We start from the raw sequence: 57,671 nt of genomic DNA on the forward strand, positions 1-57,671 counted from the left end.
AGACCTCGGGGGTGGTCATGCCTTCGAAGTACTTGTCGACCGCGGACTCGCGGACGGTGTCGGGGAACTTTGCGGGCATCGGAATACCTTCCAGCCCTCAACACTCCAACAAAATGTCCGCGCTCCCCGAAACGGGGATTACTACATTCCTTTTACTCCCATTTGGGTTTCGGCAGCGCCCCAGACAGCTAAAACCAGCCGAAACCCGGCCGAAACCCGGCCGAACCCCGGCTACTTCCCGTACTGCTGCAGGAAGAGTGCTTCGGCCACCGCGATGCGTTCGATTTCGGTGGGGTCGACGGATTCGTCGACGCCGTGGATGCCGCATTGTGGTTCTTCGACGCCGTAGAGGGCGATGGCGGCGTCGGGGAAGTGGTTCTGCAGCGTGATGGTGAGTGGGATGGAGCCGCCGGAGCCGATGAGGGCGAGGTCGGCGTCGTCGTAGGCGGTTTGGAGGCAGTCGCCGAACAGGGCGATGGCGGGGTGGTTGGGGTCGGTGGCGAATGGTTCGTTGACGCCGGAGATTTCGACGGTGACGTGGGCGCCGTTGGGGGTGTGGGCGTGGATGTGGTCTTTGACGGCGTTGGCGATGGCGGCGGCGTCGGTGCCTGCGGGGACGCGGAGGTTGTATTGGGCTTCTGCGCGGTGGTTGACGGCGTTGACGGCGTCGGCGACGGGGGTGGAGGTGAACCCGATCATGGTGATGGCGGGGCGGGCCCAGACCATGTCGGCGGGGTTGTCGTCGGGGGTGCCGTTGAGGGTCACGCCGTCGAGGACGCCGGCGTCGGTGGCGAAGGTGTCGGCGGGGTAGGGCTGGCCGTTCCAGGTGGCGGTGCAGTCGACGCCGTCGATGGTGGTGCGGCCGGTGTCGTCGAAGAGGGAGTCGGTGATGCGGACCAAGGCGTGGGCGGCGTCGGGGGCTGCGCCGCCGAAGGAGCCGGAGTGGATGGCGCCCTGCAGCGTCTCGACGGTCACGTTGATCTGGGCGCCGCCGCGCAGGGAGGTGGTGAGCGTTGGGACGCCGACGGCGGCGTTGCCCGAGTCGGCGATCATGATGGCGTCGGCGCGGAAGAGGTCGGGGTGGGCGTCGATAAGTTTGCCGAGGCCGTCGTCGCCGCCGAGCTCCTCGGAGCCTTCGACGACGACTTTGATGCCGAGGTCGGTGCCGCCGTTGGCCTGGATGAGGCGCAGTGCTTCGAGGTGCATGGCGAGGTTGCCTTTGCAGTCGGCGGCGCCGCGCCCGTACCAGCGGCCGTCGCGCTCGGTAAGGGTGAAGGGGTCGCTGATCCAGGCGTCGGGGTTGTTGGCAGGCACGACGTCGTAGTGGGAGTAGAGGAGGACGGTGGGGGCGTCGCCGACTGGGGCTTTGGTGGCGATGATGGTGTCGGCATTATCGACGGTCGCGTGGCGGGTCACGTCCAGTCCGAGGGCCTCGAGCGCGGAAACTGTCCAGGCGCAGGCGGCTTCGTGTTGGTCGGCGAGCTCAGGCGTGGAGTGTGGGGAGTTGAAGCCTACGAGGGCGGAGAGGTCGTCGAAAATTCGGTCGCGGTTTGGGGTAAAAGCTGTTTGTGTCATGTGGTCGAAAGTACCACCAACCGGAGGAGTACAATCCTTTCCGTTCGTTTTTATGCCTATATATTGAAAGGTCTTGCAATGGCCTCGACGATGCGTGAGTTGACGCTGCGCGGGATCATCATTGGTGGCTTGATCACCTTGGTGTTTACTGCCGCGAATGTGTATTTGGGGTTGAAAGTCGGGTTGACTTTTGCCACGTCCATTCCGGCGGCGGTGATTTCCATGGCGGTGCTGCGGAAGTTTGCTGGGCACAATGTGCGTGAGAACAACATTGTGCAGACGATTGCGTCGGCGGCGGGTACGCTTTCGGCGATTATTTTCGTCCTTCCGGGCTTGGTGATGGTCGGCTACTGGCAGGGTTTCCCCTTCTGGACGACCGCCCTGGTCTGTGCCCTGGGTGGCACGTTGGGCGTGATGTATTCGATTCCGTTGCGTCGCGCGCTGGTGACTGGTTCTGATTTGCCGTACCCGGAGGGTGTCGCGGCGGCGGAGGTGCTGCGCGTTGGCGACGGTGACAATGGCGGTTCGGAACGCGACCACGCGGAGAACTCTGAGGGCCTGCGCGTCATTATTCTTGGTGCGGTTGCGTCGGCGTTCTATTCCTTATTGACGGCCATGAAGGCGGCGGCCAGCGAGGTTGCCGGGTTCTTCCGTGTTGGTGGGGGCGGCACGATGATGGGTGGCTCCTTGTCCTTGGCGCTGCTGGGCGTGGGCCACTTGGTGGGCTTGCCGGTGGGTATTGCGATGCTGGTCGGCGTCGTGATTTCCTTTGCAGTCCTGCTGCCGATGAAGTCGGCGGCCCATATGGGCGACGGCCTGGAGCTTGCCGAGGTTGTCTCCACGACGTTCGCGGACGAGATCCGCTTTATCGGCGTGGGCACGATGGCGGTGGCGGCGCTGTGGACGCTGATCAAGATCGCGAAGCCGATTGCGACGGGTATTGCTTCGTCGTTGGCGGCGTCGAAAAAGAGGCACGAGGGCGTGGCCGTCGACGTGACGGAGCGTGACATCCCGTTCCCGATCGTGGCGGGTGTGATTGTGGCGTCGATGTTGCCGATTGGCCTGCTGCTGTGGAACTTCGTGCGCGGCACCGACATTCATGAGCACGCGCTGTCGCTCACCATGATTTCGGTACTGTTCATCCTGGTTATTGGCCTGATTGTGGCGTCGGTGTGCGGGTATATGGCGGGGTTGATTGGGGCGTCGAACTCCCCGATTTCCTCGATTGGCATCATCGCGGTCCTCTCGTGCGCACTGCTGATTGGCGCGTTCATGGCGGGCACGGACGCGAATGCGAGCTCGCTGGTGGCGTACACGCTGTTTACGGCAGCGATTGTGTTTGGCATCGCCACGATTTCGAACGATAACCTGCAGGACCTCAAGACGGGCCAGCTCGTGGGGGCGACGCCGTGGAAGCAGCAGGTGGCGCTGATTATTGGTGTGCTGTTCGGCTCGGTGGTCATCCCGCCGATCCTGCAGGTGATGCTCACCGGCTTCGGCTTCCAGGGCATGGAGGGCGCAGGCCCGGACGCGCTCGCGGCACCGCAGGCGGCGCTGATGTCATCGGTGGCGAACGGCATTTTCAACAGCTCGCTGGATTGGGGCTTGATTCTGCTGGGTGCGGGCATCGGCGTTGTGCTCATCATTATCGACGAGACCCTCACCCGCACCACGGGCAAGTACAGCTTGCCGCCGCTGGCTGTGGGCATGGGCATGTACCTGCCGGTGTCGGTCACGGTGATCGTGCCGATCGGCGGGCTGGTCGGATACATCTATAACCGTTGGGCGCAGGTGCAGCGCCACCCGGACTTCGCTCGCCGGATGGGCACGCTGGTGGCCACGGGCATGATCGTTGGCGAGTCCCTGTTCGGCGTGCTCAACGCGGCGCTCATTGCGGGCGCGGCGGGGGAGAGCCCGCTGGAGGTGTTCACGGAGCAGTCCTGGACGCCGTGGTTCAGTACGGCCCTGTTCGTTGTGTTGGTGTGGTTCGTGTACTCGAAGACGCGCTCCAAGGTCAGCAAGGTGGCCGAAGATGGTTCCTTGCACTCGGCGGGCGAGAGTGCTAAAACTGTGTCTTAGCACTCGAGGCAATTGAGTGCTAACGCGGGTGAGGTTGGCCGCGCGCTGACCGTGCCGTCGCGGGCGCCTGCATTTTACGACGAATACAAGGAGAAAACTTACATGGCTAAGATGATCGCATTCGACGAGGAAGCACGCCGCAGCCTAGAAAACGGCCTGAACACACTAGCCGACGCCGTCAAGGTCACCCTTGGGCCTAAGGGACGCAACGTCGTCCTGGAGAAGTCCTGGGGCGCACCAACCATTACCAACGACGGCGTCACCATCGCCCGCGAGATTGACCTCGAGGACCCATACGAGAAGATCGGCGCCGAGCTGGTCAAGGAAGTAGCCAAGAAGACTGACGACGTCGCCGGCGACGGCACCACGACCGCAACAGTCCTGGCACAGGCGCTGGTCCGCGAGGGCCTGCGCAACGTCGCAGCTGGCTCCAACCCGATGGGCATTAAGCGCGGCATCCAGGCAGCGACCGAGAAGGTCTCCAAGTACCTGCTGGACAACGCGAAGGAAGTAGAGACCCAGGAGCAGATCGCCTCCACGGCAGGCATTTCGGCCTCCGACCCGGAGATCGGCAAGAAGATCGCTGAGGCGATGTACGCCGTCGGCAACGGTGCGGTGAACAAGGAATCCGTCATTACCGTTGAGGAGTCCAACACCTTCGGCGTTGACCTCGAAGTCACCGAAGGCATGCGCTTCGACAAGGGCTTCATCTCCGCATACTTCGCCACCGACATGGAGCGCGGCGAAGCCGTCCTGGAAGACCCATACATCCTGCTGGTCTCCTCCAAGATCTCCAACGTCAAGGACCTCGTTCCGCTGCTGGAGCAGGTCATGCAGTCCGGCAAGCCACTGCTGATCATCGCCGAGGACGTCGAGGGCGAAGCCCTCTCCACCCTCGTCGTGAACAAGATCCGCGGCACCTTCAAGTCCGTCGCCGTCAAGGCACCAGGCTTCGGCGACCGCCGCAAGGCCATGCTGCAGGACCTCGCCATCCTCACCGGCGGCCAGGTCATCTCCGAAGAGGTCGGCCTCTCCCTGGAGACCGCCACCCCTGAACTGCTCGGCCAGGCACGCAAGGTCGTCGTGACCAAGGATGAGACCACCATCGTCCAGGGCGCCGGCGACCAGGCGCAGATCGACGGCCGCGTCAAGCAGATCCGCGCCGAAATCGAGCACTCCGACTCCGACTACGACCGCGAGAAGCTGCAAGAGCGCCTGGCCAAGCTGGCCGGTGGCGTCGCAGTGATCAAGGTTGGCGCAGCCACCGAGGTTGAGCTCAAGGAGCAGAAGCTGCGCATCGAGGACGCCGTCCGCAACGCGAAGGCAGCCGTCGAGGAAGGCATCGTCGCCGGCGGTGGCGTCGCCCTCCTGCAGGCCGCCCGCGAGCTTGTCGACGACCTCGGGTTCGAAGGCGACGAAGCCACCGGTGTGAAGATCGTCCGCGAGGCGCTGTCCGCACCACTGAAGCAGATCGCTCTGAACGCTGGCCTGGAGCCGGGCGTCGTCGCCGACAAGGTAGCCAACCTGCCTGACGGCCAAGGCCTGAACGCCTCCAACGGCGAGTACGTGGACATGATGGAAGCCGGCATTAACGACCCGGCAAAGGTGACGCGCTCCGCACTGCAGAACGCTGCCTCCATCGCGGCCCTGTTCCTGACCACTGAGGCCGTCGTTGCCGACAAGCCTGAGCCAGCCGGTGCAGCCGGTGGCATGGACCCAGACGCCATGGCAGGCATGATGTAAACCGCTAGTTTCTGACTGGCTTTCTCCCGGGTGCCCCGCTTTCGCGGTGGGGCGGCCCGGGATTTTTGTGTTCGGGGTTGTTCGGGTTTCGGGGTGGGATGTGTTCACAAAACCTTGCTAGAGATTTTGTGAACAGATTTGCGTGTGGCTTCGCGTCGGTTTCGCGCTGACCAGCGTTGGTCGACCGGAAGAGGTCGACCGGAATGATTGTGGCAGCAAAAGGCCCCGGAGGGAGCATGCCTGAAACCGCGCCCGCAGCAGCCTGCGAAGTATGAGGAAATTCTTAGAGTTTTAGCGGAGAAGCTAGGCATGAATGTCTAGCAATATATGGGCAGTTGGTTACATAAGCAATGGTCAACGAATAAAACCGATTTGCTCAGCGAAAATAGGGGAATATGTCGACTGAGAAACCTTGAGATTCGTTCAAATCCGCCTGGACAAAGCGGGGGGGGGGTGATTAGATTCAATGTGTTCCCAAAGTCGGGCCACTGACGTGTGCGCAAGAAACCTAAACTTCTTGAAGTGCGCTGAGGGCCCTGAGCAACCTCTTTTGGAAGGAAACCAAATGGCAATTGCCCTCAAGAAAACCGCCGCGATCGCAATCGCAGCAGGCCTGACCTTCGCCGGCTCCGCTGGTATCGCGGCGCAGGACGCGATGGCGCAGGACGCAGCACAGGCGGCGCACACATCGAACGTAACTGGTGCCGGTATCGACAGCAACAAGGCGCTGTCGCTGACACTGCACAAGAAGAAGCTTTCCAGCACTCAGCAGCCAGGAGCGCAGGCAAACGGCCAAGAGATGCAGGGTGTTCCTGGATCCGGGCTTGATGGAGTTGAGTACAAGCTTGATTTGATCAAGTCCCTGAATACGGACCAGGACTGGCAGGAAGCTGCAAAGACCTACAAGGACAACAAGACTGCAGATATTCTGAAGATCACGCCGGAAACGGCCGACGTAGCAACTGGTACGACCGCTAACGGTGGCGATGTGACCTTCAAGAATCTCAAGCGTGGTCTGTACCGCGTCGTCGAGACCAAGGCACCTGCTGGTGTCGTCCCTGGTGCACCGTTCTTGGTTTACGTGCCGATGACGAACCAGGATGGCACCGACTGGATCTACGACGTTCATGCTTACCCGAAGAACACCGAAAACACGGTGACGAAGGAAGTCAAGGATGAGTGGGCCAACGTTGGTGATGAATACACCTACACCCTGACCACGGGTGTGCCTACTGGCACGCTGACGAAGTACATCGTGCGAGATGTACTCAATGATAAGTTGGAAGTTCCAACGGAAGAGAACGTGACTGTCGAAGGTTACACGGTCAAAAACGACTACGAGGTCAGCATCGTTGGCCAGACAGTGGAAGTGAAGTTCACTCCCGCCGGTTTGAAGAAGCTGCAAGCAGGAGTCCCAGTAAAGACGACCATCAAGACCAAGACCAAGGAAGCTGTCCAGCACATTCCGAACGAAGGCACCTTGATTTACAACAACGGCAGCTCGGAGCACGACACTGAGCAGCCAACGAATAAGGTGCACAGCTACTGGGGCAATCTGAAGGTCACGAAGACCAACGAGGAGAAGAAGCCGCTGCCGGGTGCGGAATTCGCGCTTGTTGGTTGCAAGGCTGAAGGCGGAAAGCTTGTCGAGCTCGAGGGCGGCAACCGTAACGCAATGTCCAGCACCGCCAACAAGGTAACCAACGTCTTCAAGACTGGTGATGACGGTACGGTGACGATTTCCGGCATCCACGTCGAGGACTTCGAGAACAACAGCGAAGCAGATCCTAAGACTGACTTCTGCTTGAAGGAGACGAAGGCTCCTGCTGGTTACATCGCGAACGACGCTCTTATTCCGTTTGAGCTGAAGCGCGGTGACGTAAACCCGGATACCAAGGCGCCGGTGAAGACCATCGAAGCTGCGGTTGAAGTCAAGAACCAGAAGTCCCCGAACACCCTCCCATCCACCGGTGGCATGGGTATTTTGATCGTGGCCCTGGCGGGTCTCGCGATCATCGGCGGCGGTGTCTACACGGCACGTCGTAACTCCCGCACCGCGTAATTAGTACGTGATGTAGGAGCCCCTGCGGGAAACTCCGCAGGGGATGGCCGGTCGGCGGGACGGCCTAAAACTCCCGCTCCAGTTTTGGAAGAAGGGGACGTCGATAAGGCGTGCCAAATGAAAGGAAGACGCGGTGGCAACAGAGGTGAAGGCGAAGCATCGGCGGGAGCCGGCGCAGCAATCGTTCTTCAAGCGTATGGCGCTGCCCGTCATCCTGGTGCTGGTGGGCATTGCGGTGCTCATGTATCCGGTCATTGCGACGCAGTGGAACAACCGGGTGCAGGAGCAGGTAGCGAAGCTTTATGAGGAAGAGCTGCAACAAACGCCAGTCGAAGAAGTAAATACGGCATTCGAAGCCGCGAAGGCGTACAACGAGGCGCACACCGACGGGCCGATTCTCGACCCGTGGCTTGCCCGCATCAGCGAGGACAACGCTGATTACAAGGAGTACGAGCGTCAGCTGGAGGGTGTGTCGGCGATGTCGCAGATCGCGATTCCGGCGATTGACCTGCGCCTGCCCGTTTTCCACGGCACGGCGGAGGACACTCTGCAGAAGGGCCTTGGTCACCTGTACGGGTCGGCGCTTCCCACAGGTGGTAAGGGGTTCCACTCGGTCATCACAGGTCACACAGGCTTAACGACGTCGACCCTGTTCGACAACCTTTCCGACATCAAAGTCGGCGACGCCATCTATGTATCCACGTTTGGCGAGCGCATGAAGTACAAGGTGTACGACATCGAGGTTGTGCTGCCGGATGAGACCGACAGTCTGCGCGCCGACCCGGAGCGCGACCTGCTGACGCTGATCACCTGTACGCCGTACGGCATCAATACGCACCGGTTGCTCGTCCACGCGGAGCGAGTACCCATGGACCCCGACGAGGCCAGCATCCTCGACGACTCCACCTCCACCCTGCAGTGGTGGATGTGGGCACTCGGCGGGGTGTCCCTGCTGATCCTGCTGGCGCTGATCTGGTGGGTGTACCGCGAAAAGAAGAAGAGCGACCGTTCCGGCGCTGTGAACGAGGAGGTTCTGTCCTAATGCGCTTGTCCCAACTATTGGCAGCGTGTGGTGCAGCCACGATGCTCGTCGCGGGTGCGTTGACGCCTGCGGTGGCCGACGTGCGCCCAATCAGCGGTAATGACGCCAACCTGAACCCGGCGAGCATCGACAAGAGTAAGCCGATCCAGTTGCTGCTGAAGAAGCAGGGCACCAACCCGTACGACCAGGTCCCGGCCGGCCAGAAGCCTCCAGCCATCGCCGGGGCGAAGTTCACCCTGTCGAAGGTGCGGGGCATCGACATCACGACGCAGCAGGGCAGCAATGTGGCAAAGAAAACCACGCTTGACGACGCCCGCACGCGCGGCCTCGACGTCATCGAAACGAAGGCGACGAACCAGCGCGGCGAAGTTCTCTTCGACAACCTCACTCCGGGCCTGTACCTGGTGGAGGAGTCCGCCCCGGACACGAAGTACGAGTACCACCTGAGCAGCCCGAAACTGCTCATCCTCCCACTTCCTGACGAGCGCGGCATCCGCTACGAGTACGAGAACGTCCTCGTGATGAAGTGGGACAAGAGCTACGGCACCCCACCACCGTGGGAGCCCTCGGAGCCACCATCAACCACGCCAACAAAACCCGGCACCACGGTGACCACGACGAAGACGACGACGTCGACGCCTCCTCGAGTGAGCACCACCATCTCGACCACGTACACCACGACCCCACCTGGTGGTACCCCCACTACGGTGACGACCACGGTGCCGTCGACAATCGTCACAACGAAGCCGAACGGAGTGGTCACGACGGTGACCCACCCCCGCGCCGTCCCCGAGAAAGAGCGCGGGTCGCTGGCGTCCACAGGTGCGAACGTGCTGTGGGCCGCAGGACTTGGCGGACTGTTAATTGTGCTGGGGTTGTTCCTGGCGCGGCGAAGCAAGAACGAGACACGGTAAAGCGGAAGTAGGGAAAGAAAGATGCGAAACTTTATCAAACCTGCAGGATCTCCTGCTCGGCACCGTGCCCGTGGACTTGCGGCCGTAGTAGCCTCGGTAGCGTTGGCCGCCGGCCTGGGCGCGTACCCGTCTGTGCAGGCGGAGGAGACCACGGCGGTCTCCGACATCACCACCGACGACGCCGGCCTGCCCACCTACTCGTGGATGGACGACGGCACACCGTCTTCATCCGCCACGCCTTCGGCGCCTGCCGCAGCGTCGGCCTCTAATTCGGCCTCTGCATCTGCTTCGAAACCAGCAGAGGCCCCGGCTACCGCGAACCCCGTGACCGTCGAGCGCAAGGGCGACGTCGATCGCATCACGATCAACGACCCCGCAGGCGAGGCATGGGAGTTCGGCGGCAAGGCGTCGAAGGAAAACATCTTCGCACTCAAGCGTGAGGGCAAGGGTGAGATCAAGGCAGTCCTGTCCGTGACCGCTGACGGCCGCAAACTCGAGCCTTACGACTACGGCTTCGTCAACGCTAAGGACGGCTCGTTCGTGGCGTTCAACCTGAACGCCCTGCACACCATCCCGCCACAGGTCGTCGAGATCGAGGTCCGCGCTACCGATGCCGGTGAGTACGCGATCGCCGAGAGTGACGCGGTGCCGTCCGAGGCGCAGCTCGCCAATTCTGGTTATGGGAAGGGGCGTCCGGCGGCGGGCGTTGCGGATGCGTCGGTGGGGCAGAACCGTGCGGCGACAATCCCCGGCTATCCAGACGCAGAGCTAAACGTGAGTGGCCTGAATACGGAGTGGGTCAACAACAATCCGCAGCTGACGTTCAAGATCGGGGGCACGGAAAAGATCTACCGTATGACCCGTTTTGCAGTGAAGAAAACGCGCAACGACTCGAACACTAAAAACATCGAAGGCCCTGTGTCAATCCGTATCCAGCGCGATGGGGTAAGTATTGCACAGTTGCAGTATGGATTCACCACAGTTGGAGTTGGCGATAATCCCGACAAGCTCAATCAGCGGTTTTGGAATAAAAATGCTCTCGGGAAGTCTTACGACACGGAGTTCCGACTTGTTCCAGAGGTGAAAGATCTGGAGGTCAAACCCGGAGATGTCATTACCATGTCCCTGGTTGGGCCGCCGAATGGAGAATACGCAGTGCAAGCGTGGGGACAACCGATCGATGCTCCTGAAAAGGTTTCCTTCGTGATGAAGCCTGAGGATAAAGAGAACGCCATTCCCCTGAGTAAGTCGGAAACTACCGGCAACAGCCCGTACCGAACAACCTCTATTGTTGAGGCCGATTCAACGTTCAAGCGTGCCGTCATTGAGGTGAAAGCACCAAACAGTTTCCTCGCGAAGGAGTACTACAGCTTTCACATCGACTTGCTGGAGGAAGGCGTTACCTTCGAGCGGAAAGTAATTGAGAGCAACTCTGGCTTTGTAAAGATGGAGATTTACCCCGTCAAGGACGGTAAACGAGTCGAAGAGGGAGTGTTCATCCCAAAAGGCGCTCAAATTACGAGCACCGCTTCCTTCAGCGACCAACCCTCCGAAATCAACGCGGTCACGACCATTGAGGGCACGGTAAAGCCGAAAGAGAACAACCCGGAGCGCGAGACGCTGCCAGACTCTGGTGACTGGTTGCCCCAGCGGGTGCCGAACCCGGAGGTACCGAAGAAATGTGGCCTTAAAATCGCTATCGTCGCGGACCTTTCTCGATCGCTGAAATACGCAGATTTGGACCCCAACAAGAACAATGGCGAGATCGGCTTTGCACAAAGTCGCAAGGCAGCGACCGCTATGGTTGATGCGCTGGCAGGAACGTCTACGCGTGTAGGAATCTACAACTTCGCACGTACTCGCGGAACACGTGCCGGAACGACAGGTGATGCGGTTTCGATGATGACAGACCGCGGAGTGGAATCTGCGAAAGCAGCCATCAACGAGTGGACCATCAACAACACGCCCGGTGACGCAACCAACTGGGAAGATGGTTTGGCTCAGCTGCACGGCAAACACTACGACCTGGTGTACTTCATCACCGATGGTGTCCCTACCTGGGATAACAGTGGTTGGCAAAACCCAAATATGGAAAACACCGGTGCATTCCTGCAGGCAACGTCTGTGAAACGCGCCGTTGAATCTGCCAACCAGTTGAAACTTGAGGGAACTCGCATCGTGCCGATCATGGTGACATTGACCCTCGGTGCAGACAGGAAGCCGAATGGAATCGAGGGGCCGAACTACGTCTTCAACCAAGACTATGTGCTCAAGGATGTTTTGCCGTGGAACGTTGGAGAGACGACCCAGGGGCTTGAGAACAAGATTGTTTGGAAGCGTACCTCGCGATCTGCGGCCAATAATCGAACACCTCTCTACAACACGAAGCGCGAAAACATCATGGTCAACTTTGAGCGAGCGATTTATAAAAACATTGAGCTCATCGAAGTGCACTCGGTGAATGCCCGAGGTGGCACGTCAGAAATTACAAAGGACCAGGAAAAGTGGACCTATGGCATTCGCACAGTTGATCAGTTGGCTAAGGATATATCCAGTGACGATGCTCCGGCAAGGATCGAGAACTATTACGCTCTGAGCCAGCAACTTGGGGACCGCGCTAAGAAGATTAAGGAACTGTGCGAGGGTGAATTGATTGTGAAGAAGCGCCTCGTTGATTCGGCGGGCAAGGTCGTGGAAGGTGGCGATGGTGCCCCCGGGTGGACATTTGTAGCCAATTCGGACCAGCCAGTGCTCGACGCCGGTGACGGCGCATTGAAGAAAACGGATACCAAGGTCACCGTTAAAGAAGGCACGAAGTTTAACAATGCCGACCTTGAACTGTCCGTAAAGAAGGGCACTGTGAAGTGGCGTCTCGCGCCGACCAACGCTGAGACGGGTGCCATGGGGCAGACGGGCCTAACGGTTACTGAGTCCCTCGACCAGAAAAGCGGATACCGGATCTACCAACGCGATATGAAAAACGCTGTTTGTACCCAGGAGGTTGATGGCAAGAAATACGGCGCCGAGGTTGTCAATAATGGCGAGACTGGGTTCGACATTGTGGCAGCGCCTTACGCGAAGGTTCACTGCACCGTGGACAATACGCAATCGAATAAGTACGGCCTCACGCTGACCAAGGTCGATGCCTCAGACAACGCCGTGAGCCTGACAGGCGCTGGCTTCACACTCTCCTGGGTAGAGCAGGACGGGATACCTCAGTCGGTTCCGTTGACAGAAAAGAAGGAATCCGCTGGTACGTACGTAACCGAAAAGGTGCTGGAGCCAGGGCGCACCTATGTGCTGACAGAAACCAAGGCACCCAAGGCAGCCAATGGTGCGCAGTATTCGCTCCTTACCCAACCGGTGACGCTGCGTTTCGTATCAACACAGCAAGGGCTTGTTCCTGAGTTCCAAGGATCCGACGGTGCCTGGCTTCGTGGGCAACCCACACTACCTATCGTCAGCGCCTCGGTTGACAAGAACAAAACTAACATGGTTTTGACGCTCGCCAATGTCCGACAGGGCAACCTGCCAAAGACTGGTGGCATGGGTGTTCAGCTACCAATTCTGCTCGGCGGGGTGCTCATCGCCGCTGGTGCGTTGGTAGGACGACGACGGGTCGCAGCTTAGCCGAGGGCGCGATCTGACGACGTGTCTTTACGGACAAGCTGGAGGGGCTTGGTGCTGATCAACAGTGATCGGGGCCAAGCCCCTTCGGGCCTTTGGAGCGCAATCGACCAATTGCCGACAAGTGACGCTGCAGCGTGATGTCTTCGCTCCAGGTTTGAAAGTGAACCGTCTGACTAGAAAGCAGATTTGGTCACGCGTGAATCGGATTTGACTTTGGGCTTGTGGCAGCTCGTTGAGCGGACAAGGGCAAAACGACGGGTGGAGCCTTTCTATCTAGTCTCGTAGAAAAGCGTTAGTCTCGAGGCTACCGGCTCTAAAAAGGATTGCTTTTAGTTGCGTCTAGGTCCCTCGGGGGTGCTTGTTTTTAAGGGGGACATCGGGGGAGTCTGAACAGGCTTCCACTAGTTTCACAGCGCAGGAGCGTTGGTGGCGTCGTCAATTAGCCGGACCTGCACCCGCGGCGATGGGTACTCCCAAGTTCTGAATCCTTGCCCACGATCTCTGAGGTGTGTACATTGTGAGTACAAATATTTTGGGAGGTTGAAATGGCTGTGAAAGATAGACGGCTGAATCTGCGTACATCGTCAGTACAGGAGGAGTGTCTGCGGCGTGCGGCTGAGGTGACGAATTCCTCGGTGTCGCAGTTTGTACTGGAGAGCGCTGTTGAGCGCGCTGCCAGAGTGCTTGCTGATCAGCGGCTCTTCGTGTTGGGGATGGACGATTTTTCTCGTGTGGAGGAGTTGCTTGCTCAGCCTGCCGACTTTTCACGGCTAGGTACGCTTTTTGCGGAGGAAACTCCTTTTGGCAAGGAGTTCAGCTTTGGAAGCTGATGGGATTCTTCACCCGCCACGTCGGTTGGAGAAGTCGGATAATCGGGCTGAGTTTCGGTGCGGGGAGGCGTCGCTTGATACGTGGTTTCACCGCTACGCGATGCAAAACCAGCGTGCCAACAACTGTGCGGTGTATGTATCAACGTGGAATGAGCGGGTCGTTGGCTACTATGCGGTGTGTACCGGGGGTATCGTCGCTAAGGTGGCGCCGGAGCGTTTTGCGAAGGGGCGGCCGGATCCTATTCCGGTGATCATCCTTGCACGGCTTGCGGTTGACCAGAATGCTCAGGGGAAAGGCGTTGGCAAGGCGCTGCTGCGCGATGCGCTGGAGCGCTGTTTTACCGTTGCCGTTGAAGTCGGTGCCGCGGCGGTAGTTGTGCACGCGCTGGACGAGCGGGCGAAGCAGTTCTACATGCAGCACGCTGGTTTTCAGGAGATGCCGGGGCAGCCGCTGCATCTTCTGCTGTCGGTGAAGGGGATTGAGCGGTACATGGCGTGATGGGGGCTGAGGCAGGTTTTCGCCGACCAGCTGTTAGGACTACGCATTTAGTAACGTGGTGTTCCCCTCACTCGGGCGGGTTGTGCACAACTAGAGCCAAAAACTGCAGATACCAACTACGCTGTTTTGGGAGCCGACTCCCACGTCTTGGACGAACCGAATGCTTTGCCTCGGCCAGCTGCAAGTAGTGGTGTCTGGGTGCTCGCAAAACGGAAAATGTACAAAGGGGAACACACGTCGACTACGCCTGACGTGTTGCTTATTTGGAGTAATAAGTAATAGTGCTAGTGCTAATACTGGGGGTGGCACATGGGCGATCTCAATCAACATAGGAAATTTTTGTCCAAAAGTACTGAAGAGCGGTTGCCTTCTCAGCGGCTTAAGGTCAAGCTCCTAGTTTGTGGATTTCTCCTATTAATCGGTGTAATTGCTGGATACTATATTTGGTGTTCAGACCTATCATGGCCGTTTTATTTGTCAAGGGTATGCAAATATGTTTTTCCTAGCTTGACCCCAATAGTTGCAGCTATAGCGTTGATATCTGGGTTCAAGACTATTGAGCAGAAAAAAGAGTCAGATGATCGCACCGAGTACTACAAACAGCTGCAATGGGCAATTGACAACTCTCTTACCAACAACGCCCTCATGCGATTGCAGTCACCGAGTCTCATTAGGAGCGTTTTGACTTCGCGCAAAATCGCCGAAGAAGAAAAGGAAATCGCACAGGCAGCTGAAGATTACGCCAATGCTCTTGAGGCTCAACTGCGCAAGGAGTCGAGTAGTCCAGGAAACCTTACGCCAGGTGGGGGTCTCGCTTTTGCCGAACCGGAACGAAATAGGAGTGGAACAAACACAACTCTTCGTTCACTTGGGATAATCCCATATTCCGTTGGATTCATTTGTATTTTTGCGATGCTCCTGCCGGTGCTCATTTTGCACTACGATGACGAAGATGAGGGGAAGGAGAAACTCAAATGACGACACGCTATCCGCAGCGACGTAAAGACAAAGCGCACATTTCGTCAGTCGACCCTGAAATTGTTGCTGCCCTTTTGGAAGCTGCCGAAACTTCACGTCACCGCACAGATGAATTCATGGCACGTCGCTACCCTGAGGATCGTTCGAAAAATAGGTTTTGGAAATCGTATTTTCTGAAGAAGCGCGCGTAGCATTTTCGAACAACAACGTAGTGAGGAAGTAGCCACCGCGGGGATGGCGGGTACCCCACGAAACGTCGCGCTGTTTTTGCCGATAACACCCTCCGGGCAGCTCGGATGTAGCCGTTGCGTCTGTCAGTAATCCAGTTCCTTAACGATGTTGCTGCTGGGTGCCGGCCGGTAAAGTGTGCTACCCAGTCGCAGACTTCGGGTGTGGTCATTTCTTCGCGGTGTTTGTCGATCGCGGACTCGCGGATGAAGGCCTTAGGATCTCAACCACTTTGTTTAACAGGTGACCCCAATTTGTGTATCTCCGCGCTGGAGGTTTCTAGGTCGTAGATGGCGTCGTCAATGAGGCGGGCTTATGCGCGGGGTGACTTGCGCTGTATAGCTATGCTTTGTTGCTGTGAAGTTCGGCCTCTATCTCGGACCGGGAAAACCCTAAATGCTCGATGACTTCGTCGAGGCCCGTGCGGTTGCCTTGTCTCTGGCGACGCGAACCAGCGCCAGCGTTGCGTCCTGAAGCGTTTCTCGGTCGCGGAAAATCGTTCTACCTCGCAAGCGTCAACGACTTCGGAGACGAGTTTTCCGTGATACGACCAGGCAACCTGCGTGTGTTCCTCGGCAGGCGAAACGGTTCCAGTGTTGCCGTGCTGCGACGCTTCAGTAACCGTGCCCAAAAAACTATTTAGAAATCTATGTAGTTGCAACGGGGGTACGTTTGCGTGACAGGGCTTTGGCTGGCCTTCGGACTGAGGCGTGAGGAGACATCAATCTCACGAAAAGACGTCATCCTTAGGCATTAGCTCTAAAAACGGATTCTCTGAGGTCTTAAAAAGCTCTGGAGCCTAGGCGCCTCCAGGCGACAACGCTCCGGTAACCGGCCCGTCGTCACTCCAACATATCCTCTTTTGCCGCCATGAGCCATAGACGTGACCCACTAATAACAGCGTGATAGAGTTCCACATGCGAAACTAGGCAAAAAGAAAACCCGCCTCCGAGGAGAACGGGGAAACTATGTATCGGATTTTACACGATTGAAAAGGTTTGTCGAGACCGAACCAACACGAGGAACGGTTGTATCGACGACAGTGATTAACATCTGCGGCCGGGCGAAAAATCTGGGCTAAAGCGTGCATGCCAGTCAACATGGCTTGGGGTGTTCGGTATTGCCGAACGTTCGCTAATGCCGAACGCTTTTTAGCTGGGGTGAGAGATCGTCGTGGCGGTGGGGTGGAAGCGAAAGCCGTAACGATCCGTGCTCAGCGAACTATCAGAAATAGGGGGCCGTGCAACAATGGTTCGAATGTCGCTTTTACACAGGAAGTTCAAAGAAACGGTGGAAGAATAGTTTGCGGTCACCTGTATGAACGCATTTCAGCAGCTTAAGTAGTATTTTATATTTTGTGGTGATGCGCTGGGGAAACTCGCCTGAACGTTTGCTGTCACGTCATGTATGTAAGGTACACGCGCCGGGTGCCCCTAATGTGAGGTGAATCATTCACGAAGCCTTGACGTGAGTTAAAAATACGTGCAAAATTAACGGCTAAGACACACCATCACGGTGTGCAACCTTAAGAAATGTAGACACACGGGCACCCGCCCACAATGTCAAGACCTGTAAGGGGTAAGTATGGATCTCGCAGTCATCACCGACGCGTTGAAGGACTTCAGCACCTTCTCCAGCAATATCGTCAAGTTGTTCCGCCTCATTCCGGACCTGTTTATCAACTTCGGCAAGCTGGGCGACAAAGCAACTGCCCTGCCGAAATAATCACGGCTTAACTCTCAACATCCCACTGATTTTAAACTCAAAGGAGTAAACTCATGCAGGCACTCGAGAACTGGGCGTTCCTCTCGTCTGACGCACACGTAGCAGGCGCACTTCTGACCATTCTGAAGCAGCTCGGCGAAGGCGCAGACGCCATCGTGAAGCTGATCGGTCTGGTTTCCTAAGGCCCCCTGATACAAACCCCGCCACAAAATGTGGCGGGGTTTTCCCTTTTGGGAATGCGTGGGAAAACGGGGGTGGCGTCGATAAATAAAAACCAACAATCAGCGCCGATCCGGGGGCAATGGGGTTAAACTTGATACATGGCTGACCACAAGGATGACGAACTCCCAATGATCGACCTCGCCGCCGTAGAAGGCTGGATCGTCGACGACACCGATGAAGACGACCCGGCGCTGCTCATGCCGGACGGGACACCAATCGAAACCTGGCGCGAAAACTACCCCTACGAAGAACGCCTCAGCCGGAGCGAGTACGAAGAACAAAAGCGTGCCCTCCAGATTGAGCTGCTGAAGTGGCAGAACTGGACTAAAGACACTGGTCAGCGCCACATCATTATTTTTGAGGGTCGTGACGCAGCGGGTAAAGGCGGCACCATCAAACGCTTCAACGAGCACCTCAACCCGCGTGGTGCGCGCACCGTCGCCCTGGAAAAGCCGAGCCCGCGCGAATCCACCTCCTGGTACTTCCAGCGCTACATCCAACACTTCCCGGCAGCAGGCGAAATCGTGTTCTTCGACCGCTCCTGGTACAACCGCTCCGGCGTCGAACGCGTCATGGGCTTCTGCACCGAATCCCAACACGCCGAATTCCTGCGTGAAGTGCCGATGCTCGAGAATATGATCCTTGGCTCCGGCATCTCGCTGACCAAATTCTGGTTCTCCGTGACGCAGAAAGAACAACGCACCCGCTTCGCCATCCGCCAGGTAGACCCGGTGCGCCAGTGGAAACTGTCGCCGATGGACCTCGCATCCCTGGACAAGTGGGACGACTACACCAACGCCAAGGAAGAACAGTTCCGCTACACGGACACTGACGAATCGCCGTGGATCACCATCAAGTCGAACGACAAGAAGCGCGCCCGCCTCAACGCGATGCGCTACATCCTGAGCAAGTTCGAATACACCAACAAGGACCATGATGTGGTGGGGACGCCGGACCCGTTGATCGTGAAGCGTGGGCGTGATCAGATCGGGGACTAGGGAGTAGGCCTATCTGGGAGGCAGCAACGGAAGGGTTGGGACTTTCCCGCTTTTCCGTTGCTGCTTTTGCTGGGGGCTACACGCATGATGTCTCTTCAGCCCCTGATAGGTCCTCGGAGCCGACTTCTTGGGGATAGGTATTTGGGGTGGGATAGTCATCACGAGCGGAGTCGGGATTTTGTGAACAGAATTGCAGATGGGAGTAATGCCCCTTTAGACCCTTAAGCCTGAGACTCGGCTTTCGATGAAGGTGCAACGCTAGTCGGACACTCTAGCATGGGTAGCCCGTCTGTCGTGCAAAGCCACGCTGCTAGCAAAGTGCTGCAGACGGCGGCTTCTACGCGGAGAAACTGTGGGATTAATGGCTGAAACGGACGGACAGGCGGTTAGAGAGTTAATCGTTGAGGCGCCTCAAACCTGCGGGAGGATGCCGGTCTAAGACCACATTCCATATGGACCTCGAGTGTTGTGAGCTGGTGAAACGTCGGGTTTGATGGGGATAAATCGAGGAATTTGGTGCGTGGACGTTGGAGTCTGATGTCGCCTGTACTTACCTGCCAGAAAGGGATGTCGATGGCATAATTGTCATAGTGTAATGGCTATGGGACAATAAACGTTCTTTACCAGGAGATGGAGGTGGGATGGCGAATGAGCACTCGAACGATGCGCAACATGACCCGTGGCAGGGTGATAGCTCGCTCCAGCGACGGTCGGATAATTCGGGAAGCACGTATCCACGATCCAGCGGAAAACCTGGAGAAAGCGTGGAAGCAAACGGGGCAGGCACTGCGGCAGGCGATCGACTCTCAGAACAAGATGATGTTTTAGAAGCCGAGGTGCTAGATCAGGTTAGTAACAGGGTCACGCACGATCTCATGAGCGTGATGCGAGTTGCTCCTTTGCCTCATCCTAGTGAACTTCAAGCTTACGAAGAGGTCGAAGCTGGTTTAGCAAACAGAATTGTCGCAATGGCAGAGGACTCTGCCATTGCGGCGAATGAAGCGACAAGGTCCAACGCCGCAGTCAACTACGCTCTAGCCGAATCAATCCGTGAAGAGGGGAGAGCGGTGAGAAGAGGACAGTGGATGTTTGTCTGCCTAGCGGTTTTGTTTTTGGCTGTGGCGGTAATTCTTGAGCTGCTTGACCGAACTCCATTTGCAACGGGTATGGGGATTCTCGGTTTCTTAAGCCTGTTGGGCAGTATGTTTATTCCCAAGAAGAAGCCCCAATGGGGTCCTTCAGGAAAAGGGGAAGAAAGCTCAGCAAGGTAATGCGGAGGGCCCCACAGTGCGCCCACCCAAAAAGCAAACCCCCACCCCCATTTACCTGGGGATTCTTAAGGCTCTGTAAGTATTGCTGTTCTCTCCTCGAGCACGGTACGATTGCGGTGTTTTACACCAATAGAAGCATCCATAGAAGCTGGAGCACAGCAAAAAGGGCGGTTTCATGACAACAGCGGGTTGGCCAGCATTTGGCGAACCGCCTCGGCTGCGACGAGCCGCAGCGGCAGTAGTTGTGTCCATGCTGCTCGCGCTGGTTGCCGTGCTCGGAGGCCTCGGCGGTCAAAGCTCAGCGAGCGCCGCCGACGCTAACGGCCGCGTCAATATTGGGGACTGCTCGTTTCGTAAGGCGGACGGGGACGCCAAGAAGTGGGCGAACCAGATGTGTTGGATTGATGCGTCGGATATTGCGAAGCCGGGGACGCACAATGTGACGAAGCGTTTCGGGGATTACACGCTGACGTACACGGTGACGGTGGAGGCCTCGGATACGGGGACGGGGTCGAATAAGGGCAGCTTGTCGGCGGGGCAGCAGCCGCCGTGGAGCCGGGCTGCGTTCGGGAACCAGATTGCGGGGCAATCGTTCTTCGTTGCGGAGACGGGGGCTACCGCGAATGACATTTTCCAGACGGAGAAGAACCGCTTCGTGCGCCTTTCGTTCCGCAACGTGAAGTTCACGTACCGCGGGCAGCCGCTGCCGTCGTTTCGGATGATGGTTGCGGATGCCGAGTCGACGGGCAGTGTGCTCGGCGGCGAAATGATCAGCGTGGATGTCTCCAACTCGGGCGGCACGGGCACGGTCAATCCGCCGATTAGGCTGACGCCGAACGGCAGTCGTGAGGCGTGCCGGAAGACGTTCGGGGCGGGCGTCGAGAGGAATCAGTGGCAGTGGGCCGACATGGGCGGCAAGAAACGTGACTTCATCTGTGATAATGACTCCGGCGGTACCTACGGCACGTTCCTTGTTGGGTTGGATTCGCCGACGGCGTTTGAGATTGGCATCGCGTCGAACTCGGGCGGTACGGCACGCTTCCCGGACCCGCGCGGCAACCAGGCGTTCGCGATGGCGATCGCGCTTAACCGCATCTCCACTCAGGAAGGCAAGGAGCTGGGCACGGCGGACACGGCGGCGCAGCAGGCGTTCACCGGCCAGGCGGAGCAGCCGGTGACGAGGATTTTCACCCAGGATGGGCAACAGCGTAACTGGATTGAGCCAGTCGGTGGGTCGAGCACTACTCCGGTGCTGCGTCGTCTGAACGCGGACGGTGTGCCGGAGGATACTGTCGGGCTGCAGTCGACGATGGCTGGGAAGGATCTGGCCTTTCGTCGTTACTCCCCGGAGTGGACGTGTAGCGCGATTTCCGCTGACGGCGCCACGGACACCTTCGTGTACGAGCCAGGAGCCAACACTGACCAGGCCCCGGTGCGTTTGACGCACAACGGTGCGCCGCTGAGCCGCGCGGATGCGGAGCGCAGTGGCATTTGGTTCCGGGAAAACCGCGCGGAGGGCGTCTCCGAGGTGCAATTCGCGAACAAGGAAAACCGGGAAATCAACTGTAACGTGCACTGGAAGTCTCGCTTCGCCCCGGCATCGTTGGAGCTGAACAAGCGGGTCACCGGCACGGCGAGCAATTACGCGGAGCTTGCCGGCAAGAAGTTCACCATCGACTACGCGTGCACGGCCCCGGAGGGGTTCCAGGCCGCGTACCCGGATGTGAAGCTCAGCGGGTCCCGCGAGGTGCAGCCGGGTTCTCGCCAGCTTGTCGACGGCCTGCCAGCCGGCGCGACGTGCACCCTCAAGGAAACCGCGCCTGCGGCGGTGTCGGGCGCGGACCTGGATCTGCGGTGGAATGGCGCCACCCACGGCACCCCGAACCAGGGCAGCGCGCAGCATACGTTGACGCTGCAGCCGAATACCGCACCTGCGGCTGTTGAGGCGGAGAACCAGTACTCGGCGCGGACTGCGACGCTGCAGTTGCGTCATGTGGTGCAGGGCCCGGCGGCGACGCCCGTGCTGCAGAATCAGGAATTCACGTTTGAGCTCAGCTGCCCGGCCACCAATGCGCCTGCGCGGCAGATCACGGTCCGCGGGGGCGCCCCGGTGACCGTGGATGGTGTGCCACGCGGGCAGGATTGCGTGTTGCGCCCCGTCGAAGGGCTGACAGCGGAGCAGCAGAAGTACATCAGCCTGACCAGCAGGGACGCCACCGGTGCCGCCCAGCAGCAGGACGGGCTGGCGCTCCGCCTGCCTGCGACCGGGCCTGCGGCCGCCGAGCCGGTGGAAATCCGCAGCACCTACGACTACCGCACCGCCGATGTGCAGGTGCACCAGGTGCTTGCGGGCCCGGCGGGTGCGTTGCCGTCCGTGACGGGCCAGGGCTTCAGCGCGAACTATGCGTGCACGGCCCCGGACGCGACGAAGCGCACCGGCACTGTGACGCTGACTGATGGCCACGCCGTCATCCCGAAGATGCCGGTCGGATCTACGTGTACGTTGAGCTCGCAGGAGCCCACCGCGGCTCCCGGCGAGGGCCCGGTGCGCACGTTCGAGCTGCAGAGCACGACCGTCGCGCCGCAGACGTTGACGGTCGGCGATGGGCAGGCGGACGCATTCACCATCACCCGTACTTACGACTACAAGTACGGCACTGCACAGCTTTCCAAGGTCGTGACTGCCAACGGGGTGCGCAGCTTGCCCGCGAATTACACGTTCAACTTCGCGTGTGGTTCCCGCAACGTCGTGAGCAATGGCACGGTCGAGGCAATCAAGCTGGAGGGCACCGCGACGGTCGCTCCGGGTGCGCCCGTCACGCTGAAAGTGGGGGATCCGCGTGTCGACGACGGCCCCGGCGCCACCATGCGCGTGCCCTACGGCAACACCTGTACCTTCACCGAGGATCGCCCTCAGCTGCCCGGTGGTGTGAACTGGGACACTGACGTGGATAACGTGGCGCTGACCATCACCGGCCAGACCAATACGGCCACCGTGAACAACACGTTTACCCCTGCCGGCAACGGGCTGACCATCACGCAGCGCTACACCGGGGAGCAGGCACTGTACCCGAAGGTGGGCGTCGATTATCAGTTGAGCTGCGGTGCATTTCAAGAGACCTTCCAGCTTGCCGACGGCGCCCAGCGCACCTTCAGTGCCGCCGAAATCCCCGCAGGTACCCAGTGCACCCTTGCGCGGCGCAGCCCGGTGGACACGCAGCGTACCAACAGCAAGGGCGCGGACTACCCAATCACTCACACTACGGTGGGCCATTACGCGCCGGGTGGCGAGCAGTCCACGGAGCTGGCGCCGGGAGTTGCCTTTACGGTCGGGGAGCGCGCGACGCTGGCCATGGAGGACGAGTTCGCCTACCAGCGCGCCACCCTCACCGGGGTCAAGCGCGTGCGGTTCGACCCGGCGACCAAGGGCCTGATCGCGCCTGCGAAGCAGGAGGCGTGGCTTGGTCGGGAGTATCCGGCGTCGCTGCGCTGTGTGCTGCCGGATGGGACGCCGGGGGCGTCGCTGCAGGCGTCAGTGCGCAATGGCGTGGCCGTAACCCAGGGCGACCTGGTGGTGGGCAGTAGCTGCACCGTCGCGGAGAACCCGCTGACCCCGGAGCCGGGCATCCACATGGCGGCCACGACCGCCGTGGACGGCACACCGGGCAACACGTTTACAGTCTTGCGGGCTGGTAACTCGGTGGAGTTCATCAACACGTTCTCCCGCCGGGTCACCGACGCAACCGTGCGCACCGGCGTGGTGCTGCCGGGGACGGCGCGCCAGGACTATGAGGCCACGGGGAAGACGCTCGGCGCGGTGCTGCCCGCCCACCCGGTGACGATGGTGTGCCGCGACGGGGACGCCGAATTGCTCCGCCGCAGCGCCATCGTCGACGGCGAAGGCGCCGTCAGCGTGGCAGGCGTGCCGGTTGGCGCGGCCTGCACGGTCGAGCTCGGCGGGTATGCGCCGCTGGACCTCCAGGCGGACACCCCGGAGGATTCGCTGCGGGCAACAATGCTGCCGGACGCGGTGGACTGGACGGTGAGCCGCCCGGACTCGACACTGGCGACGGGCAAGCCACTCGAGCAGGGGAATGAGGCGGCGGTTGCTCCTGCGTTCGTGGTCGAAGAAGACGCTGCGGCCAACGTGGTGCGTGCTACGAGCCGCTACGTGTACCAGACCGCGCCGCTGAAGCTGCGCAAAGACATCGAAGGCAATTCCGCGGACATGCGACTGCTCGGCGAGGCGAACACGATGCGATTCGCGCTGCAGTGCCGGGCGCTCGGCACCGAGTTGACCAGTGTGGAAGGACTGCCGCTCCAGCTGCAGCCCGGTGACTTCACGGCGGTCGACGGCGGGCTGCGCTACATCTCCACAGGCGGCGCGGAGTCCGCGGTGCCGGTCGGTGCGCACTGTCGCCTGCGCGAAATTGCGGTAGACAACGTGCCCGCCCAGCTCACCGTGGTCGCGGCCCAACCCAGCGTGGAGGCCGACGTCACCACCCAGGGCGCAGAGCTGCACCTGGTGAACAAGATCAGCCGACGCACCACCAACCTGCAGGTAGCGATGCGCCAAACCGGGTACCTCCACGGCGCGGACCCCGCAGGCTACACGGGCACGCTCGTGTGCAAAGACGGCGACGCCACCCTGGCCATCCGTCCAGTCCAGTTCAGCGTGGCCGAAGTTCCCGAGCGCCCGCTGCCCGGCGCGGACGCCGTGCCGGTGACCGGCCTGCGCACCGTGGAGGTGCCGGCGGGGACCTCGTGCACGCTGACCATGGATGCCGCGGCGGCACTCAGCGCGCGTGGCGAGCTCGAAGTGTCCGCGGGTGATCGCCGCCCGTACCTCGGCTTCGCCGCCTGGCACAACGGCACCTACGACGGCCCGGATACCACCGTGGACGGCGTCGCCCCGCAGGACGTGGGGGCCAAGCAGTACGAATACGCAGTGGACGTCCCCGTCGACGCTCCGGATACCACCGCGGCTGACCCGGCGGTGGTCGTCGGTGTGCAGGCGCACCACCCGCGGGCAACCGTGGACGTGGCATTCACCAAGCAGGCTGCCGGCGCCCCCGACGCAGAAGGCACCTACACCTTCCGTGCCAATTGCGGCGACGGCACCCGCGATCCGTTTACCCTGCGCGCCGGGCAGACCCACGTGCTGCGGAACGTGCCCGTGGGCAGCGACTGCACCGTGGAGGAAGAGCAGACGGCTGGTACGTACACGTTCGCGCTGACCTCCCAGGGCGCCAAGCTGGGGGAGGGCTACCAGCCTGAAACCGGCACACCGACCGTGGCGTTTAAGGTGCTCGCCCCCGAGGCCACCGACACCGCCCGCGCGGGCGAGGCCTGGACGGCGACCGCACTGAACAAGTACGCCAGCGTGGCGCTGAACAAGCGCATTGCAGGCACCCCGCTGTCTGGCGTCACCAACGTGGTGGATACCGCCCTGTTGCCGGATCACGCCACCACCATGGACGTCACCTACGAGCTGACCAACACCGGCCAGTTCGACCTGAGCAACATGGTGCTGCGCGACCCAGCCTTGGCAGGCATGACCGTGCGCACGCCCGACGGCCCGCACACCATCGGCGAGCAGGGCACCATCCCCGCCGCCGCATGTTCTGCGGTGCGGGCGGCGCTGGCGCCGGGCCAGTCCGCAACCTGCACCGTCACGGTGGACATCCCCGCGGAGGGAACGTTCCGCCACCGCGGCACCGCGACGCTGCAGGCAGCCACGGGCACCCTCGGGGCGGTCAGCGCCGAATCCACGTACGGGGCGCTGCGGGTGCCGTCGACCATCGGCTGGTTGTTGCCCGATACCGGCAGCACTACACTCGTGTGGATTCTGCTCCTTGGGCTGCTGATCTTCGGTTTCAGCGCCCGACGCTTCCTGACACAGACTTCAACCTCAACAACTCCAACAACAGAAAGTTAGACACCATGAAACACATCATTTCTCGCACAGCACTTGCAGTATCAACCGCGGCCGCGGTCGCGTTCGTCGGGCCGGTGGGCGCCTCCATCGTTGCGACGATGCCAGCCGCCGTCGCCCAGGCGCAGGTCGACGTCAACCACGCCACCAAGCTGACCATCAAGAAGTACGAGGGCGAGCCGATCGGTGAGGGCGGCAGCCTCGACGGCATGAAGACGATCAAGGACGTCACCTTCAAGGTCGAGCGTATCGCTGATATCGCGCCGCTGAACACCGCGCAGGGCTGGGAAGACGTCGCCACTGCCGGCGAGAAGAAGGTTGCCGATCTGTCGGCGGACCCGAAGTTCACGGCGAAGGAAGTCGCCACGAACGCTGACGGCGAGGCCGTGTTCACGGACCTCGGCGTGGGTCTCTTCCGCGTCACCGAGCTGCGCGCCGAAGGCGCGAAGCACTCCGTGGCAACCCCGTTCCTGCTCACCCTCCCAGTATTCGAGAACGGCGAGGCGAAGTACGAGCGCACCATCAGCCCGAAGAACCAGATCCTCGAGCCGAAGAAGTCGCTCATCAGCGAAAACACCACCCTTGGTGACAAGGCCCGCTACCGTATCGACGCCCCCATCCCAGCATTCGGCCCGAACCCGGAAGGTGACCAGCTGAGGGTCGTCGATACGCTGTCGGCGAACCTCAAGTGGAGCCAGGCCGAGCACCCCGTGCAGGTGCAGGTGCTGAAGTCCGCCAACGACAAGGCCCCGGAGACGCTGGCTGCGGGCACGCACTACACCGTGGCCGACGCAGGCGGAAACACCATTGACGTGACGTTCACCGAGAAAGGCCTGCAGAAGCTGCGCGACCTGCGCGCCGCGCACCCCGGCCTGACCGTGCGCACCGAGTTCGACGCGACGCTGGTCGACCTGCCCGCGAACGGCACGATCGACAACACCGCGCAGGTGTACTACTCCAACGACGACAAGCCGCACAACACCACCCCAACCGATGACCCGGACGGTGGCGCCACGACGCTGAACTTCGCCAATGTTGAGGTGACCAAACTCCTGAACAAGCAGGCAAAGGACGGCGAAAAGAATGGAGCCGGCGCCCAGTTCCAGATCTTTACCTGCACCAAGCAGGGTGACGCCTGGAAGGTCGAGGAAGGCACCGCCGCTCAACGCGTCGTCATCGGCGGCAAGGCGGAAACCACGCTGAAGGCTGACGAGACCGTCGCCGACGGCGAGCACGCCGGTGCCGCCCTGGCGAAGGCCAAGGGCCTCAACCTGACCAAGAAGAACAACACGTTCGCCGACTACTGCGCAGTAGAAACCAAGGGCGTGCCCGGTTACCTGAACAACCCAGAGCCACAGCCACTCACCTACGACGAAGCCACGAAGACACTCACCGGCAGCGTCAACAACGTGAAGGACAACCTGTTCGGCCGCCTGCCAGCAACCGGTGAGCGCACCATGCTCATCATCCTGGCGCTCGGCGTGGTGCTCTTCGGCGGCGGCGCTGTTTACCAGCTGCGCTCCCGCAAGGCATAAGTAGGACAGCGGTGAGCAACCCAGGGACTGCGATGGCGGTGGCGCTGGCCGTAACGGTCGGCGTTGCCGGCGTCGGCATGCCCGTTTTCGGGCCGCCCGCTGCGGTGGCTGCGTCACCGGGCAGCGTCACGGTGGACCTACGCGCCGCCGCAGGCGTCGACGGCCTGGACACCATCGGGGAGCGCACCGTCACCGCCTCCCGCATCACCACGGTCGACATGAGCACCCAGGCCGGGCGCGAGGCGCTGGCCTCCCTCGACGTGCCACGACTGCTGCGCACGCAGCCCGACGCGTTCGTCGAAGTGGCCACCGCGCGCACCAGCGGCGGCTGCGTCACCCTCGACGGCCTGCAACCCGGCGCGTACCTGTTCACGCTGGGCGACAGTGAGGCGAAGGCGGCGTCGCACGTCTTCTTCGCGCCCTTCGTGGTACCCGTGACGGAGGGGTCCGCACGCACCGTGGAGCCGAAAGCCCAGCATTTGAGCGTGGTGCTTGAGGCCAACCGCCAGCGCGTCCACCCCGATGAGGACGTCACCTTTACCGTGCGCGGGGTGGCGCCCAACCCGTCTGACGACGGCACCATCAGCCACTACGAGCTCATCCTCACGCTCGCCGGAAACCTGGAGTTCTCTGCGGAGCCCGCGGTGCGCATCAACGGGGTGGCGCTCGGCCCGGGCGATGTCACCTTCCACCGCGAGGGCAACCGCCTGCGCGCAGTCTTGACCAAGTCTGGCCTGGCCAAACTCGCGCGCGCCCGCGCCACTGACGCCAGCACCACCGTCACGCTGGAGCAACGCGCACGCGCCACCGCGGCAGGCACCGCAGGTGCCGACGCCACCCTGACCACCAACGGCATGGACCCCGAACGCAACCTCGTCACCGTGGAGGCCACCCACGCCGACGTGCTCATCGAGGCACCCGCGCAGCAAGGCTCCTCCAAGGGGGATCGCCGCTGGCTGTGGGGGCTCCTCGGGTTGCTGCCACTCGTGCCGCTGCTGCCGGGGCTGGCAGGGCCGTCGGGTACGGCGCCGACTGGTCCAGCGGGGCCTGCAGGGCCTGCGCCGGAGACACCCCGACCGGGTGATAAGGAACCAGGGCGCGACCAGGCCCAGCACGAGCGGCAAGACGGACCGCGCGGGCGCGTCGACCAAGTACTCGCCTACACAGGCGCCAACGTCATCTGGCTCGCACTGCTCGCCCTCGCCTTGATCGTTGCGGGATGGTTGCTGGCGCGTCGAAAAGAAGACGAGAACGACCAGTGAGCCAACCCAACCGCAAACGCGCCGGGAACCTCATCTCGCTCATCGGGCTGATCCTCGGCGCGCTCCTGTTGCTCTACCCAATCGTGGCCACACTCGCCACCAACGAACAACTCCGCCGCCAAGCCGACGCCTACAGCGAACACACCACCAACCTCAGCGCCGAAGAACGCGACGCCCAACTCGCCCGCGCCCGCGACTACAACCAACGTCTCCTCGCCACCGGCACGCACGCACGCCCACCCGACCCAAACGACCCCGACATGCCCGACTACATGGCACAACTCAACCTGCCAGGCTCCGGGGGCATCATGGCGCGCATCCGCATCCCCGACATCGGCGTCGACCTGCCCGTCTACCACACCACCGCACCCCACGTCCTCTACGACGGCGCAGGACACATGTTTGGCTCCACCCTCCCCGTCGGCGGCGACGGCACCAACGCCGTCATCACCGCCCACACCGGCATGGTCAACGCCGCCATGTTCGACGCCCTCCCCACCCTCAAAGCAGGCCAAGACATCTATATAGACGTGATGGGGCAGCGACTGCGCTACCAAATGGTCGACCGCGAAGTCGTGAAACCAGACCACTACCAGGCCGTACGCTACCAACCAGGGGAAGACCGAATCACGCTCATCACCTGTACCCCCTACGGACTCAACACCGACAGGTTGCTCGTCCACGCTATTCGCGTGCCAATCGACCCCGACGCCCCCGAACCGCGCGTCACCGGCCTGGGGATTAGTTGGTGGATGATCCTCGTGGCCCTGATCGTGCTGGTGGTGTTGCTACTGATTCTGTACCGGCGGTGGAAGCGTCGGCGGGACGCGGTCGAGGAGTAGCTGGGAGTTTGCTGGGCACCACGATCCGCGGCGACGGGCTGGTGACCTGGGGAAACGCCCCGGGTGTGCGTTGGGAGTCGGGAATTTGGTGCAGTAGCATTCGAGCCTGACACCAAATTCCCCCGCTCGCAATCTGCGACCTGGGGGAACGCGGCGGCACCCTTCCAAAATCCAGGAATTTGGTGCAGTAGCAACCGGGGTGGGTGGCAAAAGACGCACCCTCTAACATCTAATACTTTTCTAACCGGCTGGTATAGACGACTAGTCCAAATTTGGATGCGCCGTTTGGCACTCCGCTTCGAAACAAGGCCAGGCAAAAACTACAAAATCGCCTGCGATAGCTTCCGGAGGTTCTTGAGCTGCTTGTGGTTGGCGGCGTCAAGGGCGCGTTCCTCGGCGGCGGCCACATCCTCCGCGAGCTTCGCCAGCGCCTTGCCGCCCTTCTTGGTGGCGGTCACGATTTGGCGGCGGCGGTCCTTTGGGTCGCGTTCGCGTTTGACCCACGCGTGCTTCTCTAGGCAGTCGATGAGGCGGACCATGTCGGAGGCGTCGATCGCGAGGAGCTCAGAGAGCTGCGACTGGGAGCGTGCTTGCTCGGAGACGCAGCTGAGTATCCAGAACTCGCGCATGGAGGAGTCGTGCTTCGCCAGGGTGCGCTCCACCTCATCTTTGGTGTGCCTGCGCACGCGCTCGATCTGGAACGATGGCGAAGTAGTCAGCGCCTCTGGGAGTTCAATCGTGGCCATAAGTCCCAGAGTATCGGGCTGCTGGCCAGGAATGAAACCGTGTTACTCGGTGGGTAGCCCGTTGGCGATCCACTCCATGGTGCCGCCCTCCACGTTGATGGGTTCCCAGCCGTGTACCTGCTCGAGGTATTCGCATGCGCGGGAGGAGCGCCCGCCGGAGCGGCAGATGACGTAGATGTCCTGGTCGGGGTCGATTTTGTCGGTGAGGGTGGTCAGTTCGCTCAGGGGCAGGTTGGTGGCGCCTACGGCGTGGACTTCTGCGTATTCTTCGGGTTCGCGGACGTCGATGAGCTGGGCGTTTTCGGGTACTTCTTTAACGTTGATGGATTGCATGTGCGCGATTGTAGCGGAAGTGCCGGGTGCGTCGGCTACGATTTCCACTATGCGTACGCCTCCTCGAACTCGACCGCCTCAGTGGGTGTTTTGGGTGCGCCGGGTTGTGGCGTTGGTGCTGCTCGTGGCACTCATCTCGCTGTCAGCAAGGTGCGGCAAAGAGGAGCCTGCGCCTGCGCCCGAGCCTCCAGCAGAGGTTCCTGCAGCACTTGGTCAGTCGCAGCCGCTCGAGATGTTTATTCCCTCGGTCGGGCTTCGCGCGCACTTCGAGGAGGGCCCGTGCCGCGTGCGCGCGGACGCCTTGGATCCGGCCACATTAGATAAGGCATGTGTGTATACGGCGCCGGAGAAGCCGTATTCGCTGCCGGGGCCGGGTGCTGAGGATCTGGTGGTCGTCGCTGGTCACACGGGTGCAGGGGTGCACGGGGTCTTTGACCAGCTTTTCGACGGCTCCTCCGACCAGCACACCATCCGGGTGGGGGACATGCTGTACCTGCGCACCGCCGACTCCGAGGCAGCTGGTGGGAAGTGGTTGTCGTACCGCGCGACTGACCTGCACGATCCGGTGAAAGAGGTCATGGCCAGCGATGTTGATATTTGGGGTGATGGGCCACGCCCGGGCCGGCTGCTGACGATCTCCTGTATTCAGCCGCGCAATATTTTGGCGGACTCGGTTCGCAACGCGGTCATTGGGTGGCAATTTTCGTCCGTGCTGGATGCGCCACCGACCGATACCGGCGCAAAGTAACTGAAGTTTTTTGTGTAAACACTTGTGACTGGGGTGAAGTGCGTCTACAGTGGGGCTAAACCATGAAGTAAGACTTGAGACTTCATGTTGAGCAAAGGAGCCCCTAATGAAGCGCAACACCGTTTTGGCCGCCGTCATGACCGGCGCGCTCGCAACCGCCATCGTCCCCATGGCCCAGGCACAGGACATCCCGCTGCCGGCCGTGACCCACGACATCAACGGTGCCGAGTACTTCCTCACCCAGGACGGCACCCACTACGTGCCGGACCGCAACCTGGTCAACATCGCCTTTGACCAGCTCTCGGCGGCTGACCGCGAGCGCGCAGTGGACGTGGCGAAGGCGGCTGTCGCCGGGCTTATCGACGCCCCCGCCGCCGAAACCGCAGCGCCCCAAGCTCCCGCAGCCGAGGCAACGACCCCTGTCGAGCAGCCAGACCCGACCGGCGACCACCAGGACGTCCCATTCACCGCCGAAGACGTTGACCCGAACAACCCGGCACCAGCGGCAGCCGGCCTGATCGCCCTGCCAGCAGTGCTCGCTATCGGTGGTCTGACGTACTACCTCAACGCTGACGGCAAGACCTACGTCACCGACCTGGCCCGCATCAACGAGCCTCCAACCGACGCCGAGGTGAAGGACTCCAACGCGCTGCTCGCGGAGAACGCCGCTGAGGTCGCGCGTCAGGGCCTGGCAACCTCCAAGGCTGCAGGTCAGGCGCCTGTTGAGGCGCAGCAGCAGGCCGCCCCAGCGCAGGCTCCGGTTGCAGAGCAGCGTGGTATCGCGGCTGAGACCGGGTCGAACACCCTGGTGCGGGCGCTGTTTGCGTTGGTGGTGGCGTCGATAATTGGTGCAGCCGTCTTTGCATACGGGCGCCGGTTCCTCATATAGTAAACCTTTGTGAAAACTCGAAATGTTCTTGCTGCTGTTTGTGCTTTCTCCCTGGTACTAGGGGGTACGACGCCCGCTTCCGCGCACGTCGACGTGAGGCCCAACGGGTCCGAATGCAAAGCGTTGAAGTCGCAGTTCAAGCGGGGGCAGCAACTGGACATTTCGCGGTTTACGTTCGCGGGTGACCGCAATACGGGCATCCGCAACAACACCCTCTACCTTTACGACACCACCGGCCACCGCGCCGACATCCAGCGCGCCGCCGACCTGTGGGTCAAGGCCGTGCGCGACCGAGGTGGATACCTGGATATCAAGTTCATCGACCACAAGACGCCCGAGGCCGTCAGCGTGATCGTGGACCCAAGCCTGCGGCCGCTGGGGCGCGTGACCGGCGGCGGGCCGACACTGACCGTGCGGATTAGTCCCAGGATGTTTGGGCGCTATGTTGAGGCGAAAAGCCGCATTATGACCATCGCGCACGAAATGGGCCACGCGATGGCACTCGCGCACAGCTGCGACGACCTCCTTATGGTCGTCGGAGGCTCCCGTAAACCCGGCCTGGTACCCCAGCCTCTCGACGCCGAAATCCTCATCCAGCGCAACAACCTGCGCCAGAAGCCGACTCCTACACCGGAGCCTTCGCCTGAGCCTTCGCCTTTGCCACCGGTGGTGACGCCGACGACTTCCGAGCGTCCGAAGCCAAAGCCGACGACATCGTCTTCTTCGTCTTCGTCGTCGAGCCAGCCGTCCCTCCCGGACCTGCCACCGTTGCCGATGCCGACGATCCCGAGCGCCCTACCGCTGCCAACGACCTCGACGAGCTCGACGACTTCTGAAGCGCCCTCCGTCACTGTGACGATCGCTCCGGAGACCACGCCGTCTACCTCGACGACTGCTACCTCTAAGCCTTCTACCTCTAAGCCGTCCTCGACGTCTTCGCAGGTACCGAGCACCGACTACATCGTTGCGCCGGAATACGTCGCCCCGCCAAAGCCTTCCACGGTCGAAGAGGGCGAACGCATCGTCGCCGACGCAGAAGCCACGTTGAAGAAGGCCGAGCAGGCTGAGAAGAACGCTCGGAGTACGAAGGACCGCATCTTGGCGCGCCTGCACGTGGAGAATGCGGAGCGTGCCCTCGCGGAAGCCAAGGCAAACCTCGGGAAGCTGCGCGAGCAGCTCGCCAGCGAGACCTCAACGACCACGTCCACAACGCCTACCACGTCGACCACGTCCGCGCCGCGGACAACCGCGACTACGTCGGTTGCGCCAACTCCGACCACGTCGATTACGTCCGTTACGCCAACTCCGACCACGTCGATTACGTCCGTTACGCCAACTCCGACCACGTCGATTACGTCCGTTACGCCAACTCCGACCACGTCGACTACGTCGGTTACGCCAACTCCGACCACGTCGACCACGTCCGCGCCGCGGACAACCACTTCGGCGGCCCCGAGCGTGTCGGCAACGCCAACTACGTCTACGACTTCCGCTACGCGGACAACGCCGACGGTGGGGCCGTCGACAAGCGGGGAGACCTCCACGTCATCGCCTCGTTGCTGCCCGAACTGTGGAGCCACAACACCGCAGTACGAAGCCCCGAGCTACGCGCCCGCAGTGAAACCAAAGAGCGTTGAGGAAGCCCGCGCGGCGCTGGCGACCGCCAAGCAAGAACACAAAATCGCCGAAGCGCTCATGAAGGTTGTGCGCCGCACCGGTTACGCACCAGAAATCAACAAGGCGCAAGCCGAGCTTGACCGCACGTTCTTCCGCGTCGTCGAGGCGCAGGAAAACCTGGACGAGCTGCTGGCAAAGGAGCCGACGCCAACAACCACGGACGTCACTTCTTCTGCTGCGCCATCGTCGGTGACTACTTCGGTCACACCGTCTCCGACCACGTCAGAGGTTTCGACGACCACATCCTCGTCCGCGACCTCGTCCACGTCTTCGTCCGCGTCCTCGGAAGCACCGAAAGCGTCCGCGCCGCGGACAACCGAAACGACTACGGCGGAGCCTTCCACGGAGCCTTCGACTTCCGAGGCGCCGAAGGTGTCCGCGCCGCGGACAACCGAAACGACTACGGCGGAGCCTTCCACGGAGCCTTCGACCTCGGAGGCGCCGAAAGTGTCCGCCCCGCGGACAACCCAAACCATCGAACCTTCGACCTCGGAGACGTCGAAAGCGTCCGCTCCGCGGACAACTACGCCAACGACTACGCTGGTTGAGCCCGCACCAGAGTCTTCAACAACGCTGACTACGACGGCATCCTCTTCGACGACCGAGTCGACTACCACGTCCGAGTCGACTACCACGTCCGAGTCCGCCGCGCGGACAACTGAGGAAGTCCCAGAGCCGGAGGTGGGGACGTCGACAAGTGAGCCGGCACCCGAGCCGAGCGTTCCGGCGCCTGCGACCTGCGCGAAGGATGGTTCTTCAAGTGGATCCTCCGAGAATTGCGAAGGCAGCTCGAAGGGCGGCATCATCGCGGCGATCCTGGTGCCGCTGCTTGCGCTGCTGGGCGCGGCGGCGTTCTGGGCGAAAGATCACCTCAAGTTCTAGACGCTCGTGGTGTGCAGATTGGGCAGCCAGTGACAAAGGACGCAACCCTGCAAAAGCGCATCCTTATTTCCGCTGGTAGGAAAAGGGCTGGATGTATTGGGTTGCGTGTTTTGTCACTCAGGCCGACTCGGGCCTGCTGAGCCGACGCCAAAACCAGGAATTTGGTAGAGGCCCAAGCAAAAAGCCGCCCAGGTACAACCCAGGCGGCAAACACTTAGAAGCAGCGACCTACTTCTTGTAGTTGTCGATGGAGGCCTGCAGGATCTTTTCTGCCTCTGCCTTGTTGCCCCAGCCGGAGCCGGAAACTTCCTTGTTCGGCTCGAGATCCTTGTAGTGGACGAAGAAGTGCTCGATTTCGTCCTTGAGGAACTGGGAGACGTCGTCGATGTCCTGGTAGTGGTCGTAGCGGACGTCGTCGATGACGCAGAGGAGTTTGTCGTCGCCGCCGGCTTCGTCGGTCATCTTGAAGACGCCGATTGGGCGTGCCTTGACGATGACGCCTGGGAAGACGGACTCAGGGAGGAGGACGAGGGCGTCCATTGGGTCGCCGTCGTCGGCGAGGGTTTCGTCGATGAAGCCGTAGTCGAGTGGGTAGGCCATCGGGGTGAACAGGTGGCGGTCGAGGTAGACCTTGCCTGTTTCGTGGTCGAGTTCGTACTTGTTGCGGGAACCCTTGGGGATTTCGATGGTGACTTCGACAGCCATGTGCGCTCCTTTTGTAGTCGCGTTGATAATACCGGTACTTATCATACGGGGCTGCGTCGGCGTGTGGGTTTGGGCTACGCTTATGCGCCGTGAAGCTTTGGACTTGGATTGTTGGCGGGGTTGCGTTGGTCGCGGTGGGTGGCGCGGCTGGCTTCGGTGTGGCGGCGCAGCAGGAGCTCAGCCGTATTGAGCACGCCCCGGCGTATCAGTTGCCGCAGGCGGAGCCGGTATTGGTGCCGGCGGTACCACGCCCGGTGGATGTTGAGGCACTGCAGGCGCGCCTGGCGGAGCTTGCGGAGGACCCCGCGTTGGGCACGTTCCACGCGCGTGTGTCGGACGGTTCGACGGGTGAGGTGTTGTTTGATCGGTTGGCGGGGGAGGCGTTGCGCCCGGCGTCGACGACGAAGATTCTGACGGCTGCGGCGGCGGTGTTGGAGTTGGGGGCGGATGACAGGATCGAGACGCAGGTGGTGAGTGGGGAGCAGCCGGGCTCGGTCGTGATCAAGGCGAATGGTGACGTGTGGTTGGACGCGGAGGCCATCGACCAGCTCGCCGAGCAGCTCAAAAACCAGCAGGTTACCGCCGTCTTCATCGACACGAAGGCGTGGGAGGGCCAGCCGACCATGATGCCGGGCTGGGACCCCGTGGACATCGATGGCGGCTTCGTCGCGCCGCTGGAACCGGCGATGCTCTCGGGCGGTCGCCTCAACGGGGAGACGGAGGGGGACGTGCCGCGCTCGCATACTCCGGCGTTGGATGTGGCGCAGGCGTTGGCGGATCGCGTGGGTGCGCAGACGGTCGGTCTCGGCCCGGCGCCCGCGGAGACAGATACGCTGGCAAGCGTGGAGTCGCCGGACCTGGTGCAGCGCCTGCACATGATGATGAAGGAGTCCGACAACGTCTACGCGGAGGCCATCGGCAGGGAGGTGGCGGCCCACGTAGGTATCGACGCCCCCTCCGCCACCCTGCACGTCCTGGCTGAGCACGGCTTCGACACGGGCGGCATCACGCTGGTGGACAGCTCGGGGCTGTCGGTGGACAACCGGATCACCCCGCGCATGTTGGACAGCATCCTGAGTGACGCTACTCAGCACGAGCAGCTGCGCCCGATGCTGGACGCGCTGCCGGTCGCGGCCGGCGACGGCACCTTGGCCACCCGCTATGGGGACCTGGCCGGGCGTGGCTGGGTGCGCGCGAAGACGGGCACCTTGGACGAGACGTCCGGGCTGGCGGGCACGGTGACTGCGGAAAGCGGCAACGTGTACACGTTTGCGTTGCTCTCGAATGATTCGGACATTCTGGAGGCGCGCCGGGCGATGGACACGTTTGCCTCGGCGCTGCGGGAGTTCTAGCGATGGAGCCGTTCTGGCCCCGGCGCAGCCCCCACTTTTTGGCGTGCCGCCGCGCGGTGCGCGGGTGGACGGGGCCTGCGGTGATTGGGCTGTCGGGCGGTGCGGACTCGTTGGCGCTGGTGGCGGCGGCCGCGGCGGAGCGTTTGGACGTGACGGCACTGGTGGTGGACCACGGGCTGCAGGAGGGCTCGGCGCAGGTGGCCCGGCGCGCCGCGCAGCAGGCGCGGAACTTTGGGGTGCCCGCGGAAATCGCGACCATCCAAATCACACACACAGGTAAGGGCACGGAGGCCGACGCCCGCCAGGCCCGCTACGCGGCCTTGTTCGACCACGCCGGCCCCGACCGGGACGTGTGGACGGCCCATACCGCCGACGACCAGGCCGAAACGCTACTGTTGGGGGCGCTGCGCGGCAACCCGGCGGGGATGTCGCCGCGCGCTGGCCGGCTGGTGCGCCCGCTGTTGCATGTCCGCCGCGCGGATACCGCGGGCGCCTGCGCCGAACTGGGCGTCGCACCCTGGCAGGACCCGATGAACAAGGACGAGCGGTACCGGCGTGTGGCACTGCGCACCCGGGTGATCCCGCTGCTGGAGGAGATCGTCGGCGGGGAGGTCGTGCCGGCCTTGGCGGGGACGGCGGACCGGATCGCGCAAGCCGCGGCGCAGCTCCAACGAATCACCCCGGCAACAAGCACAGACTCGGGCGCGCTGGACTGCGCGGAGCTCGCAGCACTTGCGCCGGTGGTGAGGAGGGCGGTGTTGGCGGAGTGGGTCGTCGAAAAGCGGGGAGAGGTCAAGGGTGCCCACCTTGCGGCGATTGAGGCGCTGGTGACGAACTGGCGGGGGCAGGGCGCGGTGCAGCTCGGCGGCGGGGCGCGGGTGGCGCGGCGCGACGGAAAGCTCGTGTTCGTCTAAATGGTTGTCCAAGGTGGCGTGAAAGTGGCAAGATGATGAACTGATGCCAACCGAGACGGTCTTGAGAAAGGGCACCCGATGACCGAGCTGTATGACAAGAAGGATTTCAACGTTGCGCCACACCGCTACGGAGACGACGTGGAGGCGGTGTTGATTCCTGAGGAAGACCTGCAGCAGCGCATCCAAGAGCTGGCTGACATGGTCTCCGAGAAGTACCGTGGCGCCGAGCAGGACCTGGTGCTCGTGTGCGTGCTTAAGGGCGCGGTGTTCTTCTTGACGGACTTCGCCCGCAAGCTCACCATCCCGTGCGAGATGGAGTTCATGGCGGTGTCCTCCTACGGCAGTTCCACCACCTCTTCGGGCGTGGTGCGCATTCTGAAGGACCTGGACAAGGAGATCGAGGGCCGCGATGTGCTCGTGGTCGAGGACATCATCGACTCAGGCCTGACCCTGTCGTGGCTGCTGAAGAACCTGTCGGGGCGCAACCCGAAGAGCCTTGAGGTGATCACGCTGCTGCGTAAGCCTGAGGTCCAGAAAGCCAAGATTGATCTTCTCGACGTCGGCTTCGACATCCCGAACGAGTTCGTGATCGGCTACGGCCTGGACTACGCTGAGCGCTACCGCGACCTGCCGTACGTGGGCACGTTGCACCCCCGCGTCTACTCCGACGCGCCTGAGGACATCTAATACACACAGAAGAGCTGTATGACCAAGAATAAAAACGTGTTGCGGTGGGGCCTGATTGGCGCCACCGTGCTTATTGTTTTGTACCTGCTCACCCTCATCGGGGACGACACCCGCGGCTACCAGCGCGTGGACACGTCGATCGCGATGGAGCAGCTGCAGAACAAGAACGCCAAGGAAGTCCAGATCGACGACCGCGAGCAGCGTGTCCGCATTGACCTGCGGGAGCCGATCAAGGTTGAAGAGCGCGAGGGCGTCGAGCAGATCAGCGCGCAGTACCCGGCGCGTACCACGCCGGAGATCTTCGGCGCGGTGAAGGAAGCCGCCCCTGACAAGTACAAGACGAACGTGACGCAGGAGTCCTTCCTGATGTCGATGCTCGGCTTCATGCTGCCGATGGTGCTGATCTTCGGTCTGCTGTTCTTCTTCATGTACCGCATGCAGGCCGGCGGCGGCATGTTCGGGATTGGCTCGTCGAAGGCGAAGCAGTTGTCGAAGGACAATCCGACGAACACGTTCGCGGACGTCGCTGGTGCGGATGAGGCCGTCGATGAGCTGCAGGAGGTCGTGGACTTCCTCATCGACCCGAAGATTTACGAGTCGCTCGGCGCGAAGATTCCGCGCGGCGTGCTGCTGTACGGCCCTCCGGGCACGGGTAAGACGTTGCTCGCGCGCGCCGTCGCTGGTGAGGCCGGGGTGCCGTTCTACACCATTTCGGGCTCTGACTTCGTGGAGATGTTCGTCGGCGTGGGCGCCTCCCGCGTGCGCGACCTGTTCAAGCAGGCACGGGAGAACTCGCCCTGCATCATCTTCATTGACGAGATCGACGCCGTCGGCCGCCAGCGCGGCTCCGGCATGGGCGGTGGCCACGACGAGCGCGAGCAAACCCTCAACCAGTTGCTGGTGGAGATGGACGGCTTCGGCGACCGCGAGGGCGTCATCCTGATCGCGGCGACGAACCGCCCGGACATCCTAGACCCGGCGCTTTTGCGCCCGGGCCGCTTCGACCGCCAGATCCCGGTGACTAACCCGGACATCGCGGGGCGCGCCCAGATTTTGAAGGTGCACGCGAAGGGCAAGCCGTTGTCCAAGGACGTGGACCTGGATGCGCTGGCGAAGCGCACCGCCGGTATGAGCGGTGCGGACCTAGCCAACGTGCTCAACGAGGCCGCGCTGCTCACCGCCCGCATCGGTGGCAACGTGATCACCCCGGACGCGCTGGAGGAGGCCACGGACCGCGTGATCGGCGGGCCGCGCCGCTCCTCGAAGGTGATTTCCGAGAAGGAGAAGAAGGTCACCGCCTACCACGAGGGCGGGCATACGCTCTCGGCGTGGGCGCTGAAAGACATCGAGCGCGTCTACAAGGTCACCATCCTCGCCCGCGGCCGCACCGGCGGGTTCGCCATGACGGCCGACGAGGACGACAAGGGCATGTACAACCGCGACGAGCTCTTCGCCCAGCTCGTCTTCGCCATGGGCGGGCGCTCCGCGGAGGAGCTCGTCTTCGGCGAGCCGACCACGGGTGCGTCCAACGACATCGAGCAGGCCACCAAGATCGCGCGCGCGATGGTCACCGAGTACGGCATGACCTCGGCGCTGGGCACGGTGAAGTACGGCCAGGCGCAGGGCGACGCCTTCTCCGGCATGGGGGCGGGCGCCAAGATGGAGTCCTCGCCGGAGGTTGCGGCCACGATCGATAAGGAGGTACACACGCTTATCGACGCCGCCCACGCCACCGCCTACGGCATCCTGGAGCAGTACCGCGACCAGCTGGACACCATGGTGTCCAAGCTGCTGGAGAAGGAAACGCTGCGCCGCCAAGACCTCGAAGCGCTCCTCGAGGGTGTGGAGCCGCACCGGCCGGAGCTGCCTGCCTACGACATCCGCTTCGGCCGCCAGTTCGGCCGCGAGCCCGTCAAGACCCCGGTCGAGCTTGCCGAGGAGCGTGGCGAGGAGCCGCCGAAGCGCTTCTCCATCCTTGAGGCGTCGCGTGAGACGCGGGAGCGGCGTCGAAAAGAACGGGAGAAGGAGCACGGCGCTCCGCTGCCACCGCCACCTGCGGGAGGCGCCCCGACCTACGGCGGGCCGAAGCCGCCGAGCGACTGGACGTACCCGGGCGCGCCGAAGCGTGAGCCCGCGCCGGGGCCAAAGCCTGAGCCGAAGCCTGAGCCGGATACGCACCCGGGCATGGACAACTACCGCCCGGACGAGGAAATCGGGTTCCGCCTGCCGGAGCACGAGCGGCCCGACCGGCCCGACCGACCGTCAGAGGAAGAAACCAAACAGCTGCCACGACACAGGAGCAACGAGGATGACCAGTAAGTTCGACCGCGCCCGCGCCGAAGCCGCGGTGCGCGAACTCCTCATCGCAGTCGGCGAGGACCCGGACCGTGAGGGGCTGAAGGAAACCCCGGCGCGAGTGGCGAAGGCGTACGAGGAAGTGTTCGCGGGGCTGCACCAGGACCCGACCGCGGTGCTGGAGAAGACGTTCGCGGAGGACTACCGGGAGCTCGTTCTGGTGCGCGACATCCCGGTGTACTCCACGTGTGAGCACCACCTGGTGCCATTCTTTGGCAAGGCGCACGTCGGCTACATCCCGGGCAAGGAAGGCAAGGTCACGGGCCTGTCGAAGCTCGCCCGCCTGGCCGATATGTACGCGAAGCGGCCACAGGTGCAGGAGCGGTTGACGGCGCAGATTGCGGACGCGATCGTCGATAAGTTGGGGGCTTCCGCCGTGATTGTGGTGCTGGAGTGTGAGCACCTGTGCATGGCGATGCGGGGCATCCGCAAGCCTGGTGCCGTGACGACGACCTCCGCGGTGCGCGGCGGCTTCCAGAAGAACGCCGCCTCCCGGGCCGAGGTCTTGAGCCTGATAAGGAGCTAACAATGGTCAGTGTGCAGGATCTCACCGCGCCGGGGCGCACGACGGTGATGGGCATCGTCAACGTCACGGAAGATTCGTTTTCGGACGGCGGGAAGTGGCTCGCAGTTGACGACGCCCTCTCGCACGCCCACGAGCTGGTCCGCCTGGGCGCGGACATCATCGACGTGGGTGCGGAGTCGACCAGGCCGGGCGCGACGCGTGTGCCCGCCGAGGTCGAGGTGGCGCGCGTGGCCCCGGTGATCCGGGCCCTTCACGAGGACGGCATCCGCACCTCCGTGGACACGATGCGCGCCGCCATCGCGGAGGCCGCCGCCGAGGTCGGCGTGGACCTCATCAACGACGTTTCCGGCGGGCTCGCGGACCCGGACATGTACGCCACGATGGCGCGCACGGACCTGCCGGTGTGCCTGATGCACTGGCGCGCCCAGCAGTTCGTGAACGCCTCCGGTGCCGCCGACCACGGCGGGGACGTGGTGGCCGACGTGCTCGGCCTCTTCGACGAGCTGGTTGCCAACGCCACGGCCGCTGGGGTGCGCCCCGAGCAGATCACGCTGGACCCGGGCCTCGGCTTTGCCAAGACCCCGCAAGAGAACTGGCAGCTGCTGCAGGCCCTGCCCGCGCTCATGGACTGCGGCTACCCGCTGCTGGTGGGGGCCAGCCGCAAGCGCTTCCTCACCGGGGTGCGCGCCGCCCGCGGGCTCGAGCACGGGCCTATCGACGCCGACCCAGCCACCGCCGCCGTCACCGCCCTGTGCGCGCAGGCTGGCGCCTGGTGCGTGCGCGTGCACGAGGTGGCCGTCTCCCGCGACGCCGTGGACGTAGCCGCCGCGTGGAAGGCGGGCAACCTTGGCTGACCGCATTGAACTCAAGGGCCTGTCCGTCTACGCGCACCACGGCGTGCTGCCGCACGAGCGCGAGCACGGGCAGCGCTTCCTGCTGGACATCACCTGCTGGCTCGACTTCGCAGGCGCCGCAGCCACCGACGACCTGACCCAGACGATGAACTACGCGGAGCTAGCCCAGTTGGCCAGCGACATCGCTTCGGGCACGCCGCGCCAGCTCATCGAGACGGTGGCCACCGAGATCGCCGAGGCCGCCATGGAGCACTTCGACATCCTGCACGCGGTGGAGGTCACGCTGCACAAGCCGCACGCGCCGATCCCGCTTCCCTTCGAGGACGTCGCCGTGGTGGCACGCCGCTCCCGTAAACGGATGGGGGCCCGCTGATGCGCGCGGTGATTTCGGCAGGCTCCAACATGGAGGACTCGCGTGCCCACCTGCAGTCGGTCGCCGACGAGTTCGCCGCCGAGCTCCTCGACGCAAGCTCGATTTACGCCACCGCGCCCTGGGGCGGGGTGGAGCAGCCAGACTTTCTCAACCAGAGCTTTCTTATCGAAACCGACAGCGACGACCCCTACAGCCTCCTCGCCCGCTGCCAGCGCCTAGAGCAGCAGGCGAACCGCGTACGCGACGTGCGCTGGGGCCCGCGCACGCTGGACGTGGACATCATCGACTTCGAGGGCTACCGCAGCGACGACCCTGAGCTGACGCTGCCACACCCACGCGCGCACCTGCGCGAGTTCGTGCTGGTTCCCTGGCTGGAGATTGACCCGCACGCCAAGCTGCTCGATCGCCCGGTCAGCGAGATTCTCGCGGAGCTGGAACCGCAGGGGGTTCGCAAGCTGTGAAACGCACGCCGCTGTCCGGAGTGATCGCCGTGTTCGGGTTTTGTACCGCCGCGGCGTTCATTGTGGTGCGCCGCCTGTTCGGCCTGCTTGAGTCGCTGAACATGGTGGTGCCGCTGAGCCTCTGGATCGTGGCAGCGGTGTGTTTCTACGTTGCGTTCATGGTGCACAAGCGCCGTGATGAGGGCAAGGTTGGCCTGGATCGCAGCCAGCTCAACCCGATGATGGCGGCGAACTTCATGCTGTTTGGCAAGGCCTGCACCTGGGCAGGTGCGGTCAGCGGCGGGCTGTATGCGGGGTGCCTGCTCTTCGTGCTGCCCCGGATGCACGTGCTGATGGCCGCGGCGCAGGACGTGCCGCCCTTGGTCTCCGGGGCGCTGGGCGGCGTCACGCTGGCGGTGGCCGGTGTAGTGCTGGAACGGGTGTGTGAGGTGTCGCCACCCTCAAGTGGAGAACAGGTTAGCTAAGGTAGTGGGCATGAAAAATACTTGGGTGATTGTTCCATTTGTGGCTGCGCTTGCAGGCACAGTGGTGATGTTGTTTACCAACTCCGCGAACATACTCAAGCTTTCGCTGATCCTGGCGCTGTGGGCCGCCGTCGCGGGCCTCATTGTGATCTACCGCCTGCGCCGCGACAACGAGGAGGCCACGCGCCTGCAGGAAGAGCGGGAGAAGACGTTCGCCGCCGAGCTCGAGGCCGCGCGCGCTGGCGCACCCTCGGGTGTCGACGCCGACTCCGACGAACTCTTGCGCGACATCCAGGAGGAGCTGCGTTCCCTGCGCTCCACGATTGAGGAGATGAGCGGGCACGTCTTCGAGTACGAGCCCGCCGCCGTGCACGCCGCGGCGCGCCGCATCCAGGAGATTGAGTCCTTCACCCAGCCCACCTACGAACCGTCCGAAGACCGCCCGGCCGGGGCGCCGTCCTCCGACGCGATCGCCGGGCGCATTGGCAGCCAGCCGAGTCGGGAGACGCAGAACCCGCTCACGGCGCTGATTAGCGAGCACCAGGCGAAGCAAGAAGCGCAAGAAGCACAGAAGCCTGAACCGGCACCAATCCCGGAGCCTGAGCCCGTACCCGAGCCAGTGCCTGAGCCGGAGCCCGAACCGGAACCTGAGCCTGAGCCTGAGCCGGTTCCCGAGCCAGAACCAGCACCAGAGCCTGAGCACGGACGCCACGAGCAGCCAGTCACTGAGGTCATCGAGACCGTGCCGGAACCAGCCCCGCGTGCTGGGGGACGCCGCCGCCGCGACGCGGCCGGCGACAACGCTGTCTCCGTCGCCGAGCTGCTAGCGCGCCGCAACAAATGAGCCCAACGCTGACCATCGCCGCCTGGCGCGGCCCCAGCGCGCTGAGTGATCAGCTTGCGCGCGCCGGGCACCGCGTGACGTACCCGTGCGTGGCCGCGGACATCGCCGCCGCCGACCTGGTGCTCCTCGAGGGCTCCGCTGACGTTATTGAGCGCGCCGCCGCCGAGTGCGCGCCGTTCGTGCGCCCGAGGCAGATGTTCTGGCACACCAACCTGGACCACGGCGCCCAGCTCCTCGACGAGGTTGAGGTCGCAGGGGCCGTCGTCATGTGCGCGCACAACATCGTGGACAACGTGTGGGTCACCTCCGCCGCCGACGAGCTGGGGGAGACCGTGATCGCGCTGGTGCTCGGGGAGCTCGGGCAGGTCACCATGCCGATCACGGATGCGGACCGTCCGCTGGTGGCCACCGCCCAACACCTGCGCGCCCTGCAGCGCGTAGTCCAGCAGGACGCGCTTGCGCTGCTGCGGCAGGCCAACCCCAACTTCGAGGCGGTCGCCGAGGCCTTCGATGGCGCCGAACTGCCGCCGCTGCGCCCGCTCGACCGAGAGCCGGTTGGGGGAGAAGGGGTGCGTCGATTAGTGGAAGTATTGGAGCGCCGCGCGGCGCAGCAACGAGAGGAAGACCTGTGACTTTTGAACCGGGCAACGCGGTTGTCGTGCGTGATGAGCAGCTGCTGGCCACCTACGGGCGTGCATTCCGCAAGATTGGCAAGACGATTGCGGTCGTACCGCTGGGCGCCGACGTCCACGCCGGGCACATCGAGCTGATCCGGGCGGCGAAGTCGCTGCTCGGCGCGTACGTGTTTGTCACCTACTCAGGCGAGGACGTGCCCGAGACCTTCCGCAATGAGGGCGTCGACGTGGTCTTCCACGGCGAGCTGCGCACCGCCGTGAGCGTGCGCACCGGAATGGAGCACCTCGACGACGCCGACGCCATGGCGCGCGACGTCGCCCACATCCTGGCGGTGCTCAACGCCACCCATGCCACCGACCTGGTGATGGGGGAGAAGGACTTCGAACTGCTCGTCGCCACCCAGCTTGCCGTGGCGGGCCTGCGCATGGAGGTCAAGCTGCACAGCGTGCCTACCGTGCGCATGCCGAACGGGCTGGCGCTTTCGCTGCGCAACGAGCGCGTCGCTGAATACGCCCACGACCAGGCGCTTGCGCTGTCCGCCGCCCTGACCGCGGGGGCGCACGCCGCCGAGCACGGCGCCGAGACCGTCCTGGACACCGTGCGTGGCGTGCTCGAGGCCGCCGGGGTTGCACCGGCGTACCTCGCGGTGCGCGACCTGGCTATGCGCGAGGCCCCTGCCCAGGGCGACGCCCGACTGCTCGCCGCGATCGACCTGCCCGCCACCGACGGTGGCACGGTGCGCCTCCACGACAACGTGGGTCTGCCGCTTGGCATCGGGTTCAAACACATCGAGGACTAGGGCGGAAAGACGAGGGCCATAGCGAGAAACGGCGAGTTATTCGCTACACTCTTTGGCATGCCTATAGACCTGATTGCTGGAATCCTGAACGAGCGCTTCGGCATGGACTTCACCCCCGAGCAAGTCCAAGCCACAGGGCGCACCGAAGACTCACAGCTCTTCGTCGCCAGCAATGATGCAGGCCAGGCCGTCGAAGTCGAGCTTTTCGACGCCGCCCAGCCCGAGAACCAACGCCGCGACATCGCAGGCCTGAACCGGGCGCTTGCCGCCTCGAACCACCCCGGCGCGTTCCAGCCGCGCAGTGCCGGCTACACCGACGACGGCCACCTCTATGTACTGCGCGAAGCCCCGACCGGCGCTTCGCTCGCCCGCCTGATCGCCGACAAGCGTGCTGACGGCGGCGTGTTCACCCCCGCCGAGGCCCGCGAGCTGCTCATCGGCGTGGCTGAAGCCATCGACGACTACGACGCCCAGGGCCTCGGCGCGTTCGTGGCCCGCTCCGTGGACGCCTCCCGGATGCTGGTGCAGCCAGCCTGGTCCAGCGTCTCCGTCAAGCTCACCCTGGTTGGCCCGACGGCCACCGCACCCGAGCACGCCGAGGAGCAACACGCGGCGAACGTTGCAAGCTTCATTGAACTGTTTAACTCTATGACTGGCCTTGACGTCGACGAGGACGCCGCCAACGCCGCCACCGGCTGCGTCGGTTACCTCAACGCCGTCGCCGGTGAACCCCTCGATGAGCCGGAGGTCTCCCCGGTCGCGCCGGGCGCCACCGACGGCTACCGTCAGCCACCGCAGCCCTACCCGTACGGCCCGACTGGCGAGTACATCCGCCCGGAAGACGAGAAGAAGTTCAAGCTCTGGCCGTGGATCGCGGCCATCGTGGCGCTGCTGCTCATCGCTGCTGGCGGCATCTGGTACTGGATGCAGCACCGCGGTGAGGAATGGGTCGGTGTCGAAGCCGAGATCGCCGAGACCTACCCCGGCATCGTGTCCGACAAGGCCGGGCAGAAGGGGTGGCACGGCCTGATCTGTGACTCCGCCACGCCGGACGAGGGCCAGGAGGGCAAGATCCGCTGCGCGAACGAGACGTTGGGGGTCTCCGTCGCAAAGTATGTGTCCTCTGATGCGCTCGAGCGCGTCCTGCCGGACCCGAAGGAGGCCGTCGTGCTTGGCTCCGGCGAGTGCCTCATCTACGACTACCAGCTTCCCGACGCCACCCCGCCGGCCTTCGTGCTGACCCCGCGCACCGAGCGTGAGTACATGGTGGTCATCAACGGCGATGATGCCGAGGCACAGCGCCTCGACCTGCCTCTCTGTGCCCCAGTTGCTGACGAGGAGTAGCCTTAGCGGGCTATGAAATCAACGAACCCAGTACTGCTTATTGGAGTGCTGGTGGTCTCTGCGATGATGATGATCTTCAACGAGACCACCGTCGCTGTTGCCCTGCCCGCAATCATGGCGGACTTCGGCGTACCCGCCGATACGGCCCAGTGGCTGATGACCGGCTTCCTGCTCACCATGTCCGTGGCGATCCCGGCCTCCGGCTTCGTCATCCAGCGCCTCAGCACCCGCGCCGTCTACTTCGCCTCGATGGCGCTGTTCATCGTCGGCTGCGTCATGGCGGCCACCGCGCCCTCGTTCGGGGTGTTGCTCGCCGCGCGCGTGGTGCAGGCACTCGGCACGGCGGCGATGTTGCCGCTGCTCATGACGGTTACCGTTACGGTGGTCGCCCCGCAGCGCCGCGGCACGGTGATGGGACTCAACGCGGTGGTGATGTCGGTCGCGCCCGCCCTCGGGCCCACGCTCGCCGGCTTCGTGCTCGGCGCGTTTACCTGGCACCACATCTTCTGGGTGATGGTGCCTATCCCCGCCGTGGCGGTGCTGCTCGCGGTGTTCGCCCTCCCGAACGTCGGCGAGCGCCACGACGCTCCACTCGACATCCTGTCGGTGCTCCTTTCAGCACTCGCGTTCGGCGGCCTCGTCTACGGCTTATCGACGATCACCTCCCTGCTCACCGGCGATTCCTGGACCCCTCTTGTTGCCCTGGCGGTCGGCGCGGTGTTCCTGGTGCTGTTCGTGCGCAGGCAGCTGCGACTGGCGCCAACCGGGCGCGCGCTGCTTGACCTGAGTGTGTTTGCCCACCGCAACTTCGCCTTCTCCGTTGTGGGCGTGTTCATCGCCTTCGGCATCCTGCTGGGCACCGTGAACATCCTGCCTGTTTACATGCAGGTCGGCCTTGGTATCTCCACCGTTGCCACCGGCCTGATTCTCCTGCCCGGCGGTATCGCGCAGGGCGTCGCGTCCCCAATTGCGGGGCGCTGCTACGACGCCTACGGCCCACGCCCCCTGGCTATCCCGGGTGCGGTGCTGATGTTGGCCTCCCAGTGGATCCTCGTGGCCATCCTCGCCGATGACACCCCACAGTGGCAGCTCGTCGCCGTGCTGATCCTGGTCAACGTGGCGATGTCCATGATCATGACCCCGCTCATGACCGTGTCGCTGTCCTCGCTGCCGTCGCAGCTCTACGCCCACGGATCCGCGGCGCTCAACACGCTGCAGCAGCTCGGCGGGGCGGCGGGCACCGCGGTGTTCATCGCAACGATGACCATGGGCACCCAGGCCACCGGCAGCGCCTCCGACGGGACGGCGCGCGCCTTCATCGTTGGTGGCGTCGGCATGCTGCTCGTCGTTGTAGCCGTGTGCTTCGTGGGAGGCAAGCCGAATACACGACTAATTGACCACGGCTGACCCGGACCGACTAGGCTAGGTCAGCGTGAAGAATCAAACAACGCAGGACCTCTCCGAACAGCAACAGTTCCGTCGTGCGAAGCGCGAAAAGCTTCTGAGCGAAGGCCGCGACGCCTACCCAGTCGTCGTCGACCGCACGACCTCCTTGCGCGAGCTGCGCCAGAAGTACCGTGCCGTGCCCGAGGGCGAAGGCGACGGCAAGTTCAACCTCGCGCCGGGCGAAGAGACCCAGGACGTCGTCGCCGTCGCGGGCCGCATTATGTTCCAGCGCAACACCGGCAAGCTCTGCTTCGCCACCCTCCAGGAGGGCGACGGCACCCAGCTGCAGGTCATGCTTTCCCTCGCAGAGGTAGGAGAGGAGGCGCTCGCGTCCTGGAAGGCCGACACCGACCTCGGCGACATCGTCTCCGTGCGCGGCCGCGTCATCGCTTCCCGCCGCGGCGAGCTCTCCGTCCAGGCGCAGTCCTGGCACATGGCGTCCAAGGCGCTACGCCCACTTCCTGTCGCGTTCGCTGACATGAACGAGGAGCAGCGCGTCCGCCACCGCTACACCGACCTCATCATGCGCGAGGACGCCCGCAAGAACGCCATGACCCGCATCAAGGTCATCGCAGCTGTGCGTAAGTTCCTCACCGGCCACGACTTCGTCGAGGTCGAGACACCGATGCTGCAGACCCTGCACGGCGGCGCCGCAGCCCGCCCGTTCATTACCCGCTCCAACGCGCTCGACATGGATCTTTACCTGCGCATTGCGCCGGAGCTCTACCTCAAGCGCTGCGTCGTCGGCGGCATCGACCGCGTCTTCGAGCTCAACCGCAACTTCCGCAACGAGGGCGTCGACTCTTCCCACTCGCCCGAGTTCACCATGCTCGAGACTTACCAAGCGTGGGGCACCTACAAGGACGGCGCGAAGACCATGCAGGAACTCGTGCAGTTCTGCGCGAAGGAAGTCTTCGGCTCCACCACCGTCACCCTTCCAGACGGCACCGAGTACGACTTCGGCGGCGAGTGGAAGGTCATGGAGATGTACCCATCCCTCAACGAGGCACTCCAGCGCAAGTTCCCGGGTCAGCCAGAGGTCACCATCGAGTCGTCCGTAGAGGAGCTCAAGGGCATCGCTGACGTCATCGGCCTGAAGGTGCCGAAGGATGAGGGCTGGCTGCACGGCAAACTCGTCGAGGAGATCTGGGAGCACCTCTGCTCCGACCAGCTGTACGAGCCGACCTTCGTGATCAACTTCCCAGTCGAGACGTCCCCGCTGACCCGCGACCATCGCGAGCTGCCCGGCGTCACCGAGAAGTTCGACCTCTACGTCCGCGGCTTCGAGCTGGCCACCGGCTACTCCGAACTCGTCGACCCAGTCATCCAGCGCGAACGCTTCGAAGACCAAGCCCGCCTCGCCGCTCACGGCGACGACGAAGCCATGGTCCTCGACGAGGACTTCCTCGCCGCGATGGAACAGGGCATGCCACCAACCGCCGGCTGCGGCATGGGCATCGACCGCCTGCTGATGGCGCTGACCGGCCTGGGCATCCGCGAGACCGTGCTCTTCCCGCTGGTGAAGCCGGAGGTGTAGGGCTAGTTAGCTTGGGTTTGGATGGGCCCGGCGCTTGGGATTTTGTGTTTTCCCAGGCCGCCGGGCTTTTTGCTTTGCTCGTTCGCGTGCTGCTGTGGAAAAGTTCACCGTGGCTTGGCTGGGCGCGCACCAAATTCCCGCCTATTAAAACGCTAGCCCTTTGTTGAACAGCTGTTATTCTGATAGCACTTTTTAAAATTCGGGGATCTGGTGCGCAGTTCAGCTTGGCGGCCGTGAACTTTCTGCTTGTGTCCTACTTCAGCGGGATCCCATTGGCGTCGGTGTCGTAGCCTCCGCCGCCGACGAGCACCATGATCATCTCGATGATGCACCACACCCACAGTGCGAAGAAGATCGGGGTGGAAACGATCCAGCCGACGAATGGGATCAGGCTGAAGAGGCTGCCGGTCAGGAAGAGCCCCACTTTGGTGACTCCCCGGAAGTTCTGCCCAAGGTAGAAGTTGCCGATGCCAAACGAGCCGAGGAAGAAGAACAACGCCGCCGCGAGGAACTTGTTCTTTTGGGGCGCGGCGTACCCGTATGCAGACTGCATTTGTGCAGGTGCGAACTGTTGCATCTGCGGTTGCCCGTACGGTGAACCCTGCCCAAACTGGCCGAATTGCCCAGTCTGCCCGTACTGCCCGAACCCCTGGAATTGGTTGGTTGGCTGCGTGATTGGGAGCCCGTCTTTGTCGTACATGGGCTGCTGGTTGGTCATGTGAGTCCTCAATTCAAGGCGGTCGGCAATGGTGTATTCCGTAGTGTAGTTCATTCGTGTCCTTGTGTATCGGTATGATGCGCAGAGTTAGGCAGCAAAGTTAGTCAATAGTGATGGGCGTAAGGCGATGCGATGGTGAAGCAGGTTTCGTTGTGGGTGTGGGTGCTCGTTGGTGTGCTCGCGGCCGCCAGTGGGCTCAGTGAGGTCTTTGGCAGTGCGGCGCGCGGCGAGTTGCTGGACGTCGGCGTGTTTCGCGACGCCGGCAACGCCCTGATCAGCGGCGCCGACCTGTACGACGACTTCCCGACTCGTAGCGGGTTCCGCTTCATCTACCCGCCGTTCGCGGCCTTGCTGTTTGTTCCGCTGACGTGGATGCCTGAGCCGGTGATGGACATGGTGTGGACGTTGGCGACGATGGTGTGCGTGGCGCTCATTTCGTGGTTGGCGCTGCGCAGGCTAGACGTGAAGGTGACCCCGCTGGTGCTGGTGGGAGTGATTGCGTGGTCCTTGGCGATTGATCCGCTGCAGGCGAATTTCTTCTTCGGCCAGATTAACGTGTTCTTGTTCGCGCTGGTCGTGGTGGATGCGCTGGGCCTGTTGCCGCGGCAGTTGCGCGGTGTCGGTGTGGGGATTGCGGCTGGGATTAAGATCACGCCGGCGGCGTTCGCGATTTTGTTCTTGGTGAAGAAAGATTGGGCGTCGGTGGCGCGTGCTGCGGGGACGTTCGTGGGCACGATTCTGATTGGTGTGCTGATGCGTCCGGCGGAGACCTGGTACTACTTCACCGACGAGTTCTTCAACACCGACCGCGGCGGCAACGCGATGTACCCGCCGAACCAGGCGCTGTCCGGCCTGTTCGCGCGTGCGGGTCTCGATGCCCCGACCGGCGTCATCTTCTTGGTGTTCGCGCTGCTCACAGGACTGGGGGCGTGGTACCTGCTGCGCCGGGGGCTGGACGTGCATGCGCTGTTCTTCGTCGCGCTGGGCATTAGCGTGGGTGGGCCGTACGCGGTGTCGCACCATTTCTCCTGCGTGATGTTGGCGGTCCCGCTGATTTTTGCGGCGGTGCCGTCGGTGTGGAAGCTCGCGTACGTGCTCTACGTCGCGGTGCTGTTCGTGCCGTCGTATCAGCTCTACCCGGAGGTTGATGCCTACAGCTTCTCGACGCCCCTTTGGTACATGGGCAACCTGATCGGGTTGGCGTCGCTGGCGATGTGGGCAGCGCTGCTGCTGGAGCGTTGGTTCCCAGCTGAGAGCAAGCTTATTGCACACCAAAACGTTCCGGCATATAGTGGAACGTAATACCAACCACAGGGTTGTTACCTGCCGGGTTCGGCGGGGCAAGACCTGGGACGTTTTCGCGTCCCGGGTCTTTTTTCATCCCTGGATCTATGAAGAAAAGGAGTGAACATGGCAACCAAGCAGGTCGGCTTGCAGGAGCAGGCGGCGGATATCCTTGCGGGGATTGGCGGTGCGGACAACATTGCGTCCTTTACGCACTGCGCGACCCGTTTGCGTTTTGAGCTCAACGACGCCTCCCTGGCTGACAAGGAGCGTCTTGAGGCGAACCCGAAGGTGATGGGTGCGGTGCCGCAGGGCGGGTCGCACTACCAGGTGATTGTTGGCGGGGACGTCGCGACGGTGTACAACGCGATGAACAACCTGCCGGAGATGCAGTCGCGTGGCAGCCAGAGCAACGATGATGTGAAGGCGGCCCAGCGCGCGAAGGCGCAGGGCAAGGTGCCGTGGATGGACGCCTTCTTCGAGTACCTCTCGGATTCCTTTAGGCCGATTCTGGGTGTGTTGCTTGGGGCGTCGTTAATTATTGCGTTTGCTGCAGTGATGGACGCCTTCGAACTTGCGAACTTCCATGCGGAGGTCAAGACGCCGGGTTGGCAGTTCGTCGACGCGATGTGGCGCTCGGTGTTCTACTTCCTGCCGGTGATGGTTGCGTACAACGCGGGCAAGAAGCTCAACATTGAGCCGTGGGTGCCTGCCGCTGTCATCCTGGCGCTGTTCACCCCTGAGTTCATGGGGCTGGCGAGCCACCCGGATGCCGTGGTTGAGACGAATAACCTGCTCGGCACCGAGGTCAGCCGCGTGACGGTGATGGGCCTGCCGATGCTGCTGCCTGACTACGGTGGCAACGTGTTCGTGCCGCTGATCATGGCGGTCGTGGCGGCCCTGGTGTACAAGGGCTTCCAGAAGATCATCCCGTCCGCGGTCCACATGGTGTTCGTGCCGTTCCTCACCCTCTTGGTGATGATCCCAGTCACCGCGATCGTGATTGGGCCGCTCGGCTACGCGCTCGGCGCATGGATTGGTGTTGGCCTTGCGTGGCTGAACGGTAACGCGCCGTTTGTGTTCGCCATCCTGATCCCAATGCTGTACCCGTTCCTGGTTCCGCTCGGCCTGCACTGGCCGCTCAACGCCCTCATGCTGGTCAACATACAGACCCTGGGCTACGACTTCATCCAGGGCCCAATGGGTGCTTGGAACTTCGCCTGCTTCGGTGCAACCGCTGCTGTGTTCGCGCTCTCGCTGCGCGATAAGGATCCAGTCATGCGCCAGACCTCCGGTTCAGCGCTGGCAGCTGGTCTGTTCGGTGGTATTTCGGAGCCGTCCCTCTACGGCATCCACCTGCGCTATAAGAGGATCTACCCGCGGATGCTGGTGGGCTGCTTCACCGGTGGTCTGACCATCGCGATTCTGGGCACCCCGTTCGGCGGCGTGCAGACCAACGCGTTCGTGTTCACCTCGCTTTTGACCACCGTGGTCTTCAGCCCGATGTGGGTCTACATCATCGCTATTGCGGTCGCGTTCTTCACCGCGTTCTTCGTCATCTACTTCACCGACTACCGCACGCCGGAAGAGCGTGAAGAGGCCCTGGCTCGCGCACGTGCAGCGCAGGAGGAAAAAGAGCAGGAGGAAGCTCCGGCAGTTGCAGCAGCTCCGGCGGCGGCCGCTCCAGCCGCTGCAGCAGCGGAGGCGGAGGCTGAGGCACCTGCGGCCCCTGCAGCGGACACACGCGAGGTCACCGCGCCGATCGCCGGCAAGGTTGTCCCGATGGACCAGATCCAGGACGCCGCGTTCGCATCCGGTGCGCTCGGCCAGGCGATTGGCGTGCTGCCGGAAGGTGGCGTCGAGAAGGTTGTGGCGCCGGTTGCTGGCAAGGTGATCTCTGTTGCGAAGACGGGGCACGCCTACGGAATCAAGACTGACGACGGCGTCGAGGTCCTCGTCCACATCGGCATTGACACCGTCAAGCTGAAGGGCGAAGGCTTCACCCCGCTCGTGGAGAAGAAGCAGCGCGTCGAGATTGGCGACGCCCTCGCGGACGTCGACTTCGGCGCAATCGCAGGTCACGGCGTGGACACCACGGTGATTATGACCGTGGTCAACTCCAAGTCGCTGGCCGCTGTGGAAGATATCGCCACTGGTGAGGCCGAGGTCGGCCAGCCACTGTTGGGGGTAACCAAGTAGGGTCGAACACATGCAAATACTGCGCATCTTTAACAACAACGTCGTCCTGGCCCGCCGCGGGTCGGAGGATGTTGTGGTGACCGGTCGGGGCATCGCCTTTGGGGCAAAGAAAGGCGACGTCCTCGACGAGTCGAAGGTGCAGCGAGTATTTGTTCCGGCGGATGGTCGGGACCCGGACCACTCCGGCCAAATGATTGCCGGGCTTCCCGCCGAAGATATACACCGTGTGACCGCAGCGTTGGAGGCCGTGGGCGCAAAGCCCAGCATCACGCTGGTCACCGCGGTGACGGACCACATCATCAACGCGTTTGAGCGGGCCTCCCGCGGCGAAGAGATCGCCTACCCGTTGCGCGCCGAGGTCCAGCACTTGTACCCAGCAGAGTATGCACAGGGCGAACGCCTGCTGGAGCACATCAACATTCTTTTCGACGCCACCCTGCCCACCACCGAAGCCACCGCGCTTGCGATGCACCTGGTCAACGCCGGTTTCAACACCGGTGACTTGGCGCATACGTACCGGATGACGGGGTTGATTCAGCAGATGATGCAGATCATTGAGGCTGAGTTTGGGGTGGAGTTCGAAGCGGCGTCGATAAATGTGGCCCGGTTTATTACACACATTCGTTATTTGTTTGTTCGCCTTGAGCAGGGGAAACAACTCGAGCGCGGAAATTCTCCGCTGGCGCGTGAGTTGACGCGCAGTTACCCGAGGGAAGTTGAGTGCGCCCGAAAAGTGGCCGCTGTAGTGGAGCTTCGCTTCGATACAGCGTTGACAGAAGATGAAATTGCGTACCTTGCTCTGCACATTGCGCGCCTCAGCGCGTACCATCAAATGTAATACCATTAGCTTGATTGCTGAAAGGACACACTCATGACTGACCGCACCGTCTTGTATGGGATCGGGGTTTCCGCAGGTACCGCCTCTGGCCCGGTCGCAGTTGTTACACCCGCCGTTGGTATCGACGAGCACGAACAACCATGCACCGACCCTGACGCCGACGGCGAGCGTGTCGTCGCGGTCTTGGAAGAAGTCTCCGCGTCCTTGACGGCGCGCGCAGAGCACGCAAACTCTGAGACATCCAAGGCTGTCCTTGAGGCCACCGCCGCCTTGGCGAAGGACCGCGGCCTGGTGCGCGGCATTAAGAAGGAACTGAAGAAGGGGACCGGCGTGACCAAGGCGGTCCACGACGCGGTGGAGGCGTACGCGGCGAAGTTCCGCAAGCTCGGCGGCTACATGGCTGAGCGCGTCACCGACCTCTACGACATCCGTGACCGCGCGACCGCGCGCCTGCGCGGGGTGCCGGAGCCGGGCGTGCCTGCGCTCGAGGTGCCGTCCGTGCTCGTCGCGAACGACCTCGCACCGGCAGAGACCGCGACGTTGGATCCGGCGTTGGTCGTCGGCATCGTGACGGAGGCCGGCGGCGCGACCTCGCACACGGCGATCCTCGCCGCGCAGCTCGGCATCCCGGCAGCGGTGCAGGTTAAGGGTATTACTGAGGCGCTTGTCGACGCCCCAGCGATCGCGCTTGACGGCGGCGTCGGCGAGGTGATCGTCGCCCCGAACGAGTCGGACGTCGCCGAGCTCGAAGAGCGGTCCCGCCGCCGCGCCGCAGCCCTGGCTGGTTCCTCCGGCGAAGGTGCCACCCGCGACGGCTACCGCGTGAAGCTGCTGGCCAACATCGGCACCGCGGACGACGCCGCGAAGGCCTCCGGCTACGACCTGGAAGGCTCCGGCCTGTTCCGCACCGAGTTCCTCTTCCTGGACCGCGACTCTGCCCCGAGCGTCGAGGAGCAGACCGAGACGTACACCAAGGTGCTGCGCGCATTCGGTGACCGCCGCGTCGTCGTGCGCACCCTGGACGCAGGCGCCGACAAGCCGCTGTCCTTCGCCGACCTCGGCGAGGAAGAGAACCCGGCACTGGGCCGTCGCGGCCTGCGCCTGTCCATGGCCCGCGAAGACCTCCTCGACGACCAGCTCAAGGCGCTGGCCGCAGCACACAAGGCTGTCCCGGAGGCTGAACTGTGGGTGATGGCCCCAATGGTGGCCACGGTGGAGGAGACCCGCTGGTTCACCGAGCGCGCACGCGCCCACGGTCTGCCGAAGGTCGGCGTGATGGTGGAGACCCCCGCGGCCGCGATCCGCTCCTCCCACATCCTGGACATTGCGGACTTCGCGTCCATCGGCACCAATGACCTGTCGCAGTACACCATGGCCGCCGACCGCATGCAGGGCGAGCTCGCAGAGCTGCTCACCCCGTGGCAACCGGCAACGCTGGCCATGATCCGCGAGACCTGCCGCGGTGGCGAAGCCACCGGCAAGTCCATCGGCGTGTGCGGCGAGGCAGGCGGCGACCCACTCATGGCGCTCGTCCTCGTCGGCCTGGGCGTGAGCTCCCTGTCCATGGCGCCGGGCAAGGTCAACGCGGTGCGCGCCGCGCTGCGCCTGCACGACCGTGACACCTGCCGCCAGATGGCGAACTTTGCCGTCGACGCCCCGACCGCGAAGGAAGCACGCGAGAACGTGCTCAAGATCGCGGATCCGGTGCTGCGCGACCTGCTCTAAACTGGCCGGTTGGGGCCGGAGGAGGCGTCGAAAAGCCTCTGTTCGCTACGAGCGAACACCCGACCTGAGCTGGTGTAATGGCCCCTGAAGCCATGAAGTGACGCCCTCGGCGGGACGATGTGTCCGCCGGGGGCGTTATGGTTGGTGACAACTCTTTAAAAACCGTTATTAGTAAGGGGTCAGCCAGTTGTTTGAGAGGTTTACCGATAGGGCCCGCCGCGTCATCGTCTTAGCCCAGGACGAGGCGCGCGAGCTGAACCATAACTTCATGGGTACAGAGCATATCCTGCTCGGCCTTATTAAGGAGGGCGAAGGCGTCGCAGCAAAGGCGCTGGAGTCCATGGGTATCAATCTTGACGACGTCCGCTCCGAAGTCATCGAGATCATCGGACATGGCACGCAGCCGGTCACTGACCAGATCCCATTTACCCCACGCGCCAAGAAGGTGCTGGAGCTCTCCCTGCGCGAGGGCCTGCAGATGGGACACAAGTACATCGGCACCGAGTTCCTGCTGCTCGGTCTCATCCGCGAGGGCGACGGCGTGGCAGCCCAGGTGCTGATTAAGCTCGGCGCCGACCTGCCACGCGTGCGCCAGCAGGTGATCCAGCTGCTCTCCGGCTACGAGGGCGGCGAAGCGCAGAACCCGGAGACCCCGCAGGGCGGCGGCCCGGGCTTCGCGGGCGCCGGCCAGGGCCCCGGCATCATGGGCGGTCCACGCCCAGGCCAGCAGGGCGAGCGTTCCAACTCGCTCGTGCTCGACCAGTTCGGCCGCAACCTCACCGCCGCCGCCCGCGAGGGCAAACTCGACCCGGTGGTGGGCCGCGATAAGGAAATCGAGCGCATCATGCAGGTGCTCTCGCGCCGCACGAAGAACAACCCGGTGCTCATTGGTGAGCCGGGCGTCGGCAAGACGGCCGTCGTGGAGGGCCTCGCGCTCGACATCGCGAACGGCAACGTCCCCGAAA

46 protein-coding genes (1 of these 46 running past the window's edge) are annotated in these 57,671 nt (G+C 62.9%); 41 read left to right on the top strand and 5 right to left on the bottom strand.

Annotated features, from left to right (window positions below; all coding sequences use genetic code 11):
• Nucleotides 1-231: 231 nt before the first annotated feature.
• Nucleotides 232-1,575 (bottom strand): dipeptidase, encoded by a 1,344-nt coding sequence (locus tag JMN37_RS06605; protein WP_252931412.1) that lies wholly within the window; start codon nt 1,573-1,575, stop codon nt 232-234.
• 78 nt (nt 1,576-1,653) lie between these two features.
• Between JMN37_RS06605 and JMN37_RS06610 the strand changes: the two genes are divergently transcribed.
• The 18 genes from JMN37_RS06610 to JMN37_RS06690 all read left to right on the top strand — a co-directional run bounded on the left by JMN37_RS06610 (nt 1,654) and on the right by JMN37_RS06690 (nt 29,370).
• Nucleotides 1,654-3,654, top strand: coding sequence for an OPT family oligopeptide transporter (locus tag JMN37_RS06610; protein ID WP_252931413.1), 2,001 nt, complete (start codon nt 1,654-1,656; stop codon nt 3,652-3,654).
• Nucleotides 3,655-3,756: 102 nt separating this feature from the next.
• Nucleotides 3,757-5,397: a chaperonin GroEL gene (gene groL, locus JMN37_RS06615; protein ID WP_252931414.1), complete on the top strand. Its 1,641-nt coding sequence runs from the start codon at nt 3,757-3,759 to the stop codon at nt 5,395-5,397.
• Nucleotides 5,398-5,962: 565 nt separating this feature from the next.
• Entirely contained in the window at nt 5,963-7,459 is a 1,497-nt protein-coding gene (locus JMN37_RS06620; RefSeq protein WP_252931415.1) for a SpaH/EbpB family LPXTG-anchored major pilin, read from the top strand.
• Nucleotides 7,460-7,592: 133 nt separating this feature from the next.
• A complete protein-coding gene (locus JMN37_RS06625) occupies nt 7,593-8,501 on the top strand; it encodes a class C sortase (RefSeq protein ID WP_252931416.1) in 909 nt (302 codons plus the stop codon).
• Nucleotides 8,501-9,415 carry a SpaA isopeptide-forming pilin-related protein gene (locus JMN37_RS06630; protein ID WP_071573103.1) on the top strand — a complete coding sequence of 305 codons (915 nt, stop codon included), beginning with the start codon at nt 8,501-8,503 and terminating at the stop codon, nt 9,413-9,415. Before JMN37_RS06625 ends, JMN37_RS06630 begins: the two co-directional genes overlap by 1 nt.
• A gap of 21 nt (nt 9,416-9,436) precedes the next feature.
• On the top strand, nt 9,437-13,045 hold the full coding sequence (locus JMN37_RS06635; RefSeq protein WP_071573104.1) for a SpaA isopeptide-forming pilin-related protein: 3,609 nt from the start codon (nt 9,437-9,439) through the stop codon (nt 13,043-13,045).
• A 545-nt stretch (nt 13,046-13,590) separates the two neighbouring features.
• Nucleotides 13,591-13,875 carry a type II toxin-antitoxin system TacA family antitoxin gene (locus JMN37_RS06640; RefSeq protein ID WP_070361871.1) on the top strand — a complete coding sequence of 95 codons (285 nt, stop codon included), beginning with the start codon at nt 13,591-13,593 and terminating at the stop codon, nt 13,873-13,875.
• Nucleotides 13,865-14,374 (top strand): GNAT family N-acetyltransferase, encoded by a 510-nt coding sequence (locus JMN37_RS06645; protein ID WP_070361872.1) that lies wholly within the window; start codon nt 13,865-13,867, stop codon nt 14,372-14,374. Before JMN37_RS06640 ends, JMN37_RS06645 begins: the two co-directional genes overlap by 11 nt.
• 309 nt (nt 14,375-14,683) lie before the next feature.
• A complete protein-coding gene (locus JMN37_RS06650) occupies nt 14,684-15,352 on the top strand; it encodes a single stranded DNA-binding domain-containing protein (RefSeq protein WP_143000799.1) in 669 nt (222 codons plus the stop codon).
• Nucleotides 15,349-15,543, top strand: a complete 195-nt coding sequence (locus JMN37_RS06655; protein WP_070361874.1) for a hypothetical protein — start codon at nt 15,349-15,351, stop codon at nt 15,541-15,543. Before JMN37_RS06650 ends, JMN37_RS06655 begins: the two co-directional genes overlap by 4 nt.
• A gap of 1,621 nt (nt 15,544-17,164) precedes the next feature.
• Complete coding sequence (locus tag JMN37_RS06660; RefSeq protein ID WP_168156160.1) at nt 17,165-17,305, top strand: hypothetical protein; 141 nt, start codon at nt 17,165-17,167, stop codon at nt 17,303-17,305.
• 53 nt (nt 17,306-17,358) lie between these two features.
• Complete coding sequence (locus JMN37_RS11330) at nt 17,359-17,487, top strand: hypothetical protein (RefSeq protein ID WP_255366114.1); 129 nt, start codon at nt 17,359-17,361, stop codon at nt 17,485-17,487.
• A 138-nt stretch (nt 17,488-17,625) separates the two neighbouring features.
• Nucleotides 17,626-18,525: a polyphosphate kinase 2 gene (gene ppk2, locus JMN37_RS06665; protein WP_070361875.1), complete on the top strand. Its 900-nt coding sequence runs from the start codon at nt 17,626-17,628 to the stop codon at nt 18,523-18,525.
• 764 nt (nt 18,526-19,289) lie between these two features.
• A complete protein-coding gene (locus JMN37_RS06670) occupies nt 19,290-19,796 on the top strand; it encodes a DUF2335 domain-containing protein (RefSeq protein WP_177224263.1) in 507 nt (168 codons plus the stop codon).
• A 175-nt stretch (nt 19,797-19,971) separates the two neighbouring features.
• Nucleotides 19,972-25,734 carry a CshA/CshB family fibrillar adhesin-related protein gene (locus JMN37_RS06675; RefSeq protein WP_252931417.1) on the top strand — a complete coding sequence of 1,921 codons (5,763 nt, stop codon included), beginning with the start codon at nt 19,972-19,974 and terminating at the stop codon, nt 25,732-25,734.
• A gap of 5 nt (nt 25,735-25,739) precedes the next feature.
• On the top strand, nt 25,740-27,266 hold the full coding sequence (locus JMN37_RS06680) for a SpaH/EbpB family LPXTG-anchored major pilin (protein WP_252931418.1): 1,527 nt from the start codon (nt 25,740-25,742) through the stop codon (nt 27,264-27,266).
• 11 nt (nt 27,267-27,277) lie between these two features.
• On the top strand, nt 27,278-28,528 hold the full coding sequence (locus JMN37_RS06685) for an LPXTG cell wall anchor domain-containing protein (protein ID WP_252931419.1): 1,251 nt from the start codon (nt 27,278-27,280) through the stop codon (nt 28,526-28,528).
• The gene (locus JMN37_RS06690) at nt 28,525-29,370 is read left to right on the top strand and encodes a class C sortase (protein WP_252931420.1); all 846 of its coding nucleotides are present in this window, start codon (nt 28,525-28,527) and stop codon (nt 29,368-29,370) included. Before JMN37_RS06685 ends, JMN37_RS06690 begins: the two co-directional genes overlap by 4 nt.
• Nucleotides 29,371-29,690: 320 nt before the next feature.
• On the opposite strand, the gene JMN37_RS06695 is transcribed toward JMN37_RS06690, so the two are convergent.
• Both JMN37_RS06695 and JMN37_RS06700 read right to left on the bottom strand, forming a co-directional pair.
• Complete coding sequence (locus JMN37_RS06695) at nt 29,691-30,116, bottom strand: MarR family winged helix-turn-helix transcriptional regulator (protein ID WP_252931421.1); 426 nt, start codon at nt 30,114-30,116, stop codon at nt 29,691-29,693.
• 42 nt (nt 30,117-30,158) lie between these two features.
• Nucleotides 30,159-30,449, bottom strand: coding sequence for a rhodanese-like domain-containing protein (locus JMN37_RS06700; RefSeq protein ID WP_070478242.1), 291 nt, complete (start codon nt 30,447-30,449; stop codon nt 30,159-30,161).
• Nucleotides 30,450-30,498: 49 nt separating this feature from the next.
• Between JMN37_RS06700 and JMN37_RS06705 the strand changes: the two genes are divergently transcribed.
• The 3 genes from JMN37_RS06705 to JMN37_RS06715 all read left to right on the top strand — a co-directional run bounded on the left by JMN37_RS06705 (nt 30,499) and on the right by JMN37_RS06715 (nt 34,645).
• The gene (locus tag JMN37_RS06705; protein WP_252931422.1) at nt 30,499-31,197 is read left to right on the top strand and encodes a sortase family protein; all 699 of its coding nucleotides are present in this window, start codon (nt 30,499-30,501) and stop codon (nt 31,195-31,197) included.
• Between the two features lie 106 nt (nt 31,198-31,303).
• Complete coding sequence (locus JMN37_RS06710; RefSeq protein WP_070975563.1) at nt 31,304-32,086, top strand: hypothetical protein; 783 nt, start codon at nt 31,304-31,306, stop codon at nt 32,084-32,086.
• A gap of 123 nt (nt 32,087-32,209) precedes the next feature.
• A complete protein-coding gene (locus JMN37_RS06715) occupies nt 32,210-34,645 on the top strand; it encodes a hypothetical protein (RefSeq protein ID WP_143110555.1) in 2,436 nt (811 codons plus the stop codon).
• Between the two features lie 228 nt (nt 34,646-34,873).
• Here JMN37_RS06715 and JMN37_RS06720 read toward each other — a convergent pair whose 3' ends face one another.
• Nucleotides 34,874-35,350, bottom strand: coding sequence for an inorganic diphosphatase (locus tag JMN37_RS06720; RefSeq protein ID WP_071573114.1), 477 nt, complete (start codon nt 35,348-35,350; stop codon nt 34,874-34,876).
• An 89-nt stretch (nt 35,351-35,439) separates the two neighbouring features.
• Between JMN37_RS06720 and dacB the strand changes: the two genes are divergently transcribed.
• The 15 genes from dacB to lysS all read left to right on the top strand — a co-directional run bounded on the left by dacB (nt 35,440) and on the right by lysS (nt 49,942).
• Nucleotides 35,440-36,702 carry a D-alanyl-D-alanine carboxypeptidase/D-alanyl-D-alanine endopeptidase gene (gene dacB, locus JMN37_RS06725; protein ID WP_252931423.1) on the top strand — a complete coding sequence of 421 codons (1,263 nt, stop codon included), beginning with the start codon at nt 35,440-35,442 and terminating at the stop codon, nt 36,700-36,702.
• A 2-nt stretch (nt 36,703-36,704) separates the two neighbouring features.
• Nucleotides 36,705-37,616, top strand: a complete 912-nt coding sequence (gene tilS / locus JMN37_RS06730) for a tRNA lysidine(34) synthetase TilS (RefSeq protein WP_252931424.1) — start codon at nt 36,705-36,707, stop codon at nt 37,614-37,616.
• Nucleotides 37,617-37,694: 78 nt separating this feature from the next.
• Nucleotides 37,695-38,303, top strand: coding sequence for a hypoxanthine phosphoribosyltransferase (hpt, locus tag JMN37_RS06735; protein ID WP_252931425.1), 609 nt, complete (start codon nt 37,695-37,697; stop codon nt 38,301-38,303).
• Nucleotides 38,304-38,321: 18 nt separating this feature from the next.
• Entirely contained in the window at nt 38,322-40,622 is a 2,301-nt protein-coding gene (gene ftsH / locus JMN37_RS06740; RefSeq protein ID WP_252931426.1) for an ATP-dependent zinc metalloprotease FtsH, read from the top strand.
• On the top strand, nt 40,612-41,184 hold the full coding sequence (folE, locus tag JMN37_RS06745; RefSeq protein ID WP_070361892.1) for a GTP cyclohydrolase I FolE: 573 nt from the start codon (nt 40,612-40,614) through the stop codon (nt 41,182-41,184). The genes ftsH and folE overlap by 11 nt, the downstream gene beginning before the upstream one ends.
• A 2-nt stretch (nt 41,185-41,186) precedes the next feature.
• Nucleotides 41,187-42,038 carry a dihydropteroate synthase gene (gene folP / locus JMN37_RS06750; RefSeq protein WP_252931427.1) on the top strand — a complete coding sequence of 284 codons (852 nt, stop codon included), beginning with the start codon at nt 41,187-41,189 and terminating at the stop codon, nt 42,036-42,038.
• The gene (gene folB, locus JMN37_RS06755; protein WP_252931428.1) at nt 42,031-42,411 is read left to right on the top strand and encodes a dihydroneopterin aldolase; all 381 of its coding nucleotides are present in this window, start codon (nt 42,031-42,033) and stop codon (nt 42,409-42,411) included. Before folP ends, folB begins: the two co-directional genes overlap by 8 nt.
• Nucleotides 42,411-42,872: a 2-amino-4-hydroxy-6-hydroxymethyldihydropteridine diphosphokinase gene (gene folK / locus JMN37_RS06760; RefSeq protein WP_070361895.1), complete on the top strand. Its 462-nt coding sequence runs from the start codon at nt 42,411-42,413 to the stop codon at nt 42,870-42,872. Before folB ends, folK begins: the two co-directional genes overlap by 1 nt.
• Nucleotides 42,869-43,336 (top strand): DUF3180 domain-containing protein, encoded by a 468-nt coding sequence (locus JMN37_RS06765; RefSeq protein ID WP_070361896.1) that lies wholly within the window; start codon nt 42,869-42,871, stop codon nt 43,334-43,336. Before folK ends, JMN37_RS06765 begins: the two co-directional genes overlap by 4 nt.
• Nucleotides 43,337-43,346: 10 nt before the next feature.
• Entirely contained in the window at nt 43,347-44,180 is an 834-nt protein-coding gene (locus tag JMN37_RS06770; protein ID WP_252931429.1) for a DUF6779 domain-containing protein, read from the top strand.
• On the top strand, nt 44,177-44,812 hold the full coding sequence (locus tag JMN37_RS06775; protein ID WP_252931430.1) for a hypothetical protein: 636 nt from the start codon (nt 44,177-44,179) through the stop codon (nt 44,810-44,812). Before JMN37_RS06770 ends, JMN37_RS06775 begins: the two co-directional genes overlap by 4 nt.
• Complete coding sequence (locus tag JMN37_RS06780; protein WP_252931431.1) at nt 44,809-45,615, top strand: pantoate--beta-alanine ligase; 807 nt, start codon at nt 44,809-44,811, stop codon at nt 45,613-45,615. The genes JMN37_RS06775 and JMN37_RS06780 overlap by 4 nt, the downstream gene beginning before the upstream one ends.
• A gap of 57 nt (nt 45,616-45,672) precedes the next feature.
• Complete coding sequence (locus JMN37_RS06785) at nt 45,673-46,959, top strand: hypothetical protein (RefSeq protein ID WP_252931432.1); 1,287 nt, start codon at nt 45,673-45,675, stop codon at nt 46,957-46,959.
• A 12-nt stretch (nt 46,960-46,971) separates the two neighbouring features.
• The gene (locus tag JMN37_RS06790; RefSeq protein WP_252931433.1) at nt 46,972-48,366 is read left to right on the top strand and encodes a DHA2 family efflux MFS transporter permease subunit; all 1,395 of its coding nucleotides are present in this window, start codon (nt 46,972-46,974) and stop codon (nt 48,364-48,366) included.
• A 25-nt stretch (nt 48,367-48,391) separates the two neighbouring features.
• On the top strand, nt 48,392-49,942 hold the full coding sequence (lysS, locus tag JMN37_RS06795) for a lysine--tRNA ligase (RefSeq protein WP_252931434.1): 1,551 nt from the start codon (nt 48,392-48,394) through the stop codon (nt 49,940-49,942).
• Between the two features lie 253 nt (nt 49,943-50,195).
• On the opposite strand, the gene JMN37_RS06800 is transcribed toward lysS, so the two are convergent.
• Complete coding sequence (locus JMN37_RS06800) at nt 50,196-50,714, bottom strand: NINE protein (RefSeq protein ID WP_070975552.1); 519 nt, start codon at nt 50,712-50,714, stop codon at nt 50,196-50,198.
• Between the two features lie 78 nt (nt 50,715-50,792).
• Between JMN37_RS06800 and JMN37_RS06805 the strand changes: the two genes are divergently transcribed.
• The 5 genes from JMN37_RS06805 to JMN37_RS06825 all read left to right on the top strand — a co-directional run.
• Complete coding sequence (locus tag JMN37_RS06805; protein WP_252931435.1) at nt 50,793-51,962, top strand: glycosyltransferase 87 family protein; 1,170 nt, start codon at nt 50,793-50,795, stop codon at nt 51,960-51,962.
• A 108-nt stretch (nt 51,963-52,070) separates the two neighbouring features.
• Nucleotides 52,071-54,143: a glucose PTS transporter subunit IIA gene (locus tag JMN37_RS06810; RefSeq protein WP_252931436.1), complete on the top strand. Its 2,073-nt coding sequence runs from the start codon at nt 52,071-52,073 to the stop codon at nt 54,141-54,143.
• A gap of 10 nt (nt 54,144-54,153) precedes the next feature.
• Nucleotides 54,154-54,981 (top strand): PRD domain-containing protein, encoded by an 828-nt coding sequence (locus JMN37_RS06815; protein ID WP_252931437.1) that lies wholly within the window; start codon nt 54,154-54,156, stop codon nt 54,979-54,981.
• Between the two features lie 33 nt (nt 54,982-55,014).
• Entirely contained in the window at nt 55,015-56,706 is a 1,692-nt protein-coding gene (gene ptsP / locus JMN37_RS06820; protein ID WP_252931438.1) for a phosphoenolpyruvate--protein phosphotransferase, read from the top strand.
• A gap of 187 nt (nt 56,707-56,893) precedes the next feature.
• On the top strand, nt 56,894-57,671 hold the 5' portion of the coding sequence (locus JMN37_RS06825; RefSeq protein ID WP_252931439.1) for an ATP-dependent Clp protease ATP-binding subunit. The gene runs 1,988 nt beyond the window's last position; the window shows 778 of its 2,766 coding nt (coding positions 1-778); its start codon is at nt 56,894-56,896; its stop codon lies off the right edge, out of view.

Origin of the sequence: Corynebacterium lipophilum (assembly GCF_024102595.1) — a bacterium.
Taxonomy (GTDB): Bacteria; Actinomycetota; Actinomycetes; order Mycobacteriales; family Mycobacteriaceae; genus Corynebacterium; species Corynebacterium pseudogenitalium.

Bases quoted from the DNA above. Each gene is read 5' to 3' on its own strand.
- hpt (WP_252931425.1), top strand. From the start codon at position 37,695: ATGACCGAGCTGTATGACAAGAAGGATTTCAACGTTGCGCCACACCGC.
- JMN37_RS06680 (WP_252931418.1), top strand. From the start codon at position 25,740: ATGAAACACATCATTTCTCGCACAGCACTTGCAGTATCAACCGCGGCC.
- JMN37_RS11330 (WP_255366114.1), top strand. From the start codon at position 17,359: ATGCAGGCACTCGAGAACTGGGCGTTCCTCTCGTCTGACGCACACGTA.
- JMN37_RS06785 (WP_252931432.1), top strand. From the start codon at position 45,673: ATGCCTATAGACCTGATTGCTGGAATCCTGAACGAGCGCTTCGGCATG.
- JMN37_RS06675 (WP_252931417.1), top strand. From the start codon at position 19,972: ATGACAACAGCGGGTTGGCCAGCATTTGGCGAACCGCCTCGGCTGCGA.
- JMN37_RS06640 (WP_070361871.1), top strand. From the start codon at position 13,591: ATGGCTGTGAAAGATAGACGGCTGAATCTGCGTACATCGTCAGTACAG.
- JMN37_RS06775 (WP_252931430.1), top strand. From the start codon at position 44,177: ATGAGCCCAACGCTGACCATCGCCGCCTGGCGCGGCCCCAGCGCGCTG.
- JMN37_RS06710 (WP_070975563.1), top strand. From the start codon at position 31,304: ATGAAGCGCAACACCGTTTTGGCCGCCGTCATGACCGGCGCGCTCGCA.
- ppk2 (WP_070361875.1), top strand. From the start codon at position 17,626: ATGGCTGACCACAAGGATGACGAACTCCCAATGATCGACCTCGCCGCC.
- JMN37_RS06800 (WP_070975552.1), bottom strand. From the start codon at position 50,714: ATGAACTACACTACGGAATACACCATTGCCGACCGCCTTGAATTGAGG.
- JMN37_RS06650 (WP_143000799.1), top strand. From the start codon at position 14,684: ATGGGCGATCTCAATCAACATAGGAAATTTTTGTCCAAAAGTACTGAA.
- JMN37_RS06705 (WP_252931422.1), top strand. From the start codon at position 30,499: ATGCGTACGCCTCCTCGAACTCGACCGCCTCAGTGGGTGTTTTGGGTG.
- folE (WP_070361892.1), top strand. From the start codon at position 40,612: ATGACCAGTAAGTTCGACCGCGCCCGCGCCGAAGCCGCGGTGCGCGAA.
- JMN37_RS06635 (WP_071573104.1), top strand. From the start codon at position 9,437: ATGCGAAACTTTATCAAACCTGCAGGATCTCCTGCTCGGCACCGTGCC.
- JMN37_RS06805 (WP_252931435.1), top strand. From the start codon at position 50,793: ATGGTGAAGCAGGTTTCGTTGTGGGTGTGGGTGCTCGTTGGTGTGCTC.
- ptsP (WP_252931438.1), top strand. From the start codon at position 55,015: ATGACTGACCGCACCGTCTTGTATGGGATCGGGGTTTCCGCAGGTACC.
- JMN37_RS06700 (WP_070478242.1), bottom strand. From the start codon at position 30,449: ATGCAATCCATCAACGTTAAAGAAGTACCCGAAAACGCCCAGCTCATC.
- JMN37_RS06630 (WP_071573103.1), top strand. From the start codon at position 8,501: ATGCGCTTGTCCCAACTATTGGCAGCGTGTGGTGCAGCCACGATGCTC.
- tilS (WP_252931424.1), top strand. From the start codon at position 36,705: ATGGAGCCGTTCTGGCCCCGGCGCAGCCCCCACTTTTTGGCGTGCCGC.
- JMN37_RS06605 (WP_252931412.1), bottom strand. From the start codon at position 1,575: ATGACACAAACAGCTTTTACCCCAAACCGCGACCGAATTTTCGACGAC.
- JMN37_RS06720 (WP_071573114.1), bottom strand. From the start codon at position 35,350: ATGGCTGTCGAAGTCACCATCGAAATCCCCAAGGGTTCCCGCAACAAG.
- JMN37_RS06660 (WP_168156160.1), top strand. From the start codon at position 17,165: ATGGATCTCGCAGTCATCACCGACGCGTTGAAGGACTTCAGCACCTTC.
- JMN37_RS06620 (WP_252931415.1), top strand. From the start codon at position 5,963: ATGGCAATTGCCCTCAAGAAAACCGCCGCGATCGCAATCGCAGCAGGC.
- folK (WP_070361895.1), top strand. From the start codon at position 42,411: ATGCGCGCGGTGATTTCGGCAGGCTCCAACATGGAGGACTCGCGTGCC.
- JMN37_RS06815 (WP_252931437.1), top strand. From the start codon at position 54,154: ATGCAAATACTGCGCATCTTTAACAACAACGTCGTCCTGGCCCGCCGC.
- JMN37_RS06610 (WP_252931413.1), top strand. From the start codon at position 1,654: ATGGCCTCGACGATGCGTGAGTTGACGCTGCGCGGGATCATCATTGGT.
- JMN37_RS06790 (WP_252931433.1), top strand. From the start codon at position 46,972: ATGAAATCAACGAACCCAGTACTGCTTATTGGAGTGCTGGTGGTCTCT.
- groL (WP_252931414.1), top strand. From the start codon at position 3,757: ATGGCTAAGATGATCGCATTCGACGAGGAAGCACGCCGCAGCCTAGAA.
- folP (WP_252931427.1), top strand. From the start codon at position 41,187: ATGGTCAGTGTGCAGGATCTCACCGCGCCGGGGCGCACGACGGTGATG.
- JMN37_RS06655 (WP_070361874.1), top strand. From the start codon at position 15,349: ATGACGACACGCTATCCGCAGCGACGTAAAGACAAAGCGCACATTTCG.
- JMN37_RS06695 (WP_252931421.1), bottom strand. From the start codon at position 30,116: ATGGCCACGATTGAACTCCCAGAGGCGCTGACTACTTCGCCATCGTTC.
- JMN37_RS06810 (WP_252931436.1), top strand. From the start codon at position 52,071: ATGGCAACCAAGCAGGTCGGCTTGCAGGAGCAGGCGGCGGATATCCTT.
- JMN37_RS06770 (WP_252931429.1), top strand. From the start codon at position 43,347: ATGAAAAATACTTGGGTGATTGTTCCATTTGTGGCTGCGCTTGCAGGC.
- ftsH (WP_252931426.1), top strand. From the start codon at position 38,322: ATGACCAAGAATAAAAACGTGTTGCGGTGGGGCCTGATTGGCGCCACC.